The following is a 55,875-nucleotide window of genomic DNA, read 5'->3' as shown; positions in this document are numbered from 1 at the left end:
CTGGCTGGAAGGTGCCGCGCGCACCGGGCAACGGGCCATCGAGTGGTGCTATCGCTCCAAGCAAGGGGTGGAGATTCTGTCCGAGGCGGTGGCGACCCTGGTGCACCTGGACGGTCGCGATGTGTTGATGGTGCAGTTCCGCGACATTTCCAAGGAGGACAAGGTCAAGCGCGACCTCAAGCGGTTCGAAAGCCGACTCACGGCGTTCATGCAGGACCTGGCCGAAGGCGTGGCGGTGCTCGGCCCCGAGGGCGATATCGTTTTTATCAGTGACTCCGGCGCGCACCTGCTCAACAGCGAAGTGCACAAGCTGATGGGCAAGAACTTCCTGGCCTGGTGCGACGACGCATCCGGCCAGCGCCTGCTGCAACAGCTTGCCCATGAGCGACCGAAGCACGCGCCGTTCAACGTGCATTACAGGGTGCAGCGCCGCGATGGCGAGTGGCGCTGGCATGACGCAACCTGCCGCTACATCGAGATCGAGGACGATCTGGTCGGCCATCTGCTGTTGTTCCGCGACGTCACCGAGCAAGTGCTGGCCGAAGAGGCGCGGCGGGTCAGCGAGCAGAAAATCGAATACCTGGCGCGCTACAACGCCATGGGTGAAATGGCCGTGGCCATCGCCCACGAGTTGAGCCAGCCATTGGCGGCGACTCGCAACTTTATTGAAGGCGCGGTGATTCGCCTGGGCAACGCCGGCGAAACCGATCAAGGCGTCGCCTGGGGTTTGCAGAGCGCCGTGCGGCAGATTGAGCACGCCTCGGTGATCATCAAGAGTGTGCGCGATTACGTGGTCAAGCTGGAGCAGACCGAAGAACTGGTCGACCTCAATGAGCTGTTGCGCGAAACCCGCTACTTCATCAGCCTGCGGGCCGATCCGAGCCTGGTGCGCGTGGAAATCGTCACCGCGCCCGAACCGCTGCGGGTGAGTTGCGAGAAGGTGCTGATCGGCCAGGTAATCCTGAACCTGGCCTTCAACGCCATTGAAGAAATGGCTGACCTGCCCGCCGAACGACGCTTGCTGCGCATCCATGCCAGCTGCGAGAACGATGTGGCCCTGGTGCGCATCGAGGACTGCGGGCGTGGCATCCAGGCTCAGGCGCAAGAGAAGCTGTTCGACGGTTTCTTCTCGTCCAAGGTCAGCGGCAACGGCATCGGCCTGGCGCTGTGCAAGAACATCATCGGCCGCCACCGTGGCGATATCTGGGCGCAAAACCTTGAGCCGTGCGGCGCGGTGTTCAGCTTCTCCCTGCCCCTCGCCTGAAGCACACAAATCCTGTGGCCTGATCTACACAAACCCTGTGGCCTTACACAACCCCTGTGGCGAGGGGGCTTGCCCCCGCTGGGTCGCGAAGCGGCCCCCAACGATCCTACAGACAGACCGAATCGCCTGAATTTGCGGCGGCTTCGCCACCGAACGGGGGCAAGCCCCCTCGCCACAAATTCGCCTACATCCTTCTCCCTCTCATTCCAGTCAACCCCCCGCCTTATCAGCTTGTGCAGCCAGTTTCATGACACTGGCACAGACACACAAACACTTGGCAGGCAGGGCAATTCTCCCGATCGCGGGGCACGGCAGAATCAAAGGGTAAAAATCTGCCAAAGCACCCGCGATCCGCGTTACCAACAATTCAGGAAGTTCCCCTTATGCGAACAAACAGGATCTCCGTACAGTCAGCGCTAGGCCTGAGCCTGCTTGTACTCGGTTTGAACAGTGCCCGCGCGGACTTGCCCGCCGGTACGATTGGCCAGACCGTTCTGGCGTTTCCACCCGAAGCTCACCGCGCGTTTGTCATCGACGTCGAGTTCGACAGCTTCGTGGCTGGCCGCGTGACCGTGGTCGACCCGGACCAGAAGCGCATCCTCGGCATGGTGCCGACCGGTTTTGCTGCGCCGTCGACCCTCAGTCACGACAAGAAGACCCTCTACAGTGCGGACATCTGGTATTCGCGCGGCACCCGTGGCACCCGCACCGACGTGCTCACCGCCTGGGACAGCTCGACCCTGTCGCCGGCCTGGGAAGTACTGATTCCGAACAAGCGCGCCGAATCGCTGACCCAGCGTTACTCGCTCAAGCCGAGCGGCGACGACAAGTTCGTCTACGTCTACAACTTCACCCCGTCGACGTCGGTGACCGTGGTCGATACCCAGGCCAAGGCCGTTGCCACGGAAATCGCCATCCCCGGTTGCGTGCTCAACTACCCGGTCGGCAACCGCCGCTTCGCCTCGCTGTGCGGTGACGGCAGCCTGCAGGTGGTGACCCTCAACGATCAGGGCCAGGAAACCGCGCGCAGCCGCACGCCGTTCTTTGATCCGAACGCAGAAAAACTGGTAGAGCGCGCGGTCAACGTCGGCGACACCTACTACTTCACCACCACGACCGGCACCGTACACCCAGTGGATTTCGCCGGCGACGCGCCGAAGGTCCTGCCGTCCTGGTCACTGGTTTCCGACGAGGAAAAGAAAGCCGGTTGGGCGCCGGGTGGCTGGCAGTTGATGGCCGTGGCACCGAAGCTGGACCGCTTGTACGTGCTGATGCACGACGCCCACGAAGCGATGAAGTGGGAAGACCCTAGCCCGCTGATCTGGGCGTTTGACCTCAAGACCCACAAGAAAGTGGCGACCCTGGAGGCCCCGGTTCCGGTGTGGAGCATGCAGGCCACTGGCGACGACAAGCCGCTGTTGCTCGGCGCCGACGTGGAAGGCGGTTTGCAGATTTTCGATCTGAAGACCAACAAGCTCACCGGCAGCATGCCGAAAGTCGCCAAAACCGCGACTCAAGTCCTGAGCTACTAAGAGGTTCGGCCATGCACACAGATCCGATCTTCATCATTGCCAGCGCCGTCGCCATCGCGGTGTTGCTGGCCAGCGCCGCGACCCACAAGTTGCGCGCGCCGGCCCGCTTCGCCCGGCAGCTGGCGGACTATCAACTGCTGCCCGAGGCGCTGGTGCGCCCGACGGCACGGTTGGTGCCGTTGCTGGAACTGGCCATCGCCTTTGCCCTGCTGGTGCCGGTCAGCCGTGGTTATGCCTCGTTGAGCGCCGCCAGCCTGTTGGCGCTGTACGCCGCCGCCATCGGCATCAACCTGTGGCGCGGTCGTGCGGACATCGATTGCGGTTGCGCCGGTCCCGACCAGGCGCAGCCACTGCGCCCGATACTGCTGCTGCGCAACAGCGCACTGGTGGCTCTGGCGCTGGTCGCCAGCGTGGCGCCGGTTGCCCGCGACCTGAACCTGTTCGATGGCTTCGTGACCCTGGCCGCCGCTGCGGTCGCGCTGCTCATCTACGCCGCGGCCGATGGCTTGCTGGCGAATTCCCCTCTTCTGCTCAAATTGATTGGTAGGTAATCGAAATGGAAGGCTTGATTGTTTCCAACGTTCTGCTCTGGGTGCTGCTGGTGGCTGTGGCGTTTGTCGTCATGGGCCTGGTGCGGCAGATTGGCGTGCTGCACGGTCGCCTGGCGCCGGCCGGCGCGTTGATGGTCGACAAAGGCGTGGCGGTCAATGAACCCGCGCCGCAAGTCACCGCCAGCGACCGTCACGGTCGTCCGGTGAACTTCGGTTATGCCGGCGAGAAATCGCAACTGCTGTTCTTCCTCTCGCCGACCTGCCCGATCTGCAAGTCGTTGCTGCCGGCGATCAAATCCATCGCCAAGGAACAGGCCGGTAACCTCGACGTGGTGTTCGTCAGCGATGGCGACATGGACGCCCAGCAAGCGCTGATCCGCGAACACAAACTCGAAGACGCCACCTACGTGGTCGGCCCGGAAGTGGGCATGACCTACCAGATCGGCAAGCTGCCGTACGCCGCGCTGATCGACAAGGCCGGCACCCTGCGCGCCAAAGGCCTGGTCAACTCCCGCGAGCACCTGGACAGCCTGTTCGAAGTCGAGCATTTGAAGCACGCCACGCTGCAGCAGTACCTCAATGCCCAACCGCACACCCACGATCACGACCACAGCCACGGCCATAGCCACTGATAAGGCAGGGAGACCTTTATGAAACTGCTGGATCTGTTGTTTGAGCGTTCGTCCCGCCGTGTCGCCGACACCACGTCGCGCCGCAAACTGCTGGCACGCATGGGTTCGCTGATGGTGGCCGGTGCCGCCCTGCCCCTGCTGTTGCCGCTGGATCGCACCAGCAAGGCCCTGGCCGCGGAGCCTGCACAGGCCGGCGACCCAGGTGATCCGAACAGCTGCGACTACTGGCGCTACTGCTCCATCGACGGTTTTCTGTGCAGCTGCTGCGGCGGGTCGGTGACGTCCTGCCCACCGGGCACCGAAGCCTCGCAAGTGACCTGGATCGGCACCTGCCGCAACCCGGCCGACGGCAAGGACTACATCATTTCGTACAACGACTGCTGCGGTAAGCAAAGCTGCGCCCAGTGCGCCTGCACCCGTAACGACAGTGAAGAACCGGCCTACCGCCCGTTCAACAACAACGATGTGAACTGGTGCCTGGCCGCCAAATCGCACATCTATCACTGCACCGTTTCGGTCATCCGCGGCGTCGCCGTTTAAAAACGCGCTTTCCGCCGGTTGTTCGCGCAATCGGCGGCTTTTTTATTTTGTCCGGTTGTTTTTTAACTTTCGCCCGCAACAAGCAAAAGGTGCTCAGTCATGCGCAAGTTGCTACTCCTCGGTCTCATCTGCGCCCTTGGCGCCCCGCTCGCCTATGCCCGGGCCATTCCCACCCCGAACCAGCATCACGCGCCGGGCAATGAATCACTGCAAACCCCGATTGCTCAGGCCGGTTACAGCGTCGGCGTGAACTACCAGCTGCAATGCGCCGGTTGCCACCTGGGCGACGGCAGCGGTTCCGCCGCCAACGACACGCCACGGATGAAAGGCTTTGTCGGCAATTTCCTGAAAGTCCCGGGCGGCCGCGAATTCCTCGTGCGGGTGCCGGGCATGTCGCAGTCGGCGCTGAACAACGCGCAACTGGCGGACTTGCTCAACTGGCTGATGCGTGAAGACGGCATGGCTGGCAATAGCCTGCCGGTCGACTATCAGCCCTACACCGCCGAAGAAGTCACGGCGTTGCGCGCCAAGACCATGCTCAACCTGCCCGGCACCCGTAGCGAGTTGATCAAGGCCATGCGTGCCCAGGGCATCGCGATCGATGACGGGATGAATGACTGAGATCGACATGCTCCAGGTTCGACTATCTGGACGATGGACGCGTTGACGGCAAATAAGTAACGTAACGGTGCTGTTTTCGAACCTGGAAAATCGAAAAGGGAGTTTGCATCGTGACCGAAGAGACAAAAACCAAAGGACCGGCTTCGTACTTTCCGTCCATTGAAAAAAAGTACGGGCAGCCGATCAGCCACTGGCTGGACCTGCTCAAGACCGTCAGCGACAAGAAACACATGGAACTGGTGGCCTGGCTCAAAGCCGAACACGGCATGGGTCATGGTCACGCCAATGCGCTGGTTGCCTACCATCTGGCAGCCACTAAAAGCGCCTAGCCATGCGCAGTCGGCGGAGCCGGGTAAACCGGCTCCACCGTAAATCTTCTGTTGCCCTATCCTTTCATCCAACCCATCACGCCGGACATCGACCATGTCAGCCCCCGAATCCACCCTCCTCGACAGTTGGCACCACAACGCCCGGGCCTGGATCGACGCCATCCGCAGCGGCACCATCGAAAGCCGCCAAAAGGTCACCGACCAGGCCATCCTGATGGCGGTGCTGGGTCGCCAGCCCGAGCGTGCGCTCGACCTGGGATGCGGCGAAGGCTGGTTGTTGCGTGCGCTGGCAGACCGGGGTATCGAGGCGGTCGGCGTGGATGGCGATGGGACGCTGGTGGCGGCGGCGCGGGCGGCGGGCGCTGCGCCGGTGCATTTGGCGAGCTATGAACAGTTGGCAGACGCGAAAGTCGACATCGGCCGCGACTACAACCTGATCTGCGCCAACTTCGCCCTGCTGCACCAGGACATCATCCCCCTGCTCGCCGCCATGAACACCCTGCTCGCCCCGGGTGGCGCGCTGGTGATCCAGACGCTGCACCCGTGGGCGGCTGCGGCGGGTGATTATCAGGATGGTTGGCGGGAAGAGACCTTCGCAGGCTTCAAGGGACAGTGGCAGCCCATGCCGTGGTATTTCCGCACCCTGTCCAGTTGGCTGAACGCACTGGACATGGCGGGTTTTGTGCTGGCCGGCTTGCAAGAGCCACAGCACCCGCAAAGCTCCGTGCCACAGTCATTGCTGTTGGTGGCAGAGCCGCGCCGCTGAGTGATGCAAATCCTTTGGAAGCTTGCTCCGGGCGGCGTTCCGACGATAGCGGTCTGGCCGTCACTGCATCGCTGGCTGTCATTCCGTCATCGCGAGCAAGCTCGCTCCCACAGGTTTCACTGGTGCATCCAGTAAAGCGTCAGGCCCATTCTTTACGCAGGTGGCGCGCAGCGTTGACCATGTGCACCAGCGCCGCTTCGGTTTCCGGCCAGCCGCGGGTCTTGAGGCCGCAGTCCGGATTGACCCACAGGCGGTCGGCGGGAATACGCTTGGCGGCCTTGCGCAGCAGGTTGGCCATTTCCGAGGAGTCCGGCACCCGTGGCGAGTGGATGTCATACACGCCCGGGCCGATTTCGTTCGGGTAGGCGAAGGCTTCGAACGCGTCCAGCAGCTCCATGTCCGAGCGCGAGGTTTCGATGGTGATCACGTCGGCATCCATGGCGGCGATGGACTCGATCACATCGTTGAATTCGCTGTAGCACATGTGGGTATGGATCTGGGTTTCGTCACGCACACCGCAGGCGCACAGGCGGAACACTTCGGTCGCCCAGTCCAGGTAGTGCTGCCACTGCGCCTGACGCAACGGCAGGCCTTCACGGAACGCGGCCTCGTCGATCTGCACGATCTTGATCCCGGCGGTTTCCAGGTCCACCACTTCATCACGGATCGCCAACGCCAGTTGACGGGCCTGCACTTCGCGGCTCACGTCTTCGCGCGGGAACGACCACATCAGCATGGTCACGGGACCGGTCAACATGCCCTTCATCACCTTGTCGGTGAGGCCTTGGGCATAGCGGATCCACTCCACGGTCATGGCTTTCGGACGACTCAGGTCACCGTATATCACCGCCGGTTTCACGCAGCGCGAACCGTAGCTCTGGACCCAGCCGAAACGGGTGAGCACGTAGCCGTCGAGTTGCTCGGCGAAGTATTCGACCATGTCGTTGCGCTCGGCTTCACCGTGCACCAGCACGTCCAGGCCCAGGCGTTCCTGCACTTGCACGGCGTGACGGATCTCGCTGTGCATGGCTTCGGTGTATTCGGCTTCGGTCAGTTTGCCTTGCTTGAACGACTGACGAGCCAGGCGGATGGACGCGGTTTGCGGGAACGAACCGATGGTGGTGGTCGGAAACAGCGGCAGGTTCAGGCCGGCGCGCTGTTTCTCGATGCGCTGGGCAAACGGCGAATGACGCTGGCTGTCCTGGGCGGTGATGGCGTCAACACGCGCCTGTACGGCCGGCTTGTGGATGCGAGGCGATGCAGCACGGCTGGCCTGCACGGCGCGGCTTTGGGTCAGCGCTTCAAGCACGTTCGGCGCTTCCGGCTCGTTGACTGCCTGAGCCAGCACCGCGACTTCTTCACACTTCTGCACGGCAAACGCCAGCCAGCTTTTCAGTTCGGCATCGAGCTTGTCTTCACGACACAGGTCAACCGGGCTGTGCAGCAGCGAGCAGGATGGCGCGACCCACAGGCGATCACCCAGACGTTCTTGGGCGTGCTGCAAGGTGGCCAAAGCGTTTTCCAGATCGCAGCGCCAGACGTTACGGCCGTTGACCACGCCCAGCGACAGCACTTTGTAGGCTGGCAGGCGATCGAGGATGGTCGGGTACTGCTCAGGTGCGCGAACCAGATCGATGTGCAGGCCGTCCACCGGCAGGTTGGCGGCCAGGCCCAGGTTCTCTTCCAGCCCACCGAAGTAAGTGGCGACCAGCTTCTTCAACGGGTCACGCTGAATCAGGTTGTAGGCCCGCTCAAAGGCGTTTTTCCAGTCCTGTGGCAGGTCGAGTACCAGGATCGGCTCGTCGATTTGCACCCACTCGACGCCCTGTGCCGCCAGGCGCTGGAAGATCTGGCCGTACAGCGGCAACAGACGATCCAGCAGCTCCAGCTTGTCGAATTCGGCGCCCTTGGCCTTGCCCAGCCACAGGTAAGTCAGCGGGCCGATGATCACCGGCTTGACGTTGTGCCCCAATGCGCGGGCTTCTTCGACCTCTTCGAACAACTGGTCCCAGCCGAGCTGGAACTGCTGATCGGCGCTGAATTCAGGGACGAGGTAGTGATAGTTGGTGTCGAACCACTTGGTCATTTCCTGGGCATGCGCGCCGCCGCAGCAACTGTCGCTGACACCACGCGCCATGCCGAACAAGGTTTGCAGGCTGGCCTTGCCATCGTGCGGGCGGAACCGCTCCGGGATCACACCGAACATCAACGAGTGAGTCAGGACCTGGTCGTACCAGGCGAAGTCACCGACGGGCAGCAGATCGATGCCGGCCTTTTTCTGCAAATCCCAGTGGGTCTTGCGCAGGTCGCGGCCCACAGCGCGCAGACCGGCTTCGTCGAGCTCGCCCTTCCAGAACGCCTCTTGAGCCTTTTTCAGTTCGCGGTCGCGACCAATGCGCGGAAATCCAAGGGAATGGGCCACAGCCATGTCAAATAACTCCAATGCGTTCAATGGGGCCATTGTCGACAGTGCCAACGAGTGAGACAAACTCATTTTAATCTTGATGATCACAAGTTCTTCTCATGATCGATGACACTGCACAGCCTGCACTGGATGGACACCTGATTCAGCGCACTCGCCCCGATGTTCAACCTGCACCTGAAAACCACTGGCGTGACCGAACCGTGGCGTGTGCGTAAGCCGAGCGTCGATGGCATCATCACCCGCTACGAAGGTTTCGATGCCCGCCCCCCTCTGATCGACTAAGGAATAGTCCCGATGCGTATCAAGACACTGCTGGCCTGTGCCACGACGTCCTACCCGGACACCACAGCGCAGGCCGCCGAGATCAGCCAATGACGGCCATTTTTCGGCCGCGTCCGACGTTAATCTTTTTGCTGTTATTGCTGGTGCTGGTTTTCTGGCTGTCCCTGGCCCTCGGGCCGGTCAGCCTGCCGCTGGGCGATACCTTGCTGGCCGGGATGCGTCTGCTGGGGTTGCCGCTGGAAGGTGGCGACACGCAGCAGGCGGAGTTGATCCTCGGGCAGATTCGCCTGCCGCGCAGCTTGCTCGGCATCGCCGTCGGTTCGGTACTGGCGCTGTCCGGCGTGGCAATGCAGGGGTTGTTCCGCAATCCCTTGGCGGACCCAGGTCTTGTCGGCGTCTCGGGTGGTGCGGCGCTCGGTGCCGCCCTTGCCATCGTCGGCGGCAGCCTGCTCGGTGGCTTGCCGCCGGCGATCGAACCCTACCTGCTGTCGGTCAGCGCCTTCGCCGGTGGCTTGATCGTCACGGCGGTGGTGTATCGCTTTGGTCGCCGCAACGGGCAAACCGACGTTGCCACCATGCTCTTGGCGGGTGTGGCGATGACGGCCATGGCCGGTGCCGGGGTCGGTCTGTTCACCTACCTGGCCGACGACGCCACTTTGCGCACCCTGACGTTCTGGAACCTGGGTAGCCTCAACGGCGCCAGCTACCCGCGCTTGTGGCCGTTGCTGATCGTCACCCTGGGCGTGGCGTTGTGGTTGCCCCGCCGGGCGGCGGCGCTCAATGCATTGCTGCTGGGTGAGTCGGAGGCCCGTCACCTGGGCTTCGACATCGAGCGGATCAAGCTTGAGCTGGTGTTGTGCACGGCGCTCGGCGTCGGCGCGGCCGTCGCGGCAGCCGGCCTGATCGGCTTTATCGGCCTGGTGGTGCCGCATCTGATGCGCCTGCTGGTCGGCCCGGATCACCGGGTGTTGCTGCCCGCGTCGTTGCTGGCCGGTGCCAGTCTGCTGTTGCTGGCCGATCTGGCGGCGCGCCTGCTGTTGGCGCCGGCCGAGTTGCCCATCGGCATCGTGACTGCGCTGATAGGCGCTCCGTTCTTTCTATATCTGTTGGTGCGAGGGCGTTCCTGATGCTGCGGGCAAACAACTTGCTGGTACGTCGTGGCAACCGCACGGTACTGGCGAACATCGATATCAAGTTGCGCCCAGGTGAAGTGCTGGGTGTGCTGGGGCCCAATGGCGCCGGCAAAAGCACCCTGCTCGCTGCTTTATGCGGCGACCTGGCGACCAGCGAAGGCAGGGTCAGCCTCGACGAGCGTCCACTCGCCGACTGGCCGGGTCAGGAACGGGCCAAACGCCTGGCCGTGCTGCCGCAGAGTTCGAGCCTGAACTTTGCGTTTTCGGTCAATGAAGTCGTCGGCATGGGTCGCTTGCCCCACGCCAGCGGCCGCGCGCGCGATGCCGAAATCGTCGCCGAGGCGCTCAAAGCCGCCGATGCGCTTCATCTTGCCGGACGCAGCTACCTGGCCCTGTCCGGCGGTGAACGCCAGCGCGTGCATCTGGCGCGGGTGCTCGCTCAGCTCTGGCCCGGTGCCAAAGGGCAAACCCTGCTGCTCGATGAACCGACGTCAATGCTCGATCCGCTGCACCAGCACACCATTTTGCAAGCCGTGCGTGATTTCGCCGAGCGCGGCGCCGCGGTGCTGGTGATCCTGCACGACCTCAACCTGGCCGCACGTTACTGCGATCAACTACTGTTGTTGCAACAGGGCCTGCCCCACGCCTACGGCCCACCGGCAGAGGTGCTGACCGCCGAAGCGCTGGCGGCGGTGTATGGGCTGGAGGTGCTGATTCAGCAACACCCGGAGCGCGGCCACCCGTTGATCATCGCGCGCTGATGCCGCCCCCTCCTCTGTCATCGAGGGGGCACCTGTCCAATAAGGAAAACCGATGCGCTTTCTGTTGCTCTGTGCATTCAGCCTGTTGGCTGCCTGCCAAACCCATCAGGTCACACCACTGCCGGCGCCGATCACTCCGCAAGGGCGTGATCACACCGACCTTGGGGTCATCCGTGAACTCGCCACGGGCCGTACGCTGACACCGCAAGAACTGGTCGAACGCCTGGCCGTTGTGCCTCGGGTATTGGTCGGTGAACAACACGACAACCCGGACCACCACGCCCTGCAATTGTGGCTGCTGCGCGAACTGGCGGTACAACGGGCCCAGGGCAGCCTGCTGATGGAAATGCTCAACCCCGATCAGCAGGCCAGGGTCGATGCCGCGCAGGCCGCGACCCGCGCGGGCCAGCCACCGGCCGATGCGTTCACGGCGCTGGCCTGGCAGGCCAATTGGGATTGGAGCGTGTATGGCGCACTCGTCACCTATGCGCTAAGGCAGCCGTATCCGCTGCTGGCGGCGAACCTGGACCGCACGCAGATCATGCAGATTTACAAACAGCGCCCGGTACTCACGGGGCAAGCGTCCACCACCCAACAGGTGCAGGCGACCTTGCTGGACGACATCCGCGAATCCCATTGCGGCCTGCTGCCCGAAGCGCAGATGCCGGCCATGCTCGCCGTGCAGCAGCAACGTGACCGGCGCATGGCCGAACGCCTGATGGCCGCGCCGACGCCTGCACTGCTGCTGGCCGGTGCCTTCCACGTGCGCAAGGATCTAGGCGTGCCGCTGCACCTGAAGGACCTCGGTGCCGGTGAAGGGAATGCGGTGTTGATCCTGGCCGAAGCAGGCAAGACCGTGACCGTCGAAAGTGCGGATTATGTCTGGTACACCGCCGCGCAACCGCAACAGGATCATTGCGCGAAGCTGCGTCGTTAACCGGAATCGAACGGGCCCTGCGAGTGTGCAAGGCCCGATCCTTACCGGAGCACCGTCATTCAGAAAGGAACGGTCAGCTTCAGCCGATAGGCATTGCCCTCGGCCCGATTGCGCACCTCGGTCTCCTGTTCCCATTTGGCCGTGAGAAACCACCCCGAATTGCTGGTGTATTTCACGGACGGACCAATTGCCAGCGCCCGCCCCTTGTTGTCCTCTATACGCTCACCGTTCTGCCGGTCATCCGTGGTCTGGTACAGCACATAACCACCGACTCCGACCACCCAACCGTTACCAAGGCCCCAGCCCAGGGCGTAGTCAACATGCGCTTCCTGGCCGGAACGATAATCCGTGGCATCATTGCGCAGGTTGAAGTCGTACATCATTTTGGCGTCGACGTTGAGTCCGTTCGGATCGATATACGACACCGCCAGCACGGGCTCGATCACCCAATAATTGCGACCGATGTTCGCCTGGTCACCACGGTCGTAGCGACCCGAAGGTGCGATGAAATCCAGTGCCAGAATACTGTGCAGCTTTTCGCTGTGATGAAAACCCAGCGCTGGCCCGAAGATGATGTCGCCCAGGCCCTGCTTGCTTTGCGACTGACCGTTGACTTCCACCTTGAGGTCAACCAGCGGCACCAAGGCGTGCACGGCCAGGTTGCCGCCGAGTATTTTCTGATCGGTCACCCAGATCAGGCGTGGCGCAATCGAGTCGGCCCGTACACTGAAATCCACGGGGAGCTTCTCCCCGTGATTGCCGCGCAAAGAATCCGCCTCGTAGTGACCGACAAAAAACTGTGAATACAGACCTGGCGGCGGCATCGCCCCGGACATGTAGTTCTCCGCCCCCATCGGATAGGATGAACCTCCGTTCTCCGTGGCCTGAACCCCGGTACTGGCAATCGCCAGCAAACTCAATCCGATATGGCACAAGGTGTTTGCACGTGTGGCTCTGAATACAGCATTCATGATCGAGGACCTTTTGTTATTTTTATAGGCAGCCAGGCGCAGCCGATCGTCAAGACGATCTGCTGCGTCCGGCATTTTTTGCAACCCGGAGACGGTGAAACTCAGATGCGTTTGAATAACGCCGAGCGTGTGTTCTCACCGGAGCCATCGGCGGCGCTGTAAAAACGCTCCATAAAGATGTCGCGCTCAAACAGCCGCCCTTGCATCAGGCAGGTAATAGCGGAATCGATCATCACTGGTGGTCCGCACAGATAAGCCTTGCGACCGCTGAAACGACCGTCGAAATGCTGTTTTGCAGCGTCATGCACGTACCCCTTGAACCCTGCCCATTCGCTATCCTCGACCGCCTGGCTGAGCGCTGGCACATAGGTGAAGTTGGCGTGCTCTCGCGCCAGCACTTCGAACAGCTCGCGGTTGTACAACTCCGCCCGATTGCGCGCCCCCTGGAACAGCACGATCTGGCGGATATCCCCCGCATCAAGCAGGTCGATGATCATCGACTGCGGGCTCGACAGACCGGAGCCGCCGGCGATGAAGATCAAATCTCCCCCCTGCGAGGAACGGACGAAGAACTGCCCATAGGGCCCGGACAGTTCCACCGCGTCGCCGACCTTCAAGTCATCGTGGATCTTGCCGGTGACCACTCCGCCCTCGACCCGCCGCACATGCAATTCGACTTCATCGGCGCGGCTGGGCGGGTTGGCCAGCGAAAACGCTCGCGTGCCCTCGATCCCGGGTAACTGCAGGTTGATGTATTGACCGGCCTGGAACGCCATCGGCCGATCGAGTTTAAGATGCACGCCCTTGATGGTGGGCGACAGATCCACCAGTGCACTGACCACCGCATGGAAGTCCTCGATGGGGTGCCCGAGGAAGTCCGGGTCTGCATCGATGTCAGCCTCGATCACCATGTCGCTTTGCGGAATCGCACAGCACGCCAGCACCTTGCCCTCGTCGCGTTCCATGTCCATCAGCGCAAAGGACGAGGCCGCGCCAAGGTCCGCTTCGCCCTCCAGCACCTGGACCTTGCAGGTGGCGCACGTGCCATGGCCGCAGGCGAATGGCAACCAGACACCCTGTCGCAGCGCGGCCTGAAGAATCGTCTGGCCCTCTTCCACTTCGATCTGTTCGCCAGTGGGTTCGATGGTTACTTGGTAGCTCATCACCGAGTCCTCAATTGAAGCTGCCGGCAATGCCGTTCAAGCCAGGGGTGTCGAGGTGTAGCAGGCTCTTATGGTCGATGCCGTTGGCAACCAGGCTGTCTCCGTAGACCGGAGAGAACGGCTGATCGTTGAGGCGCCATAGCGCACGGCTGAAGTCGACCCGCGCCGCATCCGGGTGGGAGGCAATCGACGGTTTGACCACCTGCTCGATGAAGTCGCTGAACGGCATCGCCGGGGGCAGTGGAAAAGTAAACGGGGCACAGAACATCAGGTGTTTTTCCCAGCACAGGTACACCAGTTGCAGGCCATGGAAATTTTCCTGGCGGTCCAGGGGTTGGGCCTCATAGGCGCCAATGGCAGTCACGGGCATGATCGTTTCCTTATTGTTGTCAGTTGGAATGTGGGAGCGAGCCTGCTCGCGAACGCGGTGCAACAGACACTCAAGCGGTGAATGTCATGGACTCATCGCGAGCAAGCTCGCTCCCACAGTGATACGCAGGGTCAACCGGTCTTTTGCAGGTCCGGGTCAACGGGAGCGCTATTGCGATCGTTCGGATGCCAGTCCTGCCAGCGTCGATGTTCGGCGGAGCCCAAATATTCGAAGTTGTCCTGGCCGGGATTGATGTTGTAGTAGTCACGCACCACCGACTCGACATCCGCGCCACCACAGTTGCCTTGCAGGATCTGATGCACCGGTAGCCAGGCCTGGATGTACTTGGTCGGCTCGTACTCGAAAATGTCGCAGCAACCCTGGGAGCAGAAGTGATAACGCTCGCCTTCATGCTCGGCGCTGCGATGACTGAGGGTGGTCTGGTCATCCGGTTCGCCGAACGACAGCGGGATCTGGCAGATCTGGCAGAGCATCGGCAGCGTCGGGTTGTAAAACCGCTCGCCCTTTTCCTGCAGGGCACGCCAGTGTTCGAATCGTGGCCGATAGATTTTGTCGAAGGTGTCCGGGTACTTCTCCGAGAGCCAGTCCAGTTCCTCGTCGGTCGGCATCCAGGTGTGGAAGTTGGTCGCCTGGCTGTACTGGTAGAAAATTGACCAGGCCTGATGGCTGACGTGGTCCTTGGCGATATTGGCCTCTTCAACATGCTTGGGCGGACGAATGCCGTAGCGCTCAAGGTCCTTGAACAGCGCACCGCCGGCCTCTTCGAAATACACGCCCCAGGCTTCGGACCAGGACATGACTTTATTGGGCAGCATGTAGTCCATCATCATCCCCACCAGCGTCAGCAAGCGGTAACCGCGCCAGAACCACTTGTCGATCCAGCGCTGGATAATCGGCACGTTGTCTTCGTGCTGCTCCAGCAGGAACTTGATCACTTCCAGGCCCAGGGTCATGTGCCGGGCTTCGTCGGACTGTGCGGAGAAGCCAAACGTCACCGTGGCCATATCACCGTTGAACGCAGCACCCGACATGAAGGGAACGAACAACAGGTTGGTCAGCACGTATTCGAACGAGAACGAGATGGCCGTAAGAAACTCGAATGGGCCGGCCGTGCGCGCATCCTCGAAGAACGACTTGGGTACCGAGAGGAACCACACGCGATCATGCATATGGGCGAAATCATGCAGGCCGTTGAAGTGTTTGTTGTAATGGCTCATGGCGTGAATCTGCGTCTGCACGTGACGCAATTCATCGATGGCCTGCATCTGGCAGGCGATCCGCGCGCCGGCACCGCTGAACTGCCTGCCGACCCGGGCGAAACCTTGATAGGCCTGGTACTCCAGCGGCGTGACACCCGAGAGAAAGAGTTTCAGGGCATTGACGTAACGGGCATCCGACAGTGTGGTATGGCCGTTGTTTTGCGAGAACGCGTCGAAGATCGCGTAGAGTTTTTTCTCTTTCTCGGCCTGGTATTTCCAGTAGGTGTCCATGGTCAGGCGGAACGGATCTTCCCACTTGTCCCAGTCGGTGATCTTGATCCCCTCAAAGCGCTCATGAGGGTAAATATCCTCGTGTGTCTGGTAGCTGGGCTCCCAATCCAGGTCACGGGTCATGCAGCGGTATTTTTCTTTGGCATTGAGGCGTTTTTTCACGGCCATGATGGCACTCCCGAATTCTTGTTATGGATCAAACCCTGGCTTGAAACCGGCAATCAGTTGTTCCAGTACAGGGAGAAGCTGTCGTCCTCTTCCACGACGTTGCCGCCAAGGGTGATCACGTACATCAGCATTTCCTGGATATCCCAGGGGCTGCCAGTGAGCGCTTCGACCGTTTCGCGATGGATTTCCAGTCGACCCTGGGCTTCGATGCGGATCATCGATGGCTGATGCTCAATCGCGGCATTCGGGTTGTCCTGGACGATGGCTTCGACGATCGAGCGCGCGTAGTCGGTGTCCTGCAGGTTCATGTACACGAAGGAAGTCATACGCAGGCTCCTGTCAGGCCGAGCTTCTTCAGGCGGGCGTTGAACTCGCTGCACACGGCATCCAGTGCGGACTCATCGATCCCCAGGCCAGCCAGCAGCTGGAGTGCATCGACCGAACGCTGGCTCCAGTGGTCGATCCAGCCTTGAACGAGGGCCTTGTTGGTGGTGCTTTCGTTGACCACGGTCTTGAGCAGGGCATCGACCCAGCGCTGGCTTTCGGCAAACCACAGGCGCATGAACTCGGTCAACATGCCGACCTGGCCTGCGCCATTGGCTGACAGTTGTTCGTCGAGCTTGTGGAACAGCAGCGGGTATACCAGGCCATCGCTGACCAGGTTTTGCGCCACGGTCAACTCGAACCAGTCGCGCACCACCAGCGTGTCCTCGACGTAGCGGCGCACGCCCTGCCACGCGGGATCGTCCAGCCACTGCTGCCGGGCTTGAGCCAGGAGAAGGACATCGCCGTCATCGAGCATCAGGCCGATGCGCGACAGGTATTGCGCAATGCCCAAGCGATCCATGGCCTGGAACATGTGCATCTGCGTCACGCTGGTGCCAAAACCGTCGGCCGCGATGTTGCTGTTGTTCATGTTGGCGCCCATCTCGGCGTGGCGCAGTGGCAACAGCAGCCGGCTGATCAGTTGGGCATTGGTCGCCGAGAGGCCGGCAAGCATGTCGCGCTTCTCGCAAAACGCGTAATCGTGCTCGGCGTTTTCCTGCATCCTGGCCCGGGCCTGGACGTAGGCGCCGTAGTAATACTGGCGCGGGTCGCTGACGGCGTACCAGTCAGCCATGACCACCGCGGTACGTGTGGCATCGTTGAGCAGCTTGTCCGGTTGCCATAGCGGCCGATAATGGAAATTGGTCGCTGACTCCAGGTCGAAACTGGCTTCCTGGTAACGGCTGGCAACCTTGTCGCCAAACCGGCGACGAGTGTGGCTGAACGTGTTGCGGATCGTCTCGACGGTCGTCGTCTTGATCTCGACACTCATGGAGTGGACTCCTGTAATTATTGTTGGGGGGGTTGGTCGGATTCGGCATCTCGGGTTTCGCCGTAGCGCCACTTGCGCGCATCGGCATCGAGGGCTTCGGCCATCTGCGCGTCCATGTGCTGGACCCGGTGGTTTTCGCAGAACTGCTTGAACGCCTGATGCGGCAACACGAGTTCAACGAACAGCTCGGGATAGCCAATGGCGAAATCGAATTCGACAAAGGCATCGCCCGGCATGCTGCGTACACGGATGTAGCGCGGCATCTGGTCGAAGGTATTGGCAGGTTGGTTCATGCTCGGGTCTCCCTTGTTGTTCCGGGTATGGAGCAACAAGGGTGCCAGCGGTGGAAATCCACTCGAACAAAGATTTAAATACCCTTTAAAACAACGTCTTATGAAAAATAAAAGAGAGATGCGAAGGTTCATGAGCACTGTCGGGAGCAAGCAGTCGTACCAACGATTTGATCATTTGCTCAAACCTTGCCAACCCCTTCGAGCAAATGACCAATCGTGCGGAGATTGACTTTTGATGTACTTTCAGGCCGCTTAGAAAAAGAAAAACCGACCTGCCTTGCCCAAGAAATTCCGGTCGTTACGATGCGAAAAAAAACCGCCATTGCCTGAGCGGAAAAGCATCTCCACCCCAAATAACTACAATCAGGGGCGCACTGAATGATCACCAAGTACAAGGCCTCGCAGCACCCGCCGTCGCTCAAGGACCTGACCGACCAGGTGCGCTTTCTCGGCAGCGAAGGCAAGATCTGGCTGGATGAGCAACGCATGCTGTTGATCCAGGTTTCGATGATGGCCTCATGCAGACGCGAGCTGATCGAGATGCTCGGCGTCGAACGGGCCAAGGGCTTTTTTATGCGCCTGGGCTACCAGTCCGGACTCAAGGATGCGGAACTGGCACGCAAACTTCGGCCACATGGCAGTGATGTGGAGATGTTCTTCACCGGCCCGCAACTGCACTCGCTCAAGGGAATGGTCAACGTCCGCCCCCAGGAAATAGATATCGACCTGGAGAATGGCCAGTTCTATGCCGACATCGAGTGGCAGGACTCCTTCGAGGTCGAAAACTGCCAAACGGAAAACCTGCATTCCGACCAGCCGGTGTGCTGGATGCTGCTCGGCTATGCCATCAGCTACAGCTCGTTTTTCCTCGGTCGCCAGATCATCTACAAGGAGGTCAGTTGCCGGGGATGCGGCGGAGAGCAATGCCGGATCATCGGCAAACCCGCTGAGCAATGGGAGGATGCCGAAGAAATCATGCGCTACTTCCAGAGCGATCCAATCATCGATGAGCTGCAGGCACTGCAGGTGCAGGTGGCCAATATGCGCCAGCGCTTGCAGATCGAAGCCGGCAAGTTCTACGGCATCGGCCAGTCGGCGGTGTACCGCAAAACATGCGCATTGATCGACAAAGTGGCCCTGGGCAAGGCCTCGGTGCTGCTATTGGGTGAGACCGGAGTTGGCAAGGAAGTCATCGCCCGTAGCCTGCATTTGCGCAGCGAGCGCGCTGGCGGCCCTTTCATCGCGCTGAACTGCGCAGCCATCCCGCCAGACCTGATCGAAGCCGAGTTGTTCGGCGTGGAAAAAGGCGCCTACACCGGGGCGCAGCAGTCGCGCATGGGCCGCTTCGAACGGGCCAATGGAGGCTCGTTGTTTCTCGATGAGATTGTCGAGTTGACACCGCGTGCCCAAGCCTCGCTGCTGCGCGTATTGCAGGAGGAAGAACTGGAGCGCGTCGGCGACTCACAGACTCGTCAGGTCAATGTACGGGTCATCACCGCGACCCATGAAGACCTTGAAAACGCGGTCCGCCAAGGCCGATTCAGGGCAGACTTGTTCTATCGCCTGAACGTGTTTCCGGTACGTATCCCGGCCTTGCGCGAACGTCGCGAGGACATCCCGCTGCTGATCGAACACTTCCTGGAAAAACTCCATGCCAGCTACAGGAAAAAAACCCTGGGCCTGTCTGACCGAGCGCTGGAGGTATGCCTGCATTACGACTGGCCCGGTAATATCCGTGAGCTGGAAAACCTGATGGAACGCGGCGTGATCATCACCGACGAGAACCAGAGCATCACCGTTGACGCGCTGTTCCCCCATTCACCGCAACTGGCCGAAAGCATCGGGCTGGCCAGCGACGGGCGCCTGGTCAAGGCGACACCGAGCGATAACACGGGCTGGGTCGACAAGATCATCGACAGTGGCATGCCACTGGACTCGGTCGAAGACGCGCTGATTCACGCCGCCATGGAGCGCAGCCAGCAGAACGTGTCGGAAGCAGCTCGCCTGCTCGGCATCACCCGCCCCGCGCTGGCCTACCGCTTGAAAAAGTCCCCGACCTGATCCCTGCTCCAGGATTGTTCATTTGAACAATCCTGACAGCCGGTAGTGATCATTTGCTCAATGCCGGTTGTTCCAATGCCGCACCTGCGTCATTACGCCCCACCCCCCGGTCCAATCGTCTAATCCAGCCCCGCGCACCGGCACAGTTTGTTAACATCCCCGCGATTTTTCGTCTGTACAGTCATCACGCTGTCATTTCAGCCTGTTCAACAGGATGCTTTTTTCCATGAGTACTTTGTATACCCGCCGAACCGTCCTGCAAGGCATGGGCCTGTTGAGCCTGGGCCTGCTCGCCGGTTGCGACGACAGCAGCAAGCTGTCGTTCAAGTACGGCAAAGACCTCAGCGACAAGATCATGGGGCGTAACTTCAAGCTCAAGAACGCTCAGGGCGAAACCCGGATGCTGGGCAGCTATCGCGGCCTGATGCCGATGGTGTTCTTCGGTTTCACCCAGTGCCCGGCCGTGTGCCCCACCACACTGGCCCGTGCGGCCCAGGCCAAGAAACTGATGGGTCGCGACGGCGAAAGGCTGCAGGTGATCTTCATCACCCTGGACCCTGAGCGCGACACGCCAGAGATGATCGATAAATACGTGAAAGCCTTCGACCCGAGTTTCGAAGCGCTGTACGGCACCCTGGAAGAAACCGCCACCACCGCCAAGGAATTTGGCGTGTTCTTTGAAAAAGTGCCGAGCGGCGATACCTATACCCTCTCCCATACCGCGACCAGCTATGTCTTCGACTCCCGGGGCACTCTGCGCCTGGGACTGTCCACGTCCCTGACGGCCCAAGAGTGCGCAGAAGACCTGCTCACCGTGATGGAGGTTTGCTGAAATGAATGCCCCGCAGGCTAAAAACCGTTTCGCACAACGCTGCAAGCAACTGGCGTTGGGCTTGTCCCTGGTCGGCCTGGCCTTTCAAGTGTCGGCACAAACCGAGGTCGACGACGCCTGGGTCCGCGCCACCGTGGCCGGCCAGCCGTCGAGCGGTGCCTTCATGACCGTCACCGCGAGCAGCGACAGCAAACTGCTGAGCGTGCAAACGCCGGCTGCCAAGCTGGTGCAGATTCATGAAATGAGCATGAAAGACGACGTGATGAAAATGCAGCAGGTGCAGTCCGTTGCGCTGCCGGCCGGCAAGCCGGTGAGCTTCGATCCCAACGGCTATCACATCATGCTGATGAATCTCACAGGTCAGATCAAGGAAGGCGACAAGGTACCGCTGACCCTGACCGTCGAAAACGCCAAGGGCGAGAAAGAGTCGATTCAGGTTGAAGCCGTTGCCAAGGCGATTGGCACCATGGACCACAGCAAGATGATGCATGACCACAGCAAGATGAATTGATTTTCTCGTAGTATCGCAACACCAAAAAGATCGCAGCCTGCGGCAGCTCCTATGAAATCGGTGTAGGAGCCGCCGCAGGCTGCGATCTTTTTTTGATCAAGACCTTTTCATGTCAACTCAAACGAGCTTGAGCACCACGTTGATGTTGTTGCGCGTGGCTTTCGAGTACGGGCAATACTGGTGCCCAGTGTCGACGATTTTCTGTGCGGTTTCACGGTCCAGCCCTGGCAGGCTGACATTGAGCCGTGCCTGCAGCAGGTAGCCGCCTTCATTGGTGCCCAAATCAACCTCGGCATCGACGGCCACATCCTTGGGCAGCGCCACTTTCATTTCCCTGGCTGCAACCTGCATGGCGCCGATGAAACAGGCTGACCACCCGGCAGCGAACAGTTGCTCGGGGTTAGTACCGCCACCGCCCGCACCCGGCGACGACAGCTTCACGTCGAGGATTCCGTCGGAGCTGCGGGACGCGCCGTCACGCCCGCCGGTGGTGTGGGTTTGGGCGGTGTACAACACTTTATCGATCTGGCTCATGGTGACCTCCTGATTGAGTTGTAAGAAACCGGTTTTGCACCCCATCGGGTCGCTGGGATGGTCAATCAATATAGACGCCACAGCCCCACACCGCGGTCGATCCGACCGGCGCCCGCTTCTTCTTTATTTACGCGCCAACTTGTACCTGACGCAGTCCTCATAAAAGCTCTGGCGCACAGCAGTCGGTTTGAATCGCGACGGACTGTCATAAGTTTGCTCTGTAATGCCAAGAGCCATCATGCGCATCCAGCTTTTGGCGAACTTGTAGACCTGGATTTTCTGCCGGGCGGCATACAAGGAAACACCTGAAAGCTTGAGTTCCTGTGCCCTTGCAGCGGTGCCTGCACCCCAACTGCACATGTACTGATCATTGGCGGCAAGTTCTTTTGCTTGAGCCGAGTTAGCTATGCCCGCAACTATTAGCGGGATTAATGCGATCCATATCTTGCGCATTTCGACCTATCTAACCAATTGAAAACCAAGTAATTTTGAAGAGAACTTTGAAACTTGGGGGCCAGCATCGTGCCTTTTCTGCAAATAAATGAAAAAGCCGGATGGGGGGGCCGTCAATTTCTTGCGAGTTTTCAAACCTTTGCTATAGCTAAGGTTCTCAATCGCCAACTAAGTGAGGCAACGGAATGTCAGTCGCAAAGAAAATGAGTGTGGGGCAACTGACAATGTTGACCGCCGTCAACATGTTGGGCTCAGGCATTGTGCTGCTACCGACGAAACTAGCGGAAGTCGGTGCGATTTCGATCCTCTCCTGGCTGGTGACGGCCACCGGTTCCCTCGCTCTGGCCTACGCCTTTGCGCGATGCGGGATGCTCAGCCGAAAGACCGGCGGCATGGGCGGTTATGCCGAATACACCTTCGGTAAAGCGGGTAACTACATCACCAACTACACCTATGGTCTCTCGCTGTTGATTGCCAACGTGGCGATCAGTATTACCGCGGTCGGCTATATCCAGGTGTTGTTCGGGATAAAACTCGATTCACTGCAAGTAGGCTTGGCGACTATTGCTCTGTTGTGGATCACCACCTTCGCCAACTTTGGCGGTGCGAGCATTACCGGCCGGATTGGCGCGATCACAGTCTGGGGTGTAATTGCACCGGTGGTGCTGGTATCCACGGTGGGCTGGTTCTGGTTCGACAGCAGCGTTTACGCCGCTGGCTGGAACCCCCACGACAAGGGTTGGTTCGAAGCGGCAGGCGCCTCGGTGGCAATTACCCTGTGGGCCTTCCTCGGTCTGGAATCGGCTTGCGCCAACACCGACGCGGTGGAAAACCCTGAGCGCAACGTACCGATTGCGGTGCTGGGCGGCACCTTGGGTGCAGCGGTGATCTACATCGTTTCCACCAACGTCATCTTCGGTATCGTCGGCAACGAAGAACTGGTCGCGTCCACCGCGCCGTTCGGCCTGGTGTTCGCCAAGATGTTCACTCCAATGGTTGGCGACATCGTGATGGCAGCGATGGTGCTCGCCTGCATCGGTTCGTTGCTGGGCTGGCAGTTCACGATTGCCCAGGTGTACAAAAGCTCGGCCGACACCGGTTACTTCCTGTCGATCTTCGCCAAGGCCAACAAGGCGGGCACACCGATTGTCGGCATGCTGGTACTGCTCGCCGCACAGACCGCGCTGGCCCTGCTCACCATCAGCCCCGACTTGAGCAAGCAGTTCGATACCCTGGTCAATCTCGCGGTGGTGACCAACCTGGTGCCTTACATCCTGTCCATGGCCGCGCTGATGACCATGCAGAAAGTCTCCAACGTGCCGGAAGGCAAGGCACTGGTGACCAACGTCATTGCCCTGATCGCGGCGGCCTACAGCTACCTGGCGCTGTACAGTTCCGGTGAGCAGGCCCTGATGCTGGGCGGCGTGGCCACGATCGTTGGTTACACCTTGTTCGGCTTCGTCAACAACCGTCTGATCCGCCTCGAAGCACTCAACAATAGCGTACCGACGCAAACCGTCAGCGCGCAGCACCTCACTGCCGAGCCAGTGCCGGTGAACAATCTGAATACAGCCACTATGGAGGTTCAAGCATGACGGAATATAAACACTCGCTGGGCATGTTGGCGCTACTGGTCAGCAGTCCGCCGGACAAACGAACGGTGTTTGGCCGCGCCCTGGATCAACTGGTCCACGACGTAGAGGGACGTGGTGTCAGCGTACTGGCCTCGGAAAGCCTCACCGATGCCGCCTCGATCCTGCGCTCGGACCCTGCCATTCAATGCGTGCTCATCCGATGGGAAATGGACACCAGCGAAGGCCACGCCGACTGCACCAAACTGTTGGTCAAGCTGCGCGAGCGCAACACCCGGGTGCCGGTGTTCCTGATCAGTGACCGTACCACCGCGTCGACCATTCCGTTATTGGTCATGCAACACGCCGACGACTTCATCTGGCTGCCCGAGGACACCTCCCGTTTCCTCAGCGGGCGCATCCTGGCGGCCATCGAACGCTATCGCCAGGCCGCCCTGCCGCCGATGTTCGGCGCGCTGGTGAAGTTTGCCCGCAGCTATGAATACTCGTGGCACACCCCCGGCCATGCCGGCGGCACCGCGTTCCTGAAAAGCACCGCAGGCCGAGCCTTCTACGAGTTCTTCGGCGAGAACCTGCTGCGTTCCGACCTGTCGATCTCGGTGGGCGAACTCGGTTCGCTGCTCGATCACAGCGGCCCTATCGGCCAGGGCGAACGCTATGCCGCCAAGGTCTTCGGTGCTCACCGCACGTACTACGTGACCAACGGCTCGTCGATGTCCAACCGCGTCATCCTCATGGCCAGCGTCACGCGCAACCAGATCGCCCTGTGCGACCGCAATTGCCACAAGTCCGCCGAGCACGCGATGACCCTGTCCGGGGCGATTCCGACCTACCTGGTACCGACCCGCAACCGCTACGGCATCATCGGCCCGATCCTGCCGCAGACCCTGAGTGCCGAAGGCGTGAAAGCCGCCATCGCCAACAACCCGCTGGTCAAGGCAGGCATCGACCCGACGCCAGTGCACGCCATTGTCACCAACTCCACCTACGACGGCCTGACCTACAACGTCACCCGCGTCGAAGAGTTGCTGGGCGAAAGTGTGGATCGTCTGCACTTCGACGAAGCCTGGTACGGTTATGCGCGTTTCAACCCGCTGTACAGCGGACGCCATGCCATGCACGGCAACCCGGCCGATCACGACAAGTCCAAGCCGACCGTGTTCGCCACCCAGTCGACCCACAAGTTGCTGGCCGCACTGTCCCAGGCCTCGATGATCCACGTGCGTAACGGGCGTAACCCGATCGAACATGCGCGCTTCAACGAGTCGTACATGATGCACGCCTCGACCTCGCCGAACTACGCGATCATGGCCTCCTGCGACGTCAGCTCGGCGATGATGGAAGCTCCGAGCGGGCAGATTCTCACCAACGAGTCGATCGAAGAAGCCATCAGTTTCCGCCAGGTTCTCTCGCGCATGCACAACGAGATGCTGAGCAAGGATGACTGGTTCTTCACCTGCTGGCAGCCGCCGACCGTACAGGTTGGCGCAGCGACCGTGCCGTTCCATGAGGTCGACCCGGCCACGCTGAAAACCGACCCGAACTGCTGGGTCCTGCACCCGAACGCGGTCTGGCACGGCTTCGGCGACATCGAAGACGGTTACTGCATGCTCGACCCGATCAAGGTCTCGGTACTTGCCCCGGGCATGGGCGACGACGGCAACCTGCTCGCCAACGGCATCCCCGCCTGCGTGGTCACGGCGTACCTGGGTCGTCAGGGTATCGTGGTCGAGAAGACTACCGACTTCACCATCCTGTTCCTGTTCTCCATCGGCATCACCAAAGGCAAGTGGGGCACGCTGCTCAACGCCCTGCTCGACTTCAAGCGTGACTACGACGACAACGCCGAGCTCGAGCTGTGCCTGCCCGACCTGTACAACGCCAACCAGCATCGTTATGCCGGCATGGGCCTGAAGGATCTGGCCGACGAAATCTTCGCCGCCATGAAGAAACACAAGACCACCGCCAACATGTCCCAGGCCTTCGGCACCCTGCCAAAAGCCGAGTTCAGCCCGGTGGAGGCCTACGAAAAACTGGTGCGCAACGACATCGAGCTGGTGACGCTCAACGAAGCCGCCGGACGCCTCGCCGCGACCGGTATCGTGCCGTATCCACCAGGTATCCCGTTGCTCATGCCGGGAGAGAACGCGGGCCCAGCGGACGGTCCGTTGCTGGCGTATCTCAAGGCACTGGAAGCCTTCGACAAATCCTTCCCCGGCTTCACCCATGACACCCACGGGATCGAAGTCGAAGACGGCGTTTATCGGATGCTGGTACTGAAATAGGTCACGCAGTTTCACTGCAACACCTGTGGGAGCGAGCCTGCTCGCGATAGCGTTTTTGCAGTCAACATCACTGTTGCCTGACACGACGCCATCGCGAGCAAGCTCGCTCCCACATTGCTTTGCATCCCCCAAAAAATCCCTATGGGCAAACTCGATCACAGCGCTCTATGATTGATCCCCATGACCACCACCGCTGCGATCCGCTCACCCTGCCCGCCCGGCGCCTGCGACTGCGGGCGTGACCCGTTGCTGGAAACACCAGGGGCGGACCTGCGCATTCTGTTTCTGACCCGCAACGAAGAAAAACGCCTGATCGAACGCCTGGAGAACCTGCAGAGCCTGAGCGATCTGGAGCACCTGCAACGGCGCATGCTCGAACAGTTGGGCATCCGCGTGGACATCGCCCCCGGTTTCAACGAAGTGCGCACCATGCGCGGCATCGGTATCCAGGTTGGTGAACTGCCGGGGCTGTGTCGCAAGACCCGCGCCAACATCCCCGCCGCCATCCGCCGGGCCTTGGAAAAGCGCCCGGAGATCGCCTACGACCTGCTCAATGCCAACGACCTGTTGCGTGACGCCTGATGAAACCTCCTCTCGAATTCCCCCTCACCGACGAGATTCTCACCTCGTTCGCCCTGGCCATCGGGGCCGACCTGCAGGGCTACCGCAACCACATTTACCGAGTGCTGAATTTCCATGGTGCCCTGCGCGGTGCCGATGGCCTGTCCCCGGACGCCGTACAAATCGCGGCGGCGTTTCATGACATGGGTATCTGGACCGATGACACCCTCGACTACCTGCCGCCGTCCATTGCCCTGGCCACCGAGTACCTCGACAACCAGCAACGGCCGGAACTGAAGGATGAAGTCAGCGCGTTGATACTTGAGCATCACAAGCTGCGCCGATATCGCGGTGCCTACGCCGACAGCGTCGAACCCTTCCGCCAGGCCGATCTGGTGGACGTGTCCCTGGGTCTGGTGCGTTTCGGCTTGCCCCGCAGCTTCATCAAAACCGTGCAGGCGACCTTTCCCGATCACGGTTTTCACTCGATGCTGATGAAGCTTTCAGCCCGGCAACTCATCCGCTCGCCGCTGCGCCCGCTGCCCATGTTGCGCTGGTGAAACAGGCGTCTGTTACCCCCCTCGAAAATGCACCGGAACAGGATCAGCGGTCATACAGGAATCGCGAGGCACTGCTATGCCTTCCTTGGGAGATTTTGCCGCAAGCCAGCCAGGACGGAACTGGAAACCCAAGCGTGGCCACGGCCCCGGCGCCAGCCAGGTACGCGCAGACAACAGGTGCCGATGTGCAACAGGAGGTGGCCGATGTTATTCATCGTCAGCTGGACAATCAGCCCGGACAACCGTGATGCCGCAATCGCACGTTTTCTCAAGACCGGTGGCGCACCGCCCGCAGGCGTCACCATGCACGGGCGCTGGCACGCTGTAGGGAGTTCGGCCGGCTTCGGCATTGCCGAGGCGAGTGATTTTGTGCCGATTCAAAAATGGGTACTGGAGTGGAACGACCTGATGAGCATGGACGTGCATGCCGCATTGACCGATGAGCAAATCGCGCCATTGCTGGCCGCCACTGCCGACCGGAAATGACGAAGGGAGGGCGGCGAGTATCGCTCGCCGCCCGATTTGAGCGGCTGCTTTAGCGGAACGCCATTTCGCAGAAAAGTGCCTGAAACACTCACTTTCTGACTATTCATTACTGGATATTTCGCAATTCAAACCTACTCTCTTCGCGGGGGGTAACGCATTTCAACGACGGTTGGGGGCTCGTCTCGATGTACTCACGCTAGTACGCAGGAGCTCGACATGAACCGGACAACCTTATCCTCGATGTTTGCAGTCCCCCTGTTGCTGTCTGCAATGGCGTTTCCCGGTCAGGCCCTGGCCGCCGACAAGGCCCCCAACATCCTGGTGATCATGGGCGACGATATCGGCTGGTCGAATATCGGCGTCTACAACCAGGGCATGATGGCCGGCAGAACCCCCAACCTCGACCAACTGGCGAATGAAGGCATGCGTTTCACCGATTACTACGCCGAAGCCAGTTGCACCGCCGGACGCGCCAACTTCATCACCGGCGAACTGCCGATTCGTACGGGCATGACCACCGTCGGCCAGGCCGGCTCGCCCGTGGGGATTCCCGCCGAAGCCGTCACCATCGCGACCGCGCTCAAGGCCATGGGGTATGCCACCGGCCAGTTCGGCAAGAACCACTTGGGCGACCTCAACCAGTTCCTGCCCACCGTCCACGGTTTCGATGAATTCTTCGGCTACCTCTATCACCTCGACGCCATGGAAGACCCGGCGCACCCCAATTATCCGAAGGAGCTGCTGGACAGCGTCGGCCCACGCAACATGGTCCACAGTTGGGCCTCCACCACCGATGACACGACCGTGATGCCGCGCTGGGGCAAGGTGGGCAAGCAGAAAATCGAGGATGCCGGCACGCTCTATCCGGAGCGGATGAAAACTGTCGACGAGGAGATTCGCGACAAGGCCTTCTCTTTCATCGACAAGGCCAAGCAGGACAACAAACCGTTCTTCGTCTGGCTCAACCCGACCCGCATGCACATCGTCACGCACCTGTCCGACAAGTACGAAGCCATGCGCAACTCGCAGAATGGCTGGTCGGAACAGGAAGCCGGCATGGCGCAGCTCGATGACATCGTTGGCGACGTCCTGGCGAAGCTGAAGAAAGACGGCATGGACGACAACACCATCGTGATCTTCACCACCGACAACGGTGCGGAAAACTTCACCTGGCCCGATGGCGGCACCACCCCGTTCGCCATGGGCAAAGGCACGGTCATGGAAGGTGGCTTCCGGGTGCCGGCAATCATTCGCTGGCCAGGCAAGGTGCCGGCCAATCAGATCGCCAACGGCATCATGTCCGGCATGGACTGGTTCCCGACCCTGGTCGCGGCGGCAGGCAACCCGAACATCACCGCCGAACTGCTCAAAGGCAAACAATTGGGCGATACCACCTACAAAGTTCACCTGGACGGCTATGATCAAACTCCAATGATCACCGGAAAAGGTCCGTCGAACCGACATGAAGTTTTCTACTTCGGAGAAAGCTCCTTGGGTGCAGTGCGCATAGACGACTACAAATATCGCTTCATTGACCAACCGGGTGGCTGGTTGGGGGCTAAAGTTGATGTGGACGTGCCGAACCTGACCAATCTTCGACTCGACCCATTCGAGCGCATGGGCTGGCCGGAAAATCAGGCCGCACAGGGTTCGCAACAATACTTCGACTGGTTCAAGTTCCAATTCTGGCGTTTCGTGTTCGTCCAGCAGCAGGTGGCCAAACTGGCTGAAACAGCGATCGAGTTCCCGCCGATGCAAAAAGGCGCGAGTTTCAACCTCGACTCGGTCAAAGCCAAGATCGCCAAGGCTCGAGCAGAGATGGCCAAGTAACAGCCGAATCCACGGGTGGCTGGTGCAGTCCACCCGTATTCGAAATGGACAATTGCTGAGGGATTTCAATGCAGATAAAAACAACTACCCTGCCCGCCACTGCGCTACTTGCCCTGTGCTGCCAGCAAGCCTGGGCCGGCGGCATCATGCTCTATGAAATCGGCACCGATAACGCCGGCCTGGCTAACGCCGGTGCCGCCGCCCGTGCCCAAGGCCCCTCGACCATCGCCAGCAACCCCGCGGGCATGAGCTTTCTGCCCGGTACACAAATCACCGCCGGCCTGCAGGTCCTGTACGGCGACCTGAGCTTCGACCGCGACTCCGGCACCAACACCCCGGGCAGCGGCAGTGGCAATGCCCTCGATCCGATTCCCGGTGGCAGCTTCTTCATCAGCCATGAACTGGACGAGCACTGGAGCGTCGGTTTCGGCCAGTACGGTGACTTCGGCCTGGCGGTCAATTACGACAATGACTGGTCCGGCCGCTACTTCGCACAAAACTCCAGCCTGCTCGGCTTGTCGCTGGTGCCCAGCGTGGCGTATCGCTTCAACGAGCAGTGGTCGGTGGGCCTTGGCATCAAGGCCATGTACGGCATGTTGAAGGCCGACACCGCCATCGACCGCTCCCCTTTCGGCTTCACTGACCGCGCTGACGGCCAATACAAGTACCGGGACAACACCTGGGGCTATGGCGCCAACGTCGGCGTGATCTACGCCCCGCAACCCGGCACGCGCATCGGCCTGACCTACACCAGCCAGGTCGACCTGGACTTCGAGGACCGGCTCGACGTGAAGGGCGATGGCCGGCTGCTGGACCGCGTGAACAACACCAATACCGAACTGGACATGAAGGTGCCGCAAACCGTCACCCTGAGCCTGTTCCAGCAACTGGACCGGCAATGGGCGCTGCTGGCCTCGGCCAACTGGCAGGACTGGTCGGAGTTCGGCGACATTGCCGTAGAGGTCGACACCACCGCGTTTGGAGCGCAATCGAAAACGGTCGACGCCGGCTTCAAGGACACCTGGCACCTCTCCCTTGGCGCACAATACCAGGCCACCGAGCAGTGGTTGTGGAACTTCGGCGTGGCCTACGACAGCAGCGCCGTCTCGGACAGCAACCGCAGTGTGGTGGTGCCAATGAATGAATCCTGGCGTATTGCCACAGGAGCCACCTATGCTCTGAACAAGGACACCGATGTCAACGTCAGTTGGGCCATGGTCTGGCTCGGCGACATGCCGGTTGAGCAGACCAAATCCGTATCGGGCGATCGAGTATCCGGTCAATTCGACAATGCCTGGATTCAAGCTTTGACCGGGAACATGACCTGGCGATTTTGATGTCTTGTAAACAAAAGAACGAAGATTTCTTCCAAGGAGTAAACACCACTATGAATCTGTCCCGAAAACTGCTCGTCGGCGCCACGCTGGCCAGCCTGCTGCTAGGCGGTTGCACCTCGAAAGTGACGGAGAAGGAGCAATACTCAGGCTTCCTGTCCAACTACAACAACCTGCAGGAAGTCGAAACGCCGAGCGGCGGTACCGCGATGCGTTGGGTCAGCCCTTCGTGGAACCCGAATGCCTATGACACCGTGGTGTTCAACAAACTGGAGCTCTACCCGGCCCCCAAACCCGACGAGCGTGTCAACAAACAGACGCTGACTGACATTCAGAACTACATGACCAGCAAGGCCAAGGCCTCCCTGGGTCAGAAGTACCGCGTAGTGTCCAACACCTCGTCCGCTCCGGCGGGTTCCCGCCCTCTGATCATGCGTGCGGCGATTACCGGGGTGAATGCCGAGAACGAAGGCATGAAGTGGTATGAAGTGGTGCCCATCGCGGCTGTAGTCGGGGCAACACAGGCTGCTACCGGTCACCGTGACCAGGACACCACCCTGTTCATCGAAGCCGAGTTCATCGACGCGAAGAGCAACCAGACCGTGGCCAAAGTGGTACGCAAGGTGTTCGGTACCGCCCTGGAAAACGAAAGCCAGAAGATTACCGCCAAGGACTTCAAGGCGGCGATCGACAAACTGGGTACCGACTTCCAGGCGTTCCTCAAGTAACACGCTCAGGTGGCGAGGGAGCTTGCTCCCTCGCCACATGGAGTTCCTTCCTGACTCTTGCGGTCACTCCTTCATCCCCTCGTTTCAGTTGCCCAAGGTGATTTAGGCCGCAACGCCCTTGGCCCGCTGTTCCAGATGCAATTGCAATTGCGCGTCGATCTGCAACGCCGCGGCCAGTTCATCCAGATAGTTGCGCTCGGCGTCCTGCTGGTCGTCCACCAGCATCACGCTGGCCAGATACATCTCCGAAGCTATGCCGGGGTCGGTGGCCGATTGCGCAACGTCATTGGCGTCCAGTGGCTTGGCGACCTCGTCGTCCAGCCATTGCTGCAATTGCGGATCGTCGGTGTGACGGCCGATTTCAGTGCTGATCATCTGCTTCTCGGCTTCATCGATGCGGCCATCGGCCTTGGCCGCCGCAATCAATGCCCGCAGGATCGCATGGCTGTGCTCCTCGGCCTCCGGGCCAGCCAGCAAGTCCACGGTCCGTGGCGCTTCTTGCGGTGCTGACGCCTGACTGCGCTGCCAAGCCTGGTACGCCTGGAACGCCATCATGCCCAGGGACGCCAGCGCCGCATAATGGGTGCCGCCAGCGGAACGACTTTGCGGTGCGCCGCCCATCGGCGAACCACCGCCGAGCAAGCCACCGAGCAAATCGCCCAACCCTGCGCCACCACCGCCGCCACCTGCACCAGCACCACCGCCCAACAAGCCGCCGAGCAAACCACCCAGATCGCCGAGCCCGCCCTGGGCCGACGCGCCAGCGCCACCCTGTTGCGCCATCGAGCCCTGGCCGGCGCGCAGTAATTGTTCGAGCAGATCGCTGGTGTTCATGACGTTTTTCCTCTTGAAGGGCGTTTATCCAGTCAGGCAACGATAGCCCCCGCCGGCGAATGTGCCAGCACCGTTGGGCTGACCCGCCCGCGCTACCGCGGATTGCTCCGGGGTATTTCTTTAGGGCGCAGCTAAGATTCATAGGTGGTGAACCTTATTCCCGGATACCCGGTCGATACCTGCAACCCGACCCGGTTTGCCACCGCCCCGTACGCGGGGTGACAACTGGCTTGCTTCATTCACTGGAGAACGCCCCCGTGATTTCAACCCTGTACATCGCCAGGCTCAAAGCATGGGGCGCCCATGGCTTTACCGCCACTGGCGTGGTCACCGCTTTCCTCGCCACCCTGTCCCTGCTGGATAACCAGCCGACCCATTGCCTGCTGTGGCTGGGTGTCGCCCTGATCGTCGACGGACTGGACGGTGCGCTGGCACGCAAGGTCAACGTGCAGTCGGTGTTGCCGAGTTTCGATGGCTCGATCCTCGACCTGGTGATCGACTACCTGACGTACGTGTTTATCCCGGCACTGTTCATCTATCGCTACATCCCGTTGCCGGACTACACCTTGCTGCTGAGCGTGTCGCTGATTCTGGTGTCGTCGCTGTTCTGCTTCTGCAACGTCAACATGAAGAGCACCGACAACTACTTCCAGGGTTTCCCCGCCGCCTGGAACGTAGTTGCCCTGTGCCTGTACATCATCGCCCCGTCGCCGTGGATCACCTTCGTCACGGTCATCGGCCTGGCGCTGCTGACCGTGACCCGGATGAAGTTCCTGCACCCGTTTCGCGTGCGCCGGTTCATGCCGATCAACATTGCTGTAACGGCCATCTGGTTGCTGTGCAGCCTGTCACTGGTGCTCAACCATCCGCAGATCAATCCGTTGGTGATGGGGCTGTGGCTGCTGATGTCGGCGTACTTCCTGGGCATCTGCCTGTGGCGCACGGCGCTGGAGTGGTTCGACGAATCGAGGCTCAAGTAGCCATGGCGGTCCATATCGTCCAACTCGGTTCACCCCGGCGACCCGACGAAGGTTTGCGCCTGGGCACAGTCCGCCGCCCTCCCCGTGGCGTACCGAAAGCCGAATTCGCCCGTCTGGACTTTTATGATGTCTGGCAGCCGCTGCTGTCGCCTAGTGCGCAGCTGGTGGCCGAGGCCAAGGCTGCGCAAGATGCCAAGGCCTGGGAGGTGTTCCGGCGCAAGTTCAAGGCCGAGATGAGCCAGCCCGCGGCCAGTCAGTTACTGGACCTGCTGGCCGCGCTGTCCCATCAAACGTCCCTGGCCGTGGGCTGTTATTGCGAGGATGAAGCGCATTGTCATCGGTCGGTGTTGCGCGAATTGCTGGAGGTGCGGGGGGCGGAGGTCGTTTAGCTGGTCTGAACACTGGCCCTCGTAGGAGCGAGCTTGCTCCGGGCGGCATTCCGACGATTGCGGTGTATCAGTCACAACACTTGCGACTGGACGCCCCCTATCGTGAGCAAGCCCAAACGGAAACGGCACCTTTCGGTGCCGTTTGCGATTATGGTTTCACCAAATCCCATTGGCACTCTTTCAACCTATCTACATCAATACCACTTCCTTTCTGCATATCAATGTTGCCGTCGGCGTCGAGGAAAATATGCATGTTGGGCCACTTCGGTGTGATGCTGATGCAGTGCCAACGCTCGTTCTCAACAGCCCAAGAAAACTCCATGAAAAATTCGGTATCCGGAAATAGATATCCGTGGTCACTGGTGGCACCTCCGGGAGACATCCGTCCCCTGTATATCCGGTCTTGGACGTTCCATGTGTACCGCAATCCCCGCTCGGCATCCTTGGAATAATTGACGGTTGCGCTGGGTAGAACATAAATATTCCATAGGGCCATCAACTGCAGTACCAGCAGCGGAAACAATGGAATCCATAGCCATCCTATGTACCGAAATCGTGGTTTATTTACAGACGTGGACACTGACTCCATCTCCCCAATTCTCTGGAGCTACCGCCAACACTTTATTCATGATCATCTGCGCTGTTATCCCGCCATTAGGGTGCTGATTGGCGAGCTTTATACCGATACTTATCGACACTCTATCAGCTACATCATCCCATGATCGCAATTGAGTCCAAGGGCTGGCTGTAGGACGAGGGCCAGGGAGTTCTCTATCCTTTTTGGGGGTTGTTCGTAACTCTTCGGCCTTGCGCAAGGTATCTGATGCAATTTGTTCGGCCCCTGCGCCGTCTAGCAGCAAGCTTTCGGAAAGCCCCCCTATGATTCCGACATAACCGTAGTGGATGTTCGACCAAATATCGTAGTAGTACAGGTACTTCCCTTGCTTGTGCCGGACTCCGGGGAATAGTTCACGAAGCTTCGGCTTATGATCCCACTCCATATTTTGACCCACTTGTTTAGTCCAGATCGCCATCGCCTCAAGCTTCTTCGCCAACGCGATAGCGTTGAAATTCGGTGGTCCAGCCAGTCTGGCGTACCATGGTAGTTCCAGAAATTTCCTGGCGGCTGCGCTACTTTCATAGTTGATCAATTCCTTCATTTACAGCACGGCCGGACGCTGGATTTTTCGATTCATTTTTCCAGCGATATCGGCGTCTTCTAATATCTGCGCCTGATAGTCACCCTGTGCTTGATGGCTCGGTTCTCCCGCTGGATGGCGTAGCGGTACCGATAGCAATGAACCCAATGTCACAGGCAGCCTGAATCAAGGCACCTGCTTCGCAAGTAAACGGGAGCAAGCTCCCTCGCCACAGATGATTTGTTGTCCTGATAAGTGCGTTCGGGCTGGAGAACTTGGTTGCCTGGGATAACCTCTTCGCGGGCAAGCCCGCTCCCACAGTGGATCTCCTGAGTACTCAGCCTTTGTGAGTGCCTGCGATTAATTGTGGGAGCGAGCCTGCTCGCGAAGGCGATGGAAAAGGCAGAAAAAAAACGGCACCTTTCTATGGGCTCGCGGTATCCGTGATGCATTGTTTCAAGCGATCCGAATCCGTACTGCTGCTTGGGCTTTTGTCGAGAACCCCATCCGCTGCGATGTAGATACTGGTCGTTGGCCAGCTAGGGCTTATCATTACACAATGACTTTTATTTGAGGCCGTCCAGTCAAGCCGCATAAAGAAATCATCATCGGGAAAAAGATGGCCAGCCCCCCCTGTAGATTCGCCGGGAGAAATGTCACCTCTAAAGATATCGTGTTGAGTATTTAGGATAAATTCCATCTTCCCATTTCCTTCTTCCGAGAAATAGATTTTTACCCTCGGGACGGTGACGTACCAGACAAGATAAATAAGCAGCAATAGCGTTAACAGTCTGCGCTTGAGATAAAAGCGAGCCTTTTTATTTGCAGTTGTGGACACTTATACCCTTCCCCCAATCAGAAGGATCACCTGCAAGCACTTCATCCATAATTATCTTGGCGCTGACCCCACCGGTTGAATAAGCTTTGAAGAGGCTCACGCCAATAGTTATAGACTTTCTGTCTGGAATATCATCCCACGCCCTTAATCCCTTTATGTCATCTGAGCGATGAGGCCCTGGCTTATTTTCCCAATCTTGAAACTTACGTACCGTGTCGGAAATGATCTGCTCAGCACCTGCACCATCCAATAACACCTGCTCCGAAAAACCTGCAGCCATTCCTACATATCCATAATGAATATTCGACCAAATATCGTAAAAATAATCATATTTCCCCTGTTTATGGCGAACATCGCCCCCGAACTGAACCTTTATCTTCGGTTTATGATCCCAGGGCCGATTCTGCCCGACCCGCTCTGTCCACAGCGCAAACGCCTCGGCTTGCTTGACAAGGGCGATGCTGTGGAAATTGGGTTGGTGGCCGAGTCGCAGGTAAAACGGGATCTCCATGTATTTATTATTTTCAGCCACCGGGTCATAGCTGTTCAGCTCCTTCATTTTCGGAACCGAAGGGTGGGTGATGTTCCGGTTCATCTCATTGGCTATGTAGCTGGCCAGTTCTTCCATTCGGTCCGGGTGATTGCAAGAAGCAGGATTGCCAAGAGAGGCCGTGACCTTCGCTGCAGGTTTCAGACCTGTCATCTGGGGATTCGTTGTAAACCTGCTATCCGTTTGGGTCGTCGGAGGAGCGGCGGCCCTGATAGCACTCCGCATGGGGCTTGCCTCATTTTGATAGCTGGCCGTAAACACCGAGGGAATCAGTTGGGCTTTGCAGGGACAATTACTGTGACTATCCAGCGTGCCAGCCATAGCTTTGCCATGGCTGATCTTGTGTGAAATACCACCGACAATCTGATAAGTCTTGCCATCTTTGCCGCAAGTGACCCGATCACCTTCGCGCGCATGAGCGATACCGTACATCATGATTCGGGTGTCACCATCCAGCACTTTGCCGCCGCAGGTGGTCTTGTCATGCAGGCCGATGAAATATCCTTTCTCCATTAGTTCTCTACTCCCTCTATGGAGGGCAGAAAATCCTCTCCCATGGGCACGCCTTCACGCGCCACGTACATGCAAATGCCTTGGGATGTATTGATGATCTCGTCGCCATTGCACAGACGACTACCGACCAGCGCCAGATGGCTATTCTCTTCGCCTGCTGTCGTTACGATCTGCGCCGTCCTGCCATCGGCATACACGACGAAATCGCCTTTCTGCGCTCCACGTACTTTTTGACCGCTGTCCAATATGAACTCCAGCGGCGACGTCGCTTGCTGGATCACCCCGCCGTCACGGGTCTGACTGCCCTCGGATGCGACTCGGTAAATAGCGCGAGGTGGATGTGTTTCAACGTAAGCACGCTGCTGATCAATGATCGCCCGGGCCTCCTCGGCAAATTGCGCAAGTTGCTCCTCGGTGAAAGGCGAGTTGTCCAGACTGCGGAGAAATTCAGGAGAAACTTCGTTGGTATACAAGGGGTGCAGAGGTGCATTCATTTACAACTTCCTTATCGTCATCGATTTGAGTTGCCTTCTCTCTCGTCTCGGCAGAAGCGCTGAGCAAAGAAAATATTGGGCGACGACGAATAAGACGGTGGGACGCGTGCTGAAAGCAATCCAATGGCATAGCCAAATGAACGAATAGGAATTTTCGCAATAACCAACAACCCATTTCCTACAGCGATAGTTCCATAAGTTAATTTTTCGCGCAGTGGAGGCCCACTCAAAGAAATTTAAACGCGCCCGTTTAATCGCTTGGGAAATTACTTCCTGAAAGCTACACCACCTTGCGCCGTTGCCTACCGGTGCGACAGAATCCGCCGGCTTGTGCGTCGTGGGCTTGGGTTCTATCGTTTGCCGGTCATTGAAAAATCAGTGATCGGGCTTGGTAGGCCCGTAGCATCGACGCATAGCGTCACCTTTACTGCCCAGTGTCTGGGCGGTGTTTTTATGGTGACCATGCGCAGGGCTCCTTCGGGGGCGCCGGTTCCGATGCCCGGTCTACCAACCTTCGTATGGTCGCCACCCTTCGTTTGGTAGCGAGGCGGTGATGGCTCCTTTTAAATAGCGTCGGAGTTCCATCTATGTTCAAGGTCACACCCAATCCGCCGGAGACCGATCCGCCATCCCCGTACGAAAACGCCGCTTCAGAAAAATCTCACGTAGACGCCGAGCAGCCGCTCGACTATGACCTGAAGCCAGACGTCCCCATCATGGACATTCCGCGCTCAGTCGGCACGATGTTCTTCGTCAACCCAGAGCTCGATGCAGAAACCCTGCTGGCCCATGCATGCGAATCACTGGCTTCGGCCAATGTCATGACCATGGATCTGGCGGATCATATGGAAGGCCCCAGGCGCAACTCCCTGCTCGGCATTGCGCAAGTCATCATGCTGGGCGAGCTGGCGGTGAATCGCGCGCTGGACCAACTTGACCCACATGAGTAACCGCCGCTGCCTTTGACCGAGTCGCTTGACCTGATTTTCTGATCTCCGTTTACAGGAACAGGCACGAACAAAAACGGCACCTTCGGGCGCCGTTTTTGCGTGTAGGAGCGAGCTTGCTCGCGAAAGCGGTGTATCAGCCACAGAAACTGCGACTGGAAGACCATCGCGAGCAAGCTCGCTCCTACAGAGGGTTTTGCATTGTTATCGATCACCGCCGCGTGATCACCACCTCCAGATATTCACTCGGTACCACCAACGAATTGTCGCCCGCCCGGTTCATCCGGTTGATCAGCTCGGTCAAGTCGGTCTCCAGGGCCTTGGCGCCATCCGCGGGCAGCGCAGCGAAGGCCTTGTGCACCGGCCCGTACCATTCGCGGAAGGTGTCGATGAAATGCGCCGCCGAGCGATAGCGGAAATTGAACGTGCGGCGCCTCACCTGGAGCAGGAACTCACGCTCGTCGAAATGCTCGTGCAGCCAGGCTTCGCTGCCCCAGCGTGAGGGCGGATTCGCACCAGGAGGGGGTGGCAGGTGCTGGCCCAGGGTCTTGAACATCTGGCCGACGAATCCTTCCGGCGTCCAGTTGGCCAGGCCGATCCGCCCGCCCGGGCGACACACCCGCGCCAGTTCCGCGGCGGCCTTGGGCTGGTCCGGTGTGAACATCACGCCGAAGGTCGACAGCACGGCATCAAAACTGCCGTCGGCAAAGGGCAAGGCTTCGGCATCGGCGACCTGGAAGGAGACGTTGAAGCGTTCTGCCCGGGCCCGTTCTTCACCGCGTTCGAGCAAGGCAGCGACGTAGTCGGTGGACGTCACCTGGCAGCCACGGCGGGCAGCCGCGAGGGTTGCGTTGCCGTTGCCGGCGGCAACATCGAGCACGCGCTCATCGCACAACAGGTCGCAGGCTTCGGCCAGTTGCTCGCCGACGATCTGCAGGGTGGTGCCGATCACGGCGTAGTCGCCGCTGGCCCAGGAGGCCATCTGGCGGTTTTTCAAGGCAGTCAGATCAATGGGTGTACTCATGGAGACGGTCTCTGGGTTGAAACACGAATCGCGCCTGGCGGGCATTCACTCCGCCGTTGTCGGATCGATGATGTTCATGACCTGGGAAATGCGGTTGGCGGGAAAACCACTGATCCTGGCGTGCTCCTGGATCTGCTCCTCGTTCGGCGAGATGTACACGCAGTAGAGTTTGTCACCGGTGACATAGCTCTGCAGCCACTGCACCTCTGGCAACTCACGCAACGCCTGGCAGGACTTTAGCGAAGCGGCTTTCAAATCCCTTTCCGAAAGACCTCCTGCGCCCTGGATCTCGCGTTCAATCACGAACTTCGGCATGGCAACCTCTCTTTTCTTGTTCTGGGTAGCAGGGCCGGTATTGACCCCGTAGACAAACTATCGTCCTGACGGGCGCTGGCGTCCTGTCCGATCGTCGCCCAACCCTGCCCGATCGTCCGGAGATTCCACGTTGCGCACCGGCGCGCTCACAATCAGGAACCTCCCACGGGGAAACCCCAATGGACGCTCTGTCACAGACCCTGCGCGTCGTGCACCTGGTCGGCGCTATCTTTATCAACGCCCGGTTCACCGCGCCCTGGTGCTACCAGTCGCCCAGCGCCGATACGGCGGCGCCGTTTCTGGAGCCCGGTGCGGAACGGGTGGTGATCTTTCACCTGATCACCGAGGGCGAGTGCTACGTGGAATTGGGCGATGACCCGCCGCTGCTGCTGAGTGCGGGCGACGTGGTGATCTTCCCCCAGGGCGATGCTCACCGCATGTGCTCACATCCCGGATTGCCCCCGGCCACGGGTGCGCGACTGGATGCGGTGCTGGCGCGCCGCCCCCGGCAATTGAGTTATGGCGGGGGTGGCGCGGTCACCCGGTTGGTGTGCGGTTACCTGGCGTGCGATACGCGCCTGGCGGGCATGTTGCTCAAGGGCTTGCCGGCGGTGGTGCGGGTCAACGTGCGCGGGTCGGATGCCGGTATCTGGCTGGAATCCTCCGTGCGTTATGCCCTCGCCGAAGCCCGCTCGCCTCGCCCTGGCGGCGAAGGGGTGTTGGCCAAACTGGCCGAAGTGCTGTTCATCGAAGTACTTCGCCTGTACATGAACGAACAGGGCGAAGGCCGCACCGGTTGGCTGGCCGGTGTGCGCGACCGCATCGTCGGCGCCGCCCTCAACGCCTTGCACAAAAAACCCTGCCACGCCTGGACACTGGACGAACTGGCGCGCACCGCCAGCACTTCAAGATCGGTGTTGGCCGAACGCTTCCAGCAACTGGTGGGCGTATCGCCGATGCAGTACCTGACGCAATGGCGGATGTTGCTCGCCGCCAACCTGTTACGCAGCAGCAACAGCTCATTGACGCGCATCGCCGAAGAAGTGGGATACCAGACCGATACCGCCTTCAGCCGCGCCTTCCGTCGCGAGTACGGTGCGCCGCCAGCGGCGTGGCGGCGCGGTCAGGCCACCTCGAATCACTTGAGCAGTCGCTGAACCGGCGGGGGCGACAGCACCGCCCAAGCCCGCTACTCTCGCTACCCAGCGACCAACCTATGAAAGGACTCACAACATGGCACCCCGCCTGGACTGGCTTGCTCGACATATGCAGCACAGCAATACATTCGCTTCGTGGATCCACCAACAGTTCCACTACGAATACGCCGGACAGCCCCTGCCCGACTGGCAACGAGAGTTCGCCGAAGGCCAGAACAACGGCGACTGGAAATGTCTGATCGCCCTCGACCATGACGAGTTGCTGGGCGGCGCGGCACTGGCCAGGGCTGACCTGGCCCATCGCACGGATCTGAGGCCCTGGCTCGCTTGTGTCTTCGTCGCCCCCGAAGCGCGCGGAAAGGGCCTGGCGGAGCAGTTGATAGAAGGGATTTGCGCGCAAGCCAAAGCCAGCGGCGAGACGAAAATCTACCTGCACACCCAGGACCAGAGCGCTTACTACGCCAAGCGCGGCTGGGTGGTGCAAGAGCGGTTTCAGGCATGGGAAAAAGATCAATGGCTCATGGCGCGGGACCTGTGAGCCATTGATCGAGCAAATTACGCCGCTGGCGCGCTGGCCTTGGCCTCCTCCAGCAATTGTTGAATCATTTGTTCCTGAGTGTCGTAGCTACCTTCACCGAAGTGGGTGTAACGCACCTGCCCCTTGGCATCGATCAGGTAGTGCGCCGGCCAGTACTGGTTGTCGAAGTTGCGCCAGATCGCGTAGTTGTTGTCGATCGCCACCGGGTAGGTGATGCCGTACTCCTTCACCTTGGCCCTGACGTTGTCGATGATGCGTTCAAAGCCGTATTCAGGTGTGTGCACACCGATCACCACCAGCCCGTCCTTTTCATACTTCTTCGCCCAGTCCTTCACGTACGGCAAGGTGTGCTTGCAGTTGATGCAGTCGAAGGTCCAGAAGTCCACCAGCACCACTTTGCCTTTCAGGGCTTCGTTGCTCAGTGCCGGTGAGTTGAGCCAGTCCACCGCACCGGACAGCGAGGGCATGGCGCCCTGGGCATCGCCCATGGTGCTGTCGGCCTTGACCTTGCTGACCAGGTAATCGACGACTTTCGGCACGGTTTCCAGCACGCCTTTCTCTACGCTGCCGACACCTTCCGAGGAGGTGTTGGCCAGCAACAGGTCGTTGGCCCCCGTTGCAATCACAGCCGCACCGGCAAGCACCGCAACCCCGGCGCCACGGCGCAACCAGCCGGTGACCGGAATCGAAGGTTTCAAGCGATTGACCAGGCCGCGACCGGCAAAGATCAAGGTGCCCAGGGACAGCGCGCTGCCCACGCCATAGGCCACCAGCAACAGACTGGTGCCGGCGTTCGCCCCTTGCAGCATGGCGCCGGTGAGAATCACCCCGAGGATCGGCCCGGCGCAGGGTGCCCAGAGCAGCCCGGTGGCGACACCGATCATGATCGACGCCAGCGGCCCGGACATCTTGCGCGAGTTCGGGTCGATGCGATTGCCCAGCAGCACGAAGGGCCGCGCCAGCCAGTCACCGACCCGGGCGGAAATCAGCGACAGGGCGAACAGCACCATCACCAGCAGCGCTACGTGGCGGCCGGTGTTGCTGGCCTGGATCACCCACTCACTGCTGACCACGGCCAGGCTGGAGACCAGGGCAAAGGTCAGGACCATGCCGCCGAGGGTCAGCAGGATCGAGGAGCGTGTGCGGTCGGCCCCGGCAAACAGGAATGGCACGACCGGCAGGATGCACGGGCTGAGGACGGTCAATATGCCGCCCAGGAAAGCGATGAGTAACATGGGATCACCTAATACACATTAGAGGGCGACACATCACCACTGTAGGAGCGAGCCTGCTCGCGATGGCGTCCGGTCAGGCGACACATCCTTGACTGAACCATCGCTTTCGCGAGCAGACTCGCTCCTACAGTTGATTTGGGGTGTTCTCAAGCCGTTTGCTCATCCAGCAGCTGCCCCTGCGGCGTACGGCTGGCACCGTTCTCGGCGAGCATCTGCCCTTGCGGCGTACGGCTGGAACCGTCCTGCGCCAGGAAGCCTTGGGTGCCCTTCTCCGCCACCGGCGTGAGCTGGAAGCAGGTGTTACTGGCGCAGGCGCTCTGCTCGACAGCGGCGTTAGCATGGGCGGCCGCACCGGCGACGGAAAAGGCGATGGCGGTCAAAAAGCGGGAAATGTTGTTCATGATGTCCTTCCTGTTTCAAATGGATTAAGCGGCGGTTGATCGCAACACTCAGTTTTCCGAGTTGCAGTTGTCGGCGAATTTGCGGTAATCCAGCACCTGGGTTTTCGACTGGGAGTCGAGGTACGTCATCTGCGCATTCACCACGCCGCAGGACGCCGTAGTGTCCTCGGTCAGTGACACCACTTTCCTGATATCCAGTTGGGTGCCGTAGGTGTAGGTTTTGGGGGCGACATCGGCTTCGGCACGGGCCGACAGGGTGCAGATGTTCAGGGCGGCAAACAGGCAGGCGGCGTAAATGGCCTTGGTGTTCATGGCGAGCTCCTCAGGGTTTCAACAGGTTGATCGTTGATTGATCCGAGGCGCTCTGGCTGGCCTCGATGGAACCTATTAAAAGCCTGGGAGGTATCTCGTCTGTGTCGGGAATCGGCGTGAATTAATCGCTGCGTATCAGAACGGTGCCTGGATACACAGCAATACAAAACCGCTGGAAATCGGCTTTTTTGCCTTCGTGTGTATCCGCAGGCAAGCCAGATACACTGCAATACAAAGGGCGGCAGGCGAGCCCGCCCAGGCTCGATAGACTGTGTGGCATTCCCCATTTACCAGAGGTTTGGCCCAATGGATCACGTTGATCACATCCTCATCGTTGACGATGACCGCGAAATCCGCGAGCTGGTTGGCAACTACCTGAAGAAGAACGGCCTGCGCACCACGGTCGTGGCGGATGGACGGCAGATGCGCGCTTTTCTGGAAACCACCCCGGTGGACCTGATCGTGCTGGACATCATGATGCCGGGGGACGATGGCTTGCTGTTGTGCCGCGAACTGCGCGCTGGCAAGCACAAGGCCACGCCGGTGCTGATGCTCACCGCTCGCAACGATGAAACCGATCGCATCCTCGGCCTGGAAATGGGCGCCGACGACTATCTGGTCAAGCCATTCGCCGCCCGTGAACTGCTGGCGCGGATCAACGCGGTGCTGCGACGCACGCGCATGCTGCCGCCGAACCTGGTGGTGACCGAAGCCAGCCGCCTGTTGGCCTTCGGCCGCTGGCGCCTGGACACCTCAGCCCGTCACCTGCTCGATGCAGACGGCACCATGGTGGCCCTGAGTGGTGCCGAATATCGATTGCTGCGGGTGTTTCTCGACCATCCGCAGCGGGTGCTCAACCGCGATCAATTGCTCAACCTGACCCAAGGCCGCGACGCCGATCTGTTCGACCGCTCCATCGATCTTTTGGTCAGTCGCCTGCGCCAGCGCTTGCTCGACGACGCCCGCGAACCGGCCTACATCAAGACCGTGCGCAGCGAAGGCTATGTGTTTTCCCTGCCGGTGGAAATCCTGGGCGATCAATCATGACCCTGGCGCTGCATTGGCCGCGCACCCTCGCCTCGCGGCTGTCGCTGATTTTCCTGATCGGCCTGATCCTCGCCCAGGCGCTGTCCTTCGGCGCGCAGTACTACGAACGCTACGAGTCCTCGAAAAACACCATGCTCGGCAACCTGGAAACCGACGTTTCCACCTCCGTTGCCATCCTCGACCGCTTGCCCGCCGATGAGCGAGCCGGCTGGCTCAAACAACTGGAGCGGCACAATTACAGCTACATGCTCAATGAGGGGTCGCCGGGCACGCCCATCCGCACCGACATGCCCGATGCCCCCATTGCCATTGCCTCGATCAAGGACGCCATCGGCCACGATTACCCGATGACCTTTACCGACATTCCCGGGCCGAAAAAACATTTTCAAGTGCACTTGAACCTGGCGGATGGCAGCCCGCTGACCATCGACGTCCGCCCGACGATGGTGCCGTTGTCGCCCTGGCTGCCCATCGTGTTGCTCGGGCAACTGGCGCTGATGCTGGCCTGCTCCTGGCTGGCGGTGAGAATTGCCATCCGCCCCCTCACCCGCCTCGCCGGTGCCGTCGAAACCCTGGACCCCAACGCGCACCCGGTGCTCCTGGACGAAAAAGGCCCGAGCGAAGTCGCCCACGCCGCCCGGGCCTTCAACTCGATGCAGGCACGCATCGCGGCGTACCTGAAGGAACGCATGCAATTGCTCGCGGCAATCTCCCACGACCTGCAAACCCCCATCACTCGCATGAAACTGCGCGCCGAGTTCATGGACGACTCCAGCGAAAAAGACAAACTGTGGAACGACCTCGGCGAGATGGAACACCTGGTACGCGAAGGCGTGGCCTACGCCCGCAGCATCCACGGCGCCACCGAAGAAAGCCGCCGCACCGACCTCGACTCGTTCCTCGACAGCCTGGTATTCGACTATCAGGACGTGGGCAAGGACGTTCAGCTCACAGGCAAGAGTGCAGCCGTCATCGACACCCGCCCCCACGCCTTGCGCCGGGTGCTGGTCAACCTGACGGACAACGCATTGAAGTTTGCCGGTGCTGCCGAGTTGCAGGTGGAAAGGCAGACCGATGGCGACCTCTCGATCAGGATCCTCGATCGTGGCCCGGGGATCGCCGAGGAAGAACTCAAGCAAGTGATGGAGCCCTTCTACCGCGTTGAGAATTCCCGCAACCGCAGCACCGGCGGCACTGGGCTGGGGCTGGCGATAGCCCAGCAACTGGCGGTCGCGATTGGAGGGTCGTTGACCTTGAGCAATCGAGAAGGGGGCGGGTTGTGTGCGGAGTTGCGATTGCCGGTGTAGATGTTTTCGGTTCGGGTTCTCGGGTTTACTCGGGGCTTGTGGCCACTGAAGATCCCTGTGGGAGCGAGCTTGTTCGCGATGGCTTTGTGTCAGGCGGCGTGGATTTTTGAAGGTGTACATATCCGTTGCTGCGGTAACGGCCACTTAGGGTTCCGCTCTTACAGCGGGTCACTTTGAAAAGCGCAAAGTAACCAAACGCTCTTGCCCCTGACATTCGGTGCCTCGCCGTGGCTCGGCATCCCCTCGCTCCAGTCCTGCTCCGTGGGCCCGCCGCCATCGGCCATCCATGGCCGGGGGCGGCTAACCCGGCATCCATGCCGGGTTGCCCACTGCGCAGAACCTCCACTCGGCCTCACGAGGGGGCGTACACCGCAACAGCGCCCGAGGCGGCCTACCGGCCGGCCTGTTTGCTGGGGTCGTTCGTCTGTGATGTACCTGGTCGACTTGCAGGCCGCTATCGCGAGCAGGCTCGCTCCTACAGTTGGATTGGGTACATTCAAAAGAAATTGGTCGGCCGGCAGGCCGCCTTCGCGAGCAGGCTCGCTCCCACAGAAGAGCAAAGGCAGGTCGGCGTACACCCACGCTCCTCACCACTCATCAGGCCGAGCGTTAGCTCGCCTGCAGCTCTTGATCTTGATCCACCCGCCCCCTCGGCAGGCTGAGCGGAGGTGTTCATCCGGGGATTGGCGCGCAGCGCCGTTCGACGCAGTCGAACTCATTGCATGTAGGTCGAAGCGAAGCCGACCGGAGGGCAATGCCCCCGGATGAATACCGCAGCGAAGGAACACCGAGCCTTGGCGAGGGGCCGTACGTAAGGGGCGAGACCTTTTGGTTCCTTTTGGGGCGTTTGCCAAAAGGGACTCGCCGTAAGGGCGAAACCGCCAGCCGCCGTTACCGCAGAAACGGATATGTACTCAGTCGCTTTTCAGAGCGGCGCCACACCCTCGACAATAATCACCTCTGCCAAAGCCACACCCTCACGGTGCCCCCTAGCCTCCTGATACAACGCCGAGTGATAGCACGCCACCGCCTGCTCATAGGAATCGAACTCAATCACCACACTGCGTTGCGGCGTAGGCCGGCCTTCCATCGCCTCACTGCGCCCACCGCGAGCCAGAATCCGACCGCCATACAGAGCAAACGCCTGCGGCGCCCGCTGAGTGTATTGGCTGTATTGATCAGGGTCGGTGATATCCACATGAGCAATCCAGTACGCCTTCATAGTGACCTCTCGGTTTATTTTGTATTATGGTATACCACATTACCAATCCAACAAACACTGAGACTCCAGCATGGCCTTCAACAGCATCGAAGAAATCATCGAAGATTACCGCCTCGGCAAAATGGTCCTGCTGGTCGACGACGAAGACCGGGAAAACGAAGGCGACCTGTTGCTGGCCGCCGACTGCTGCACGCCCGAGGCGATCAGCTTCATGGCCCGTGAAGCCCGGGGCCTGATCTGCCTGACCTTGACCGACGAACACTGCAAACGCCTGGGCCTGGAGCAGATGGTGCCGAGCAACGGCAGCGTGTTCAGCACCGCCTTCACCGTGTCCATCGAGGCCGCCGTCGGCGTGACCACCGGTATCTCCGCAGCAGATCGCGCCTGCACCGTGGCCGCTGCCGTCGCCGCCCATGCCGGCCCCGCCGACATCGTGCAACCCGGCCATATCTTCCCGTTGCGCGCCCGGGAAGGTGGCGTGCTGACCCGCGCCGGCCATACCGAAGCCGGCTGCGACCTGGCACGCCTGGCCGGCCATACGCCCGCCTCGGTGATCGTCGAAGTGATGAACGACGACGGCACCATGGCCCGGCGCCCGGACCTGGAAGTGTTCGCGCGCAAGCACGGGATCAAGATCGGCACCATCGCCGACCTGATCCACTATCGCCTGAGCACCGAGCACACCATCGTGCGCATCGGTGAGCGTGACCTGCCGACGGTGCACGGCACCTTTCGTCTGATCACCTTTGAGGATCGCATCGAAGGCGGTGTCCACATGGCCATGGTCATGGGCGATCTGCGCCGCGAGCAACCGACACTGGTGCGCGTGCATGTGATCGACCCATTGCGCGACCTGGTCGGCGCCGAATACAGCGGGCCGACCAACTGGACGCTGTGGGCCGCCTTGCAGCGTGTCGCCGCCGAAGGCCACGGCGTGGTGGTGGTACTGGCCAATCACGAATCCTCCCAGGCGTTGCTCGAGCGGGTACCGCAATTGACCCAGCCGCCCCGGCAGTTCAGCCGTTCGCAGTCACGGATTTATTCGGAAGTGGGCACCGGTGCGCAGATCCTGCAGAACCTGGGTGTCGGCAAGCTTCGTCACCTCGGGCCGCCGCTGAAGTATGCGGGCTTGACCGGGTATGACCTGGAGGTGGTGGAGAGTATTCCATTCACCGAGTGATTCCGAGTTTCCTCCAATGTAGGGGCTTGCCTGTGGCGAGGGAGCTTGCTCCCGTTGGACTGCGCAGCAGTCCTTTTTGGGGCCGCTCCGCGACCCAGCGGGAGCAAGCTCCCTCGCCACAGTCATGCTCACTTGAGCAACAAAATATTCGCTTTCGGCTGATAGCCGGTACGGCAAAGTGCTTGCACAAAGTTTGGAATACCATAATATGATATTCCATAGACCGGACAGTCAGCACTGACTCGCCGGACCTACTGCTCCCGATAGGCGGGCACAAAAGCCCCGCTCATAAACACAACAATGAGGGCGTGAAAATGGTGTTGAACAAACGTGCGACCGCAGTTCTTTTTGCGGGACTGCTGAGCGTGACCAGCCAGGCATTGCTGGCGGCTGAAAGCGTCAACTTCGTCAGTTGGGGCGGCAGCACCCAGGATGCGCAGAAGCAGGCCTGGGCCGACCCGTTCAGCAAGGCCAGCGGCATCACCGTGGTGCAGGATGGTCCGACCGACTACGGCAAGCTCAAGGCCATGGTCGAAAGCGGCAACGTGCAGTGGGACGTGGTCGACGTCGAAGCCGACTTCGCCCTGCGCGCCGCCTCCGAAGGCTTGCTCGAACCCCTCGATTTCAAAGTCATTGATCGCGACAAGATCGACCCGCGCTTCGTCAGCGATCACGGCGTCGGCTCGTTCTTCTTCTCCTTCGTCCTCGGCTACAACGAAGGCAAGCTCGGCGCCAACAAGCCTCAGGACTGGTCCGCGCTGTTCGACACCAAGACCTACCCCGGCAAACGCGCCCTCTACAAATGGCCAAGCCCTGGCGTGCTCGAATTGGCACTGCTGGCCGATGGCGTACCTGCCGACAAGCTCTACCCGCTGGACCTGGACCGCGCCTTCAAAAAGCTCGACACCATCAAGAAAGACATCGTCTGGTGGGGCGGCGGTGCGCAGTCGCAGCAGCTGCTGGCCTCCGGTGAAGCGAGCATGGGCCAGTTCTGGAACGGCCGGATTCACGCGCTACAAGAAGACGGCGCTCCGGTCGGCGTAAGCTGGAAGCAGAACCTGGTCATGGCCGACATCCTGGTCATTCCCAAGGGTTCGAAAAACAAGGACGCGGCGATGAAGTTCCTGGCCAACGCCAGCAGTGCCAAGGGCCAGGCGGACTTCTCCAACCTGACCGCCTACGCCCCGGTCAACGTCGACAGCGTACAGCGCCTGGACTCGGTGCTGGCCCCGAACCTGCCGACCGCTTACGCAAAGGATCAGATCACTCTTGATTTCGCGTACTGGGCCAAGAACGGTCCGGCCATCGCGACACGGTGGAACGAATGGCTGGTCAAATGAAAATGACGGCAACCGCGTCTCGTCCATCCACTGCCACCGGGAGCGCCACGGGCGCTGCCGGTTCGGCGCCTGCCAAGGCAGCTGTGATGACGCAATCTCCTTCCCTGGCGCAGCGCTGGCGTGGCGCGAGCAACCTGGTGCCCGCCCTGCTGTTTCTTGGCCTGTTCTTTCTGGCGCCGTTGATTGGCCTGCTGCTGCGCGGCGTGCTGGAACCGGTGCCGGGCCTGGGCAACTACGAACAACTGTTCGCCAACTCGGCCTATGCCCGGGTCTTGCTCAACACCTTCTCGGTGGCTGGCCTGGTGACCCTGTTCAGCCTGTTGCTGGGCTTCCCGCTGGCCTGGGCGATCACCCTGGTACCCCGTGGCTGGGGTCGCTGGATCCTCAGCATCGTGCTGCTGTCGATGTGGACCAGCCTGCTCGCCCGCACCTACTCCTGGCTGGTGCTGCTGCAAGCCTCCGGGGTGATCAACAAGGCGTTGATGGCCATGGGCATCATCGATCAGCCGCTGGAGATGGTGCACAACCTCACCGGCGTGGTGATCGGCATGAGCTACATCATGATCCCGTTCATCGTGCTGCCGTTGCAGGCGACCATGCAGGCCATCGACCCGATGATTTTGCAGGCCGGTTCGATCTGCGGCGCCAGCCCCTGGACCAACTTCTTCCGGGTGTTCCTGCCGCTGTGCCGGCCGGGACTGTTCTCCGGCGGCCTGATGGTGTTCGTGATGTCCCTCGGTTACTACGTGACCCCCGCACTGCTGGGCGGTGCGCAGAACATGATGCTGCCCGAGTTCATCATTCAGCAGGTGCAGTCGTTCCTCAACTGGGGCCTGGCCAGCGCCGGCGCCGCGTTGCTGATCGTGATCACGCTGGTGTTGTTCTACTTCTACCTGAAGCTCCAGCCGGAATCACCGGTTGGCGCCAGCAACGCGAGGTAAGCCGTTATGCTCCTGACCCCCAATGCCATGAGCCGGCGCATGCGCTTCGGCCTGTATGCCACCACCGGGCTGATCGGTCTGTTCCTGCTGCTGCCGATCGTGTTCATCGTGCTGCTGTCGTTCGGATCGTCGCAATGGCTGGTGTTCCCGCCACCGGGCTGGACGCTGAAATGGTACGGCCAGTTCTTCTCCAATGCCGACTGGATGAACGCGGCCATGGCCAGCCTCAAGGTCGCGGTGCTGACTACGTTCTTCGCCGTCGCTTTGGGCCTGCCAACCGCGTTCGCCCTGGTGCGTGGCCGCTTCCCCGGCCGGGAAATGCTCTACGGCCTGTTCACCCTGCCGATGATCGTGCCGCTGGTGATCATCGCCGTGGCGGTGTACGCGCTGTTCCTGAAACTGGGTTACACCGGGACCATGTTCGCCTTCGTGGTCAGCCATGTGATCGTCGCGTTGCCGTTCACCATCATCTCGATCATCAACTCGCTGAAGCTGTTCGATCAGTCGATCGAGGATGCGGCGGTGATCTGCGGCGCCTCGCGCCTGCAAGCGGTGTTCAAGGTGACCTTCCCGGCGATCCGTCCGGGCATGGTGGCCGGCGCCCTCTTCGCCTTCCTCGTCTCGTGGGATGAAGTGGTGCTGAGCGTGATGATGGCCAGCCCGACCCTGCAAACCCTTCCCGTGAAAATGTGGACCACCCTGCGCCAGGACCTGACGCCCGTGATCGCCGTCGCTTCGACGCTGCTGATCGGCCTCTCGGTATTGGTCATGGTGATCGCCGCCGCTCTGCGCCGGCGCAACGAAATCAGCGCTTGAGCGCCAGGAGTACGACATGAGTGCAGTGATCAAAGATTCCGCGCAGCAAAATGACAAACCCCTGGTCAGCTTGCGTAACCTGAACAAGCACTACGGCGACTTTGCCGCCGTGGACAACATCTCGCTGGACATCAAGGACGGTGAATTCCTCACCTTCCTCGGCTCCAGCGGCTCGGGCAAAAGCACCACGCTGTCGATGCTGGCCGGCTTCGAAACCCCGAGCAGCGGCGAGATCCTGGTCAACGGCCAGTCGCTGGTGAACGTGCCGCCGCACAAACGCGACATCGGCATGGTGTTCCAGCGCTATTCGTTGTTCCCGCACCTGTCGGTACGCGACAACATCGCGTTCCCGTTGGCCATCCGCAAACTGGCCGCCGCCGAGCGTGAGCGTCGGGTCGATGCGATGCTCAAACTGGTGCAGCTTGAGCAATTTGCCCATCGCCGCCCTTCGCAACTCTCCGGTGGCCAGCAGCAACGGGTCGCCATTGCCCGGGCGCTGGTCTATGAGCCGCGCATCCTGCTGATGGACGAACCCCTCGGTGCGCTGGACAAAAAACTGCGCGAAGACTTGCAGGATGAACTGCGCCAGCTGCATCGGCGCCTGGGCATCACCATCGTCTACGTGACCCACGATCAGGAAGAAGCCATGCGCCTGTCCCAGCGCATCGCGATTTTCAGTCACGGCAAGATCGTCGGCCTGGGCAGCGGCTATGACCTGTACCAGAATCCGCCGAACGCCTTTGTCGCCTCGTTCCTCGGCAACTCGAACTTCCTCAAGCTCAAGGCCCAGGGTAATGCGGTGGCGACCTTCGAAGGGCAACCGCTGTCGATCCGACTCACCGCCGGCCTGCAAACCGATCAGGACGTGCTGTTGATGGTGCGTCCGGAAAAAGCCCTGGCCCTGAGCAATGAACAAGCCCTTGCCGAACCGCTGGCCGCCGGCTGGAACGAAGTCTCGGCCAAGGTCGTGGAAGTGTTGTTTCTCGGCGAAAGCCAGACCTGCAGCGTGATCACCGCTGGCGGCACCTCGATGACGGTCAAGGCGCTGTCAGCCGCCGGCATGCCGCTCAAGGCCGGCGACCCGGTGCGAGTGCGCTGGGCCACCGCCGATGCCTGCGTGTACACCGAATGGGCCGAAAGCGACCTGAACAAGGCCGCCGGCGCTCACTGATCCTTTGGCCTGCGCGTGCGGGCCACTATAATGAGTCACCCTCGGGCCACCACAACGTCGGGTTGTGGTGGCCTTTTTTCTGTCACCTGTAAGATAAATTGGACAACGGATTCCTAAAATCCCGGTTTAATGCTAAATAGTGCTCAGTATTTTTAACACCCGACCCTGTCGTGCCACACAGTGCAACGAGAATAACGATATGAAAGTCCATTTCGAGAAAAGTGAAGTGTTTGGGACCCTCCACCTGCAAGCGGCGGTGGCAGCATGATCGAAGTTACCGAAGTTTCCATTGCCGAGCTGCGCGCCGCGCTCGAATCCGGCCAGACCACCTCGGTTGAACTGGTCCAGGCTTATCTCGCGCGGATCGACGCCTATGACGGCCCCGAAACGCCTACCGCATTGAACGCCGTCGTGGTTCGCAACCCCGAGGCGCTCGCCGAAGCGCAAGCGTCCGACGCCCGTCGCGCCAAGGGCCAGACCCTGGGAGCACTGGACGGTATCCCTTACACCGCCAAGGACAGCTATCTGGTCAAGGGCCTCACCGCCGCTTCCGGCAGCCCGGCCTTCAAGGACCTGGTCGCCTATCGCGACGCGTTCACCATCGAACGCCTGCGCGCCGCCGGGGCCATCTGCCTGGGCAAGACCAACATGCCGCCGATGGCCAACGGCGGGATGCAGCGCGGCGTCTACGGCCGCGCCGAGAGTCCGTACAACGCTGACTACCTCACCGCCCCATTCGCCTCCGGTTCGTCGAACGGCGCGGGTACTGCCACTGCCGCGAGTTTCGCGGCCTTCGGCCTGGCGGAAGAAACCTGGTCGAGCGGTCGTGGCCCGGCCTCGAACAATGGCTTGTGTGCCTACACCCCTTCACGCGGGGTGATCTCAGTGCGGGGCAACTGGCCGTTGACCCCGACCATGGACGTGGTTGTGCCGTTCGCCCGGACCATGGCTGACCTGCTGGAAGTGCTCGACGTGGTAGTGGCCGATGACCCGGACACCCGTGGCGACCTGTGGCGCCTGCAACCCTGGGTGCCGATCCCGAGCTCGTCCTTGGTGCGCCCCAAATCCTACGCCGCACTGGCCGCCAACAGCGAAGCGCTCAAAGGCAAGAAGTTCGGCATTCCACGCATGTACATCAACGCCGACCCTGAAGCCGGCACTTCCGAAGCACCGGGCATCGGTGGGCCGACTGGCCAACGCATCAACACCCGTCCTTCGGTGATCGGGCTCTGGGAACAGGCGCGCAAGGCCCTCGAAGCCGCGGGCGCCGAAGTGCTCGAAGTGGACTTCCCGTTGGTCTCCAATTGCGAAGGCGATCGCCCTGGCGCGCCGACCGTGTTCAATCGCGGCATCGTTTCCAAGGAATTTTTACACCATGAACTGTGGGACCTGACCGCCTGGGCGTTCGATGATTTCCTGCAAGCCAACGGCGATCCGAAACTGAATCGTCTGGTGGATGTCGACGGCCCGCAGATCTTCCCTCACGACCCGGGCACCCTGCCCAACCGCGAGGGCGACCTGGTCGCCGGCATGGATGAATACGTGCGCATGGCCGAACGCGGCATCACCCCGTGGGACCAGATCAGCACGATGCCGGACGGCCTGCGCGGGCTGGAAAAAACCCGCAAGATCGATCTGGAAGACTGGATGGATCACCTGGGCCTCGACGCGGTGCTGTTCCCGACGGTTGCCGATGCAGGCCCGGCAAATGCCGATGTCGATCCGCAATCGGCGGATATCGCCTGGAGCAACGGCGTGTGGGTCGCCAATGGCAACCTCGCCATCCGTCACCTCGGCGTGCCGACGGTCACCGTGCCGATGGGCGTGATGCCGGACATCGGCATGCCGGTCGGCCTGACGTTTGCCGGGCGCGCCTATGACGACTCTTCGCTGCTGCACCTGGCGTCGGCGTTCGAGTCGACCGGCAGCAAGCGCATGATCCCACCGCGTACCCCGCCATTGGTCGCTGACAAGCGCTAACCGGTAAGACCGTGGCGGCTCACTCGAGCCGCCACGGCTGGCAAATCAGGGATCAACCTGGGCCATCAGTTCCGGAATCGATTCCGGTCGGTTGGCATAACGCTGCGCCAACATCGCACAGACCATCAGTTGAATCTGGTGGAACAGCATCAATGGCAAGATCAGCAAGCCAATGGTGCTACCGGCAAACAACACCTGCGCCATCGGCACCCCGGTCGCCAGGCTTTTCTTCGAACCGCAGAAGAGAATGGTGATGCGGTCTTCCTGGTTGAAACCGAATGCCTTGCCCAGTACGGTCGAGGCCACCAGCACCAGCGCCAGGACCACGCAGCACGCCACCACCAGCCCAACCAGATCCAGCAACGGAATCTGGTGCCAGAGGCCTTCGATTACCGCCTCGCTGAACGCACCGTAGACCACCAGCAGAATCGAGCCCTGATCGACGAACTTCAACCAGCTCTTGTTGCGCGCCACCCAATTGCCGATCCAGCGCCGCGCGATTTGCCCGGCAATGAACGGCAGCAGCAACTGCACGCTGATCTTGAGGATGGCGTCGAGAGTCGAGGAGCCTTCGCCGTGCACGTTCAACAGCAGGGTCACCAGCAACGGCGTGAGGAAAATCCCGAACAGGCTGGACGCCGCCGCGCTGCAAATCGCCGCCGGGATGTTGCCCCGCGCCAGTGAAGTAAAGGCAATCGCCGACTGCACCGTGGCAGGCAGCGCGCACAGGTAAAGCATGCCCATGTACAGGTCATTGCCGATCAGCGGCGACAGCAGCGGCTTGAGCGCCAGGCCGAGCAGCGGGAACAGCACGAAGGTCAGGCTGAACACCAGCAAATGCAGGCGCCAGTGTCCGGCACCGGCAATGATCGATTCGCGGGACAGCTTGGCGCCATGCAGGAAAAACAGCAGCGCGATGGCGATGTTGGTCAGCCAGCCAAAACCGACCGCGACCTGGCCGCTGGCGGGCAGCAGGCTGGCGAGCGTCACTACGCCGATCAGGGTCAGGGTGAAGTTGTCGGGTAACAGACGGGGGCGAGTCATGGGGTTGATCATCCGGGGGTTGCCAGTACGTGAAAACGACTCTAACGTGACTGGGAATTACCGACTAACGCCGATGAGCCAGCTGATGCCGCCTAAAGGACATGACAAGAGTGTTCGACGCAGTATTCCCGGGCTGTCCAGCCTGCCACGACCGCTCTACGGCCGTACCGAATCGCTGCCCAATCGCGCCCTGACCCGGCGCCACAGCCACCCGTGGGTGCAGCTTTCTTATGCAATTCAGGGCGTACTCGAAATACAGACCGGCGTCGGGCGTTTCGTCGCCCCACCAGAGCGGGCGGTGTGGATTCCGGCGGGCATGCCGCACCGGGTGTTCAGCTCGCCGCGCACGGAAATGCGCAGCCTGTACATCGACTGCAGCGTCTCGACGTGGGCGCCGCCGGGCTGTCATGTGTTGGGGGTCAGCGATCTGTTGCGCGAGTTGATCCGCGCCTTCAGTCAGATACCAGTGGAATACGATCAGAACGGTCCGCACGGTCGGTTGGCCCAGGTGATTCTGGATCAATTGGCGCAGGCGCCGCAGATCGATTTGATGCTGCCCCTGCCCCAGGACAGCCGATTACGGCAAATCGCGCAGAGCCTGGAGTCGCATCCGGAGCAACAGACCACCCTCAGTCACTGGAGCGACCAATTCGGCGTCACCGAGAAAACCCTCAGTCGCCTGTTCCTGCGCGACACCGGCCTGACCTTTCGCGCCTGGCGCCAGCGCTTGCGCCTGCTCGGCGCCCTGACGCCACTGGAACAGGGCGAGCGCGTGACCGACGTCGCGCTGTCCTGTGGCTACGACTCGACGTCGGCGTTTATCGCTG

The 55,875-nt window shown here is 60.5% G+C and carries 58 protein-coding genes and 1 pseudogene (2 of these 59 only partly in view); 37 read left to right on the top strand and 22 right to left on the bottom strand.

Features of this window, described 5'->3' with window-relative positions; all coding sequences use genetic code 11:
• The 8 genes from KGB07_RS06790 to KGB07_RS06755 form a co-directional block, all read left to right on the top strand.
• A protein-coding gene (locus tag KGB07_RS06790; protein ID WP_223464992.1) for an ATP-binding protein crosses the window boundary here: on the top strand, positions 1-1,264 show its 3' portion. Its footprint begins 209 nt before the window's first position; the window shows 1,264 of its 1,473 coding nt (coding positions 210-1,473); its start codon lies off the left edge, out of view; it ends in the stop codon at positions 1,262-1,264.
• 383 nt (positions 1,265-1,647) lie between these two features.
• A complete protein-coding gene (locus KGB07_RS06785) occupies positions 1,648-2,796 on the top strand; it encodes an amine dehydrogenase large subunit (protein WP_046040352.1) in 1,149 nt (382 codons plus the stop codon).
• Between the two features lie 11 nt (positions 2,797-2,807).
• Positions 2,808-3,347: a MauE/DoxX family redox-associated membrane protein gene (locus tag KGB07_RS06780; protein ID WP_223464990.1), complete on the top strand. Its 540-nt coding sequence runs from the start codon at positions 2,808-2,810 to the stop codon at positions 3,345-3,347.
• 5 nt (positions 3,348-3,352) lie between these two features.
• A complete protein-coding gene (mauD, locus tag KGB07_RS06775) occupies positions 3,353-3,979 on the top strand; it encodes a methylamine dehydrogenase accessory protein MauD (RefSeq protein ID WP_223464989.1) in 627 nt (208 codons plus the stop codon).
• A gap of 18 nt (positions 3,980-3,997) precedes the next feature.
• On the top strand, positions 3,998-4,519 hold the full coding sequence (locus KGB07_RS06770; RefSeq protein WP_008050506.1) for a methylamine dehydrogenase light chain: 522 nt from the start codon (positions 3,998-4,000) through the stop codon (positions 4,517-4,519).
• 99 nt (positions 4,520-4,618) lie between these two features.
• Entirely contained in the window at positions 4,619-5,140 is a 522-nt protein-coding gene (locus tag KGB07_RS06765) for a cytochrome C (RefSeq protein WP_223464988.1), read from the top strand.
• Positions 5,141-5,250: 110 nt separating this feature from the next.
• Positions 5,251-5,469 carry a DUF4287 domain-containing protein gene (locus tag KGB07_RS06760; RefSeq protein WP_046040348.1) on the top strand — a complete coding sequence of 73 codons (219 nt, stop codon included), beginning with the start codon at positions 5,251-5,253 and terminating at the stop codon, positions 5,467-5,469.
• A gap of 94 nt (positions 5,470-5,563) precedes the next feature.
• A complete protein-coding gene (locus KGB07_RS06755) occupies positions 5,564-6,235 on the top strand; it encodes a class I SAM-dependent methyltransferase (protein WP_223464984.1) in 672 nt (223 codons plus the stop codon).
• Between the two features lie 139 nt (positions 6,236-6,374).
• Here KGB07_RS06755 and metE read toward each other — a convergent pair whose 3' ends face one another.
• The gene (metE, locus tag KGB07_RS06750) at positions 6,375-8,663 is read right to left on the bottom strand and encodes a 5-methyltetrahydropteroyltriglutamate--homocysteine S-methyltransferase (RefSeq protein ID WP_223464982.1); all 2,289 of its coding nucleotides are present in this window, start codon (positions 8,661-8,663) and stop codon (positions 6,375-6,377) included.
• 138 nt (positions 8,664-8,801) lie between these two features.
• Between metE and KGB07_RS06745 the strand changes: the two are divergent.
• From KGB07_RS06745 to KGB07_RS06730, 4 genes and pseudogenes are all read left to right on the top strand, one after another.
• Positions 8,802-8,936 (top strand): annotated as a pseudogene (locus KGB07_RS06745) (hemin-degrading factor); the annotation flags it as partial.
• A 149-nt stretch (positions 8,937-9,085) separates the two neighbouring features.
• Positions 9,086-10,069 carry a FecCD family ABC transporter permease gene (locus tag KGB07_RS06740; protein WP_185754776.1) on the top strand — a complete coding sequence of 328 codons (984 nt, stop codon included), beginning with the start codon at positions 9,086-9,088 and terminating at the stop codon, positions 10,067-10,069.
• On the top strand, positions 10,069-10,836 hold the full coding sequence (locus KGB07_RS06735; protein WP_223464980.1) for a heme ABC transporter ATP-binding protein: 768 nt from the start codon (positions 10,069-10,071) through the stop codon (positions 10,834-10,836). The genes KGB07_RS06740 and KGB07_RS06735 overlap by 1 nt, the downstream gene beginning before the upstream one ends.
• Before the next feature lie 52 nt (positions 10,837-10,888).
• Positions 10,889-11,773, top strand: coding sequence for a ChaN family lipoprotein (locus KGB07_RS06730; RefSeq protein ID WP_223464977.1), 885 nt, complete (start codon positions 10,889-10,891; stop codon positions 11,771-11,773).
• Between the two features lie 59 nt (positions 11,774-11,832).
• Here the strand turns inward: KGB07_RS06730 and KGB07_RS06725 are convergent, their stop codons facing one another.
• The 7 genes from KGB07_RS06725 to KGB07_RS06695 form a co-directional block, all read right to left on the bottom strand.
• Complete coding sequence (locus tag KGB07_RS06725) at positions 11,833-12,744, bottom strand: transporter (protein WP_080925304.1); 912 nt, start codon at positions 12,742-12,744, stop codon at positions 11,833-11,835.
• 101 nt (positions 12,745-12,845) lie between these two features.
• Positions 12,846-13,907: an NADH:ubiquinone reductase (Na(+)-transporting) subunit F gene (locus tag KGB07_RS06720; protein WP_223464973.1), complete on the bottom strand. Its 1,062-nt coding sequence runs from the start codon at positions 13,905-13,907 to the stop codon at positions 12,846-12,848.
• Between the two features lie 10 nt (positions 13,908-13,917).
• Positions 13,918-14,277, bottom strand: coding sequence for a phenol hydroxylase subunit P4 (locus KGB07_RS06715; RefSeq protein ID WP_046040338.1), 360 nt, complete (start codon positions 14,275-14,277; stop codon positions 13,918-13,920).
• Between the two features lie 131 nt (positions 14,278-14,408).
• Positions 14,409-15,956: an aromatic/alkene/methane monooxygenase hydroxylase/oxygenase subunit alpha gene (locus KGB07_RS06710; protein ID WP_046040337.1), complete on the bottom strand. Its 1,548-nt coding sequence runs from the start codon at positions 15,954-15,956 to the stop codon at positions 14,409-14,411.
• Positions 15,957-16,009: 53 nt separating this feature from the next.
• Positions 16,010-16,282: an MmoB/DmpM family protein gene (locus tag KGB07_RS06705; protein WP_223464972.1), complete on the bottom strand. Its 273-nt coding sequence runs from the start codon at positions 16,280-16,282 to the stop codon at positions 16,010-16,012.
• A complete protein-coding gene (locus KGB07_RS06700) occupies positions 16,279-17,274 on the bottom strand; it encodes an aromatic/alkene monooxygenase hydroxylase subunit beta (RefSeq protein ID WP_046040335.1) in 996 nt (331 codons plus the stop codon). The genes KGB07_RS06705 and KGB07_RS06700 overlap by 4 nt, the downstream gene beginning before the upstream one ends.
• Positions 17,275-17,291: 17 nt before the next feature.
• Positions 17,292-17,567, bottom strand: a complete 276-nt coding sequence (locus tag KGB07_RS06695) for a phenol hydroxylase subunit (protein ID WP_046040333.1) — start codon at positions 17,565-17,567, stop codon at positions 17,292-17,294.
• Positions 17,568-17,945: 378 nt separating this feature from the next.
• Here KGB07_RS06695 and KGB07_RS06690 point away from each other — a divergent pair, with 378 nt between their 5' ends.
• The 3 genes from KGB07_RS06690 to KGB07_RS06680 all read left to right on the top strand — a co-directional run bounded on the left by KGB07_RS06690 (position 17,946) and on the right by KGB07_RS06680 (position 20,971).
• Positions 17,946-19,628, top strand: a complete 1,683-nt coding sequence (locus KGB07_RS06690; RefSeq protein ID WP_046040332.1) for a sigma-54-dependent Fis family transcriptional regulator — start codon at positions 17,946-17,948, stop codon at positions 19,626-19,628.
• Positions 19,629-19,854: 226 nt separating this feature from the next.
• Entirely contained in the window at positions 19,855-20,460 is a 606-nt protein-coding gene (locus tag KGB07_RS06685; RefSeq protein WP_046040331.1) for an SCO family protein, read from the top strand.
• A 1-nt stretch (position 20,461) separates the two neighbouring features.
• Positions 20,462-20,971 carry a copper chaperone PCu(A)C gene (locus KGB07_RS06680; protein WP_046040329.1) on the top strand — a complete coding sequence of 170 codons (510 nt, stop codon included), beginning with the start codon at positions 20,462-20,464 and terminating at the stop codon, positions 20,969-20,971.
• Positions 20,972-21,088: 117 nt separating this feature from the next.
• Here the strand turns inward: KGB07_RS06680 and KGB07_RS06675 are convergent, their stop codons facing one another.
• Together KGB07_RS06675 and KGB07_RS06670 are read right to left on the bottom strand one after the other, a co-directional pair.
• Complete coding sequence (locus tag KGB07_RS06675) at positions 21,089-21,505, bottom strand: organic hydroperoxide resistance protein (RefSeq protein ID WP_046040328.1); 417 nt, start codon at positions 21,503-21,505, stop codon at positions 21,089-21,091.
• 123 nt (positions 21,506-21,628) lie between these two features.
• Positions 21,629-21,958, bottom strand: a complete 330-nt coding sequence (locus tag KGB07_RS06670; protein WP_046040326.1) for a hypothetical protein — start codon at positions 21,956-21,958, stop codon at positions 21,629-21,631.
• Positions 21,959-22,143: 185 nt separating this feature from the next.
• Between KGB07_RS06670 and potE the strand changes: the two genes are divergently transcribed.
• The 8 genes from potE to KGB07_RS06630 all read left to right on the top strand — a co-directional run bounded on the left by potE (position 22,144) and on the right by KGB07_RS06630 (position 31,334).
• Positions 22,144-23,553, top strand: coding sequence for a putrescine-ornithine antiporter (gene potE / locus KGB07_RS06665; RefSeq protein WP_046040324.1), 1,410 nt, complete (start codon positions 22,144-22,146; stop codon positions 23,551-23,553).
• Positions 23,550-25,835: an Orn/Lys/Arg decarboxylase N-terminal domain-containing protein gene (locus KGB07_RS06660; protein ID WP_046040323.1), complete on the top strand. Its 2,286-nt coding sequence runs from the start codon at positions 23,550-23,552 to the stop codon at positions 25,833-25,835. The genes potE and KGB07_RS06660 overlap by 4 nt, the downstream gene beginning before the upstream one ends.
• Positions 25,836-26,015: 180 nt before the next feature.
• A complete protein-coding gene (locus KGB07_RS06655) occupies positions 26,016-26,417 on the top strand; it encodes a hypothetical protein (RefSeq protein ID WP_046040322.1) in 402 nt (133 codons plus the stop codon).
• Entirely contained in the window at positions 26,417-26,956 is a 540-nt protein-coding gene (locus tag KGB07_RS06650) for an HD domain-containing protein (protein ID WP_046040320.1), read from the top strand. The genes KGB07_RS06655 and KGB07_RS06650 overlap by 1 nt, the downstream gene beginning before the upstream one ends.
• Positions 26,957-27,160: 204 nt before the next feature.
• Positions 27,161-27,442 (top strand): DUF3303 domain-containing protein, encoded by a 282-nt coding sequence (locus KGB07_RS06645; protein WP_046040318.1) that lies wholly within the window; start codon positions 27,161-27,163, stop codon positions 27,440-27,442.
• A 216-nt stretch (positions 27,443-27,658) separates the two neighbouring features.
• Positions 27,659-29,272 carry an arylsulfatase gene (locus KGB07_RS06640; RefSeq protein ID WP_046040316.1) on the top strand — a complete coding sequence of 538 codons (1,614 nt, stop codon included), beginning with the start codon at positions 27,659-27,661 and terminating at the stop codon, positions 29,270-29,272.
• 68 nt (positions 29,273-29,340) lie between these two features.
• Positions 29,341-30,609 carry an OmpP1/FadL family transporter gene (locus tag KGB07_RS06635; RefSeq protein WP_223464970.1) on the top strand — a complete coding sequence of 423 codons (1,269 nt, stop codon included), beginning with the start codon at positions 29,341-29,343 and terminating at the stop codon, positions 30,607-30,609.
• Positions 30,610-30,659: 50 nt separating this feature from the next.
• Positions 30,660-31,334 carry a DUF3313 domain-containing protein gene (locus KGB07_RS06630; protein ID WP_046040313.1) on the top strand — a complete coding sequence of 225 codons (675 nt, stop codon included), beginning with the start codon at positions 30,660-30,662 and terminating at the stop codon, positions 31,332-31,334.
• A 102-nt stretch (positions 31,335-31,436) separates the two neighbouring features.
• Here KGB07_RS06630 and KGB07_RS06625 read toward each other — a convergent pair whose 3' ends face one another.
• Positions 31,437-32,168: a tellurite resistance TerB family protein gene (locus tag KGB07_RS06625; RefSeq protein WP_223464968.1), complete on the bottom strand. Its 732-nt coding sequence runs from the start codon at positions 32,166-32,168 to the stop codon at positions 31,437-31,439.
• Positions 32,169-32,425: 257 nt separating this feature from the next.
• On the opposite strand from KGB07_RS06625, the gene pcsA reads away from it, so the two are divergent.
• Positions 32,426-33,148, top strand: a complete 723-nt coding sequence (pcsA, locus tag KGB07_RS06620) for a phosphatidylcholine synthase (RefSeq protein ID WP_046040311.1) — start codon at positions 32,426-32,428, stop codon at positions 33,146-33,148.
• 2 nt (positions 33,149-33,150) lie between these two features.
• A complete protein-coding gene (locus KGB07_RS06615) occupies positions 33,151-33,537 on the top strand; it encodes a DUF488 domain-containing protein (RefSeq protein ID WP_223464967.1) in 387 nt (128 codons plus the stop codon).
• A 148-nt stretch (positions 33,538-33,685) separates the two neighbouring features.
• On the opposite strand, the gene KGB07_RS06610 is transcribed toward KGB07_RS06615, so the two are convergent.
• The 4 genes from KGB07_RS06610 to KGB07_RS06595 all read right to left on the bottom strand — a co-directional run bounded on the left by KGB07_RS06610 (position 33,686) and on the right by KGB07_RS06595 (position 37,071).
• Entirely contained in the window at positions 33,686-34,060 is a 375-nt protein-coding gene (locus tag KGB07_RS06610; RefSeq protein WP_223464966.1) for a hypothetical protein, read from the bottom strand.
• Positions 34,061-34,097: 37 nt separating this feature from the next.
• Positions 34,098-34,697, bottom strand: a complete 600-nt coding sequence (locus tag KGB07_RS06605; protein ID WP_052960554.1) for a polymorphic toxin type 44 domain-containing protein — start codon at positions 34,695-34,697, stop codon at positions 34,098-34,100.
• A 797-nt stretch (positions 34,698-35,494) separates the two neighbouring features.
• On the bottom strand, positions 35,495-36,577 hold the full coding sequence (locus KGB07_RS06600) for a polymorphic toxin type 44 domain-containing protein (RefSeq protein WP_052960553.1): 1,083 nt from the start codon (positions 36,575-36,577) through the stop codon (positions 35,495-35,497).
• Positions 36,577-37,071 carry a hypothetical protein gene (locus KGB07_RS06595; RefSeq protein ID WP_046040309.1) on the bottom strand — a complete coding sequence of 165 codons (495 nt, stop codon included), beginning with the start codon at positions 37,069-37,071 and terminating at the stop codon, positions 36,577-36,579. Before KGB07_RS06595 ends, KGB07_RS06600 begins: the two co-directional genes overlap by 1 nt.
• A 587-nt stretch (positions 37,072-37,658) precedes the next feature.
• Between KGB07_RS06595 and KGB07_RS06590 the strand changes: the two genes are divergently transcribed.
• Positions 37,659-38,021 (top strand): DUF6124 family protein, encoded by a 363-nt coding sequence (locus KGB07_RS06590; protein WP_046040308.1) that lies wholly within the window; start codon positions 37,659-37,661, stop codon positions 38,019-38,021.
• A 208-nt stretch (positions 38,022-38,229) separates the two neighbouring features.
• Here KGB07_RS06590 and KGB07_RS06585 read toward each other — a convergent pair whose 3' ends face one another.
• Together KGB07_RS06585 and KGB07_RS06580 are read right to left on the bottom strand one after the other, a co-directional pair.
• The gene (locus KGB07_RS06585; RefSeq protein WP_223464964.1) at positions 38,230-39,042 is read right to left on the bottom strand and encodes a class I SAM-dependent methyltransferase; all 813 of its coding nucleotides are present in this window, start codon (positions 39,040-39,042) and stop codon (positions 38,230-38,232) included.
• Between the two features lie 45 nt (positions 39,043-39,087).
• Positions 39,088-39,357, bottom strand: a complete 270-nt coding sequence (locus KGB07_RS06580; RefSeq protein ID WP_046040306.1) for a DUF4242 domain-containing protein — start codon at positions 39,355-39,357, stop codon at positions 39,088-39,090.
• Positions 39,358-39,536: 179 nt separating this feature from the next.
• Between KGB07_RS06580 and KGB07_RS06575 the strand changes: the two genes are divergently transcribed.
• Both KGB07_RS06575 and KGB07_RS06570 read left to right on the top strand, forming a co-directional pair.
• Complete coding sequence (locus KGB07_RS06575) at positions 39,537-40,514, top strand: AraC family transcriptional regulator (protein ID WP_046040304.1); 978 nt, start codon at positions 39,537-39,539, stop codon at positions 40,512-40,514.
• 76 nt (positions 40,515-40,590) lie between these two features.
• Complete coding sequence (locus tag KGB07_RS06570) at positions 40,591-41,052, top strand: GNAT family N-acetyltransferase (RefSeq protein ID WP_223464963.1); 462 nt, start codon at positions 40,591-40,593, stop codon at positions 41,050-41,052.
• Between the two features lie 17 nt (positions 41,053-41,069).
• On the opposite strand, the gene KGB07_RS06565 is transcribed toward KGB07_RS06570, so the two are convergent.
• The 3 genes from KGB07_RS06565 to KGB07_RS06555 form a co-directional block, all read right to left on the bottom strand.
• Positions 41,070-42,287 (bottom strand): cytochrome c biogenesis protein DipZ, encoded by a 1,218-nt coding sequence (locus tag KGB07_RS06565; protein WP_223464961.1) that lies wholly within the window; start codon positions 42,285-42,287, stop codon positions 41,070-41,072.
• 146 nt (positions 42,288-42,433) lie between these two features.
• Positions 42,434-42,688, bottom strand: coding sequence for a hypothetical protein (locus KGB07_RS06560; protein ID WP_046040301.1), 255 nt, complete (start codon positions 42,686-42,688; stop codon positions 42,434-42,436).
• A gap of 48 nt (positions 42,689-42,736) precedes the next feature.
• The gene (locus tag KGB07_RS06555) at positions 42,737-43,000 is read right to left on the bottom strand and encodes a DUF2790 domain-containing protein (protein ID WP_046040300.1); all 264 of its coding nucleotides are present in this window, start codon (positions 42,998-43,000) and stop codon (positions 42,737-42,739) included.
• A 306-nt stretch (positions 43,001-43,306) separates the two neighbouring features.
• Between KGB07_RS06555 and KGB07_RS06550 the strand changes: the two genes are divergently transcribed.
• Positions 43,307-44,047, top strand: a complete 741-nt coding sequence (locus KGB07_RS06550) for a response regulator (RefSeq protein WP_008023822.1) — start codon at positions 43,307-43,309, stop codon at positions 44,045-44,047.
• Positions 44,044-45,354: an ATP-binding protein gene (locus KGB07_RS06545; RefSeq protein WP_223464959.1), complete on the top strand. Its 1,311-nt coding sequence runs from the start codon at positions 44,044-44,046 to the stop codon at positions 45,352-45,354. The genes KGB07_RS06550 and KGB07_RS06545 overlap by 4 nt, the downstream gene beginning before the upstream one ends.
• 925 nt (positions 45,355-46,279) lie before the next feature.
• Here the strand turns inward: KGB07_RS06545 and KGB07_RS06540 are convergent.
• The gene (locus KGB07_RS06540; RefSeq protein WP_223464957.1) at positions 46,280-46,576 is read right to left on the bottom strand and encodes a DUF1330 domain-containing protein; all 297 of its coding nucleotides are present in this window, start codon (positions 46,574-46,576) and stop codon (positions 46,280-46,282) included.
• A gap of 70 nt (positions 46,577-46,646) precedes the next feature.
• Here KGB07_RS06540 and ribBA point away from each other — a divergent pair, with 70 nt between their 5' ends.
• The 6 genes from ribBA (at position 46,647) to KGB07_RS06510 (ending at position 54,004) form a co-directional block, all read left to right on the top strand.
• A complete protein-coding gene (ribBA, locus tag KGB07_RS06535; protein ID WP_046043525.1) occupies positions 46,647-47,756 on the top strand; it encodes a bifunctional 3,4-dihydroxy-2-butanone-4-phosphate synthase/GTP cyclohydrolase II in 1,110 nt (369 codons plus the stop codon).
• A gap of 314 nt (positions 47,757-48,070) precedes the next feature.
• On the top strand, positions 48,071-49,096 hold the full coding sequence (locus KGB07_RS06530) for an ABC transporter substrate-binding protein (protein ID WP_046043524.1): 1,026 nt from the start codon (positions 48,071-48,073) through the stop codon (positions 49,094-49,096).
• Positions 49,093-50,037, top strand: coding sequence for an ABC transporter permease (locus tag KGB07_RS06525; RefSeq protein WP_046043523.1), 945 nt, complete (start codon positions 49,093-49,095; stop codon positions 50,035-50,037). The genes KGB07_RS06530 and KGB07_RS06525 overlap by 4 nt, the downstream gene beginning before the upstream one ends.
• Before the next feature lie 6 nt (positions 50,038-50,043).
• Positions 50,044-50,853: an ABC transporter permease gene (locus tag KGB07_RS06520; protein ID WP_007976227.1), complete on the top strand. Its 810-nt coding sequence runs from the start codon at positions 50,044-50,046 to the stop codon at positions 50,851-50,853.
• Positions 50,854-50,869: 16 nt separating this feature from the next.
• On the top strand, positions 50,870-52,024 hold the full coding sequence (locus tag KGB07_RS06515) for an ABC transporter ATP-binding protein (RefSeq protein WP_223460843.1): 1,155 nt from the start codon (positions 50,870-50,872) through the stop codon (positions 52,022-52,024).
• 264 nt (positions 52,025-52,288) lie between these two features.
• Positions 52,289-54,004 carry an amidase gene (locus KGB07_RS06510; protein ID WP_223464956.1) on the top strand — a complete coding sequence of 572 codons (1,716 nt, stop codon included), beginning with the start codon at positions 52,289-52,291 and terminating at the stop codon, positions 54,002-54,004.
• 45 nt (positions 54,005-54,049) lie between these two features.
• Here the strand turns inward: KGB07_RS06510 and KGB07_RS06505 are convergent, their stop codons facing one another.
• A complete protein-coding gene (locus KGB07_RS06505; RefSeq protein WP_046043537.1) occupies positions 54,050-55,048 on the bottom strand; it encodes a bile acid:sodium symporter family protein in 999 nt (332 codons plus the stop codon).
• 85 nt (positions 55,049-55,133) lie between these two features.
• Here KGB07_RS06505 and KGB07_RS06500 point away from each other — a divergent pair, with 85 nt between their 5' ends.
• Positions 55,134-55,875: the 5' portion of an AraC family transcriptional regulator gene (locus KGB07_RS06500; RefSeq protein ID WP_046043536.1), read on the top strand. The gene runs 47 nt beyond the window's last position; the window shows 742 of its 789 coding nt (coding positions 1-742); it begins with the start codon at positions 55,134-55,136; its stop codon lies off the right edge, out of view.

The organism is Pseudomonas sp. GL-RE-26 (assembly GCF_019956275.1).
Lineage (GTDB): Bacteria > Pseudomonadota > Gammaproteobacteria > Pseudomonadales > Pseudomonadaceae > Aquipseudomonas > Aquipseudomonas grandcourensis.
This window is presented reverse-complemented; position numbering and strand designations above follow the sequence as displayed.

Coding starts and splice junctions, on each gene's coding strand:
- KGB07_RS06785 (WP_046040352.1), top strand. CDS start 1,648: ATGCGAACAAACAGGATCTCCGTACAGTCAGCGCTAGGCCTGAGCCTG.
- KGB07_RS06780 (WP_223464990.1), top strand. CDS start 2,808: ATGCACACAGATCCGATCTTCATCATTGCCAGCGCCGTCGCCATCGCG.
- mauD (WP_223464989.1), top strand. CDS start 3,353: ATGGAAGGCTTGATTGTTTCCAACGTTCTGCTCTGGGTGCTGCTGGTG.
- KGB07_RS06770 (WP_008050506.1), top strand. CDS start 3,998: ATGAAACTGCTGGATCTGTTGTTTGAGCGTTCGTCCCGCCGTGTCGCC.
- KGB07_RS06765 (WP_223464988.1), top strand. CDS start 4,619: ATGCGCAAGTTGCTACTCCTCGGTCTCATCTGCGCCCTTGGCGCCCCG.
- KGB07_RS06755 (WP_223464984.1), top strand. CDS start 5,564: ATGTCAGCCCCCGAATCCACCCTCCTCGACAGTTGGCACCACAACGCC.
- metE (WP_223464982.1), bottom strand. CDS start 8,663: ATGGCTGTGGCCCATTCCCTTGGATTTCCGCGCATTGGTCGCGACCGC.
- KGB07_RS06735 (WP_223464980.1), top strand. CDS start 10,069: ATGCTGCGGGCAAACAACTTGCTGGTACGTCGTGGCAACCGCACGGTA.
- KGB07_RS06730 (WP_223464977.1), top strand. CDS start 10,889: ATGCGCTTTCTGTTGCTCTGTGCATTCAGCCTGTTGGCTGCCTGCCAA.
- KGB07_RS06725 (WP_080925304.1), bottom strand. CDS start 12,744: ATGAATGCTGTATTCAGAGCCACACGTGCAAACACCTTGTGCCATATC.
- KGB07_RS06720 (WP_223464973.1), bottom strand. CDS start 13,907: ATGAGCTACCAAGTAACCATCGAACCCACTGGCGAACAGATCGAAGTG.
- KGB07_RS06715 (WP_046040338.1), bottom strand. CDS start 14,277: ATGCCCGTGACTGCCATTGGCGCCTATGAGGCCCAACCCCTGGACCGC.
- KGB07_RS06710 (WP_046040337.1), bottom strand. CDS start 15,956: ATGGCCGTGAAAAAACGCCTCAATGCCAAAGAAAAATACCGCTGCATG.
- KGB07_RS06705 (WP_223464972.1), bottom strand. CDS start 16,282: ATGACTTCCTTCGTGTACATGAACCTGCAGGACACCGACTACGCGCGC.
- KGB07_RS06700 (WP_046040335.1), bottom strand. CDS start 17,274: ATGAGTGTCGAGATCAAGACGACGACCGTCGAGACGATCCGCAACACG.
- KGB07_RS06695 (WP_046040333.1), bottom strand. CDS start 17,567: ATGAACCAACCTGCCAATACCTTCGACCAGATGCCGCGCTACATCCGT.
- KGB07_RS06690 (WP_046040332.1), top strand. CDS start 17,946: ATGATCACCAAGTACAAGGCCTCGCAGCACCCGCCGTCGCTCAAGGAC.
- KGB07_RS06685 (WP_046040331.1), top strand. CDS start 19,855: ATGAGTACTTTGTATACCCGCCGAACCGTCCTGCAAGGCATGGGCCTG.
- KGB07_RS06680 (WP_046040329.1), top strand. CDS start 20,462: ATGAATGCCCCGCAGGCTAAAAACCGTTTCGCACAACGCTGCAAGCAA.
- KGB07_RS06675 (WP_046040328.1), bottom strand. CDS start 21,505: ATGAGCCAGATCGATAAAGTGTTGTACACCGCCCAAACCCACACCACC.
- KGB07_RS06670 (WP_046040326.1), bottom strand. CDS start 21,958: ATGCGCAAGATATGGATCGCATTAATCCCGCTAATAGTTGCGGGCATA.
- potE (WP_046040324.1), top strand. CDS start 22,144: ATGTCAGTCGCAAAGAAAATGAGTGTGGGGCAACTGACAATGTTGACC.
- KGB07_RS06660 (WP_046040323.1), top strand. CDS start 23,550: ATGACGGAATATAAACACTCGCTGGGCATGTTGGCGCTACTGGTCAGC.
- KGB07_RS06655 (WP_046040322.1), top strand. CDS start 26,016: ATGACCACCACCGCTGCGATCCGCTCACCCTGCCCGCCCGGCGCCTGC.
- KGB07_RS06650 (WP_046040320.1), top strand. CDS start 26,417: ATGAAACCTCCTCTCGAATTCCCCCTCACCGACGAGATTCTCACCTCG.
- KGB07_RS06645 (WP_046040318.1), top strand. CDS start 27,161: ATGTTATTCATCGTCAGCTGGACAATCAGCCCGGACAACCGTGATGCC.
- KGB07_RS06640 (WP_046040316.1), top strand. CDS start 27,659: ATGAACCGGACAACCTTATCCTCGATGTTTGCAGTCCCCCTGTTGCTG.
- KGB07_RS06635 (WP_223464970.1), top strand. CDS start 29,341: ATGCAGATAAAAACAACTACCCTGCCCGCCACTGCGCTACTTGCCCTG.
- KGB07_RS06630 (WP_046040313.1), top strand. CDS start 30,660: ATGAATCTGTCCCGAAAACTGCTCGTCGGCGCCACGCTGGCCAGCCTG.
- KGB07_RS06625 (WP_223464968.1), bottom strand. CDS start 32,168: ATGAACACCAGCGATCTGCTCGAACAATTACTGCGCGCCGGCCAGGGC.
- KGB07_RS06615 (WP_223464967.1), top strand. CDS start 33,151: ATGGCGGTCCATATCGTCCAACTCGGTTCACCCCGGCGACCCGACGAA.
- KGB07_RS06605 (WP_052960554.1), bottom strand. CDS start 34,697: ATGAAGGAATTGATCAACTATGAAAGTAGCGCAGCCGCCAGGAAATTT.
- KGB07_RS06600 (WP_052960553.1), bottom strand. CDS start 36,577: ATGGAGAAAGGATATTTCATCGGCCTGCATGACAAGACCACCTGCGGC.
- KGB07_RS06595 (WP_046040309.1), bottom strand. CDS start 37,071: ATGAATGCACCTCTGCACCCCTTGTATACCAACGAAGTTTCTCCTGAA.
- KGB07_RS06590 (WP_046040308.1), top strand. CDS start 37,659: ATGTTCAAGGTCACACCCAATCCGCCGGAGACCGATCCGCCATCCCCG.
- KGB07_RS06585 (WP_223464964.1), bottom strand. CDS start 39,042: ATGAGTACACCCATTGATCTGACTGCCTTGAAAAACCGCCAGATGGCC.
- KGB07_RS06580 (WP_046040306.1), bottom strand. CDS start 39,357: ATGCCGAAGTTCGTGATTGAACGCGAGATCCAGGGCGCAGGAGGTCTT.
- KGB07_RS06575 (WP_046040304.1), top strand. CDS start 39,537: ATGGACGCTCTGTCACAGACCCTGCGCGTCGTGCACCTGGTCGGCGCT.
- KGB07_RS06570 (WP_223464963.1), top strand. CDS start 40,591: ATGGCACCCCGCCTGGACTGGCTTGCTCGACATATGCAGCACAGCAAT.
- KGB07_RS06565 (WP_223464961.1), bottom strand. CDS start 42,287: ATGTTACTCATCGCTTTCCTGGGCGGCATATTGACCGTCCTCAGCCCG.
- KGB07_RS06560 (WP_046040301.1), bottom strand. CDS start 42,688: ATGAACAACATTTCCCGCTTTTTGACCGCCATCGCCTTTTCCGTCGCC.
- KGB07_RS06555 (WP_046040300.1), bottom strand. CDS start 43,000: ATGAACACCAAGGCCATTTACGCCGCCTGCCTGTTTGCCGCCCTGAAC.
- KGB07_RS06550 (WP_008023822.1), top strand. CDS start 43,307: ATGGATCACGTTGATCACATCCTCATCGTTGACGATGACCGCGAAATC.
- KGB07_RS06545 (WP_223464959.1), top strand. CDS start 44,044: ATGACCCTGGCGCTGCATTGGCCGCGCACCCTCGCCTCGCGGCTGTCG.
- KGB07_RS06540 (WP_223464957.1), bottom strand. CDS start 46,576: ATGAAGGCGTACTGGATTGCTCATGTGGATATCACCGACCCTGATCAA.
- ribBA (WP_046043525.1), top strand. CDS start 46,647: ATGGCCTTCAACAGCATCGAAGAAATCATCGAAGATTACCGCCTCGGC.
- KGB07_RS06530 (WP_046043524.1), top strand. CDS start 48,071: ATGGTGTTGAACAAACGTGCGACCGCAGTTCTTTTTGCGGGACTGCTG.
- KGB07_RS06525 (WP_046043523.1), top strand. CDS start 49,093: ATGAAAATGACGGCAACCGCGTCTCGTCCATCCACTGCCACCGGGAGC.
- KGB07_RS06520 (WP_007976227.1), top strand. CDS start 50,044: ATGCTCCTGACCCCCAATGCCATGAGCCGGCGCATGCGCTTCGGCCTG.
- KGB07_RS06515 (WP_223460843.1), top strand. CDS start 50,870: ATGAGTGCAGTGATCAAAGATTCCGCGCAGCAAAATGACAAACCCCTG.
- KGB07_RS06510 (WP_223464956.1), top strand. CDS start 52,289: ATGATCGAAGTTACCGAAGTTTCCATTGCCGAGCTGCGCGCCGCGCTC.
- KGB07_RS06505 (WP_046043537.1), bottom strand. CDS start 55,048: ATGACTCGCCCCCGTCTGTTACCCGACAACTTCACCCTGACCCTGATC.